We start from the raw sequence: 57671 nt of genomic DNA on the forward strand, positions 1-57671 counted from the left end.
GCGGCCTCGGCGGCCTTCCGCGTCCGGCGCGGCTTGGTCTCCGCGACCTCGGCGGTCTCCGGGGCGGCGGCCGTCTCGGTGGCGGCGGCCGTCTTCCGGGTGCGACGGGGCTTGGCCTCGGTGGCCTCGGCCGTGTCCACCGCCGATTCGGCGGCTGCCGCGGTCTTGCGGGTGCGGCGGGGCTTGACCTCGGTGCCTTCAGCCGTCTCGACGGCGGCCTCGGCGGCCTTCCGCGTCCGGCGCGGCTTGGTCTCCGCGACCTCGGCGGTCTCCGGGGCGGCGGCCGTCTCGGTGGCGGCGGCCGTCTTCCGCGTCCGGCGCGGCTTGGCCTCGGTGGCCTCGGCCGTGTCGACGGCCGCTTCCGCGGCGGCTGCCGCGGTCTTGCGGGTACGCCGCGGCTTGGCGGCCTCCGTCTCCGTCTCGGCCTCGGTCGTCACCGGAGCGGCGGCAGCGGTCTTGCGGGTGCGGCGCGGCTTCGACTCCGTCGCCTCGACCGTGTCCACCGCGGCCTCGGCGGCCTTGCGGGTCCGGCGGCGCGGCTTGGCCTCCGCCTCGACGGACTCCGCCGTGTCCACGGCCGTTTCGGCGGCGGCAGCGGTCTTGCGGGTCCGGCGCGGCTTGGGCTCCTCGGCGACCTCGGGCTCCGGCGTCGTCACGACCGCCTCGGCGGGCTCGGCGGCCTTGCGGGTCCGACGGCGGACCGGCGTCACCGGGGCCTCGACGGTCTCGGCGGTCTCCTGCGGAGCCTCCGTGGCCTCGGCCGACGTCACCACGGCCTCCGCGGCCTTGCGGGTCCGACGGCGGCGCGGCTTCTCCGGAGCGACCGGCTCGGCCACGGCCTCGACGGTCTCGACGACCGCCTCCGGCGTCACTGTCTGCGGCGTCACGGTCTGCGGGGCGGCGGCCGCCACCGGCTCCGGCGACGCTCCGCCGCGTGTACGGCGCCGACGGCGCGGGGTGCGGGAGCCGGCGGGCTCCGACGCCGTGACGGACTCGGCCGCGGGGGACGCGGACTCGGCGGCCGGCGCCGAGGACGTCGTACCGGATGCCGGGTCCAGCGCCGAACCGGCGCGGGTGCGACGGCGGCGGCGCGGGGTGCGGGCCGAACGCTCGCGCTCCTCGGAGCGGGCCGCGCCCCGGTCGCGACGGTCGTCCCGGCCACCGCGACCGCGGCCACCACGGCCACCGGTCTCGCCCAGGTCCTCCAGCTCCTCCGCCTCGAGCCCGGCCCGGGTGCGCTCGGAACGCGGCAGGACACCCTTGGTGCCGGCCGGGATCTTGAGCTCCTCGAAGAAGTGCGGGGAGGTCGAGTACGTCTCCACCGGTTCTGGGAAGCCAAGCTCCAGCGCCTTGTTGATGAGCTGCCAGCGCGGGATGTCGTCCCAGTCGACGAAGGTGATCGCCGTACCCTTCGCGCCCGCGCGGCCCGTACGGCCGATGCGGTGCAGGTACGTCTTCTCGTCCTCGGGGGACTGGTAGTTGATGACGTGGGTGACACCCTCGACGTCGATGCCGCGCGCGGCCACATCGGTGCAGACGAGGACGTCCACCTTGCCGTTGCGGAAGGCGCGCAGCGCCTGCTCGCGGGCGCCCTGGCCGAGGTCGCCGTGGACCGCGCCGGAGGCGAACCCGCGTTGCTGGAGCTGCTCGGCGATGTCGGCGGCCGTGCGCTTGGTCCGACAGAAGATCATCGCCAGTCCGCGGCCGTCGGCCTGCAGTATGCGGGCGATCATCTCCGGCTTGTCCATGGAGTGCGCGCGGTAGACGAACTGCTTGGTGTTCGCGACGGTCGCGCCCGTGTCGTCCGGCGCGGTGGCGCGGATGTGGGTGGGCTGGCTCATGTACCGGCGCGCGAGGCCGATGACCGCGCCCGGCATGGTCGCCGAGAACAGCATGGTCTGGCGCCTGGCCGGAAGCATGTTGATGATCTTCTCGACGTCGGGCAGGAAGCCCAGGTCGAGCATCTCGTCGGCCTCGTCCAGGACGAGCGACTTGATGTGCTTCAGGTTCAGCTTCTTCTGGCCCGCGAGGTCCAGGAGCCGGCCCGGGGTGCCGACGACCACGTCGACGCCCTTCTTCAGGGCCTCGACCTGCGGCTCGTAGGCCCGGCCGCCGTAGATGGCCAGCACGCGCACGTTGCGGACCTTGCCGGCCGTCAGCAGGTCGTTGGTGACCTGGGTGCAGAGCTCGCGCGTGGGGACGACGACGAGCGCCTGCGGGGCTTCGGTGAGGGCCTCGGGGGCGGCGCGACCGGCCTCCACGTCGGCGGGGACGGTCACGCGCTCCAGGAGCGGCAGACCGAAACCGAGGGTCTTGCCGGTGCCGGTCTTGGCCTGGCCGATGACATCGGTACCGGACAGGGCGACCGGGAGTGTCATCTCCTGGATGGGGAAGGGGGAGATGATGCCGACGGCCTCCAGGGCCTCGGCGGTCTCGGGGAGGATCCCGAGGTCTCGAAACGTCGTAGTCAGGGTGCTGCCTCTTCTGTGTGTCGCGGTCCGAGGCGAGCGCGGGGGTCTTTGACGGACCGTGCCGGGGGACGTCGGCTGCCTTACGGGCGGGCCGTGTGGGGCACGCCGTATGACACGGGACCTCTGCCGACGCTCTAGCGCTCGTACCGCTGAGGTGTCCCTCCGGTCGTCGTACGCGATGTGCCGTACGCGCCGGGAGGGCTGTCGGGTCGGAGCCGATCGGGCCACCGACCGGGCATCCTCATACGTGCGGCCTGTCGAGGTACGTCCGAATACGACGGCGTACCAGCAGGCGCATTACCACCATACCCCGGAATCGTGCACATGCGATGGCCGATTTGGTCACGTCGTGGTAGTCACAGTGGCTGACCTGGGGCTTCCCTGTGACTTCTGCGGGACTTCCAGGGTCTTCCCTGAGGGTTTGTCGGGTCTTCCCCGGGTCTTCCTCGGGGCTTCCCGGAGGCGGCGGGCGGGCTATTCTGCGCTTCATGACGAGCTCTGACAAGCCTGAGACCGCCTCCGCCGAACCGACCGGTGTCGCCGCCCAGGACTGGGCGCGGGCGGCCGCCGACCCGCAGTACCGTGCCGCGGTCGTGGACCTGCTCGGCGCGCTCGCGTACGGCGAGCTCGCGGCGTTCGAGCGCCTCGCGGAGGATGCCAAGCTGGCGCCCTCGCTGGTGGACAAGGCCGAGCTGGCGAAGATGGCGTCGGCCGAGTTCCAGCACTTCGAGCGGCTGCGGAACCGGCTGACGGAGATCGGCGAGGACGCGACGCAGGCGATGGAGCCGTTCGTCGCGGCCCTCGACGGCTTCCACCGGCAGACGGCGCCGTCGGACTGGCTGGAAGGCCTGGTCAAGGCGTACGTCGGCGACTCGATCGCCAGTGACTTCTACCGGGAGGTCGCGGCCCGGCTGGACTCGGACACGCGCGAGCTGGTGCTGGCCGTGCTCGACGACACGGGGCACGCCGGGTTCGCCGTGGAGCGGGTGCGGGCGGCCATCGACGCCGACCCTCGTGTGGGGGGCCGGCTGGCGCTGTGGGCGCGGCGGCTGATGGGGGAGGCGCTGTCGCAGTCCCAGCGGGTGGTGGCCGACCGGGACGCGCTGTCGACCATGCTGGTGGGCGGGGTGGCCGACGGGTTCGATCTCGCCGAGGTGGGGCGGATGTTCTCGCGGATCACCGAGGCGCACACGAAGCGGATGGCTGCGCTGGGCTTGGCCGCCTAGCGCTCTGTGCGCTCTGAGGCGGGAATCAGGGGGAGTTGCGCGGCTGCGGGTGTGTGGTGGCTGGGCCGCGCAGTTCCCCGCGCCCCTGCGAGGGCCCTTCGGCCCGGGGCGCTTGAAACGGTCTTGGGCGCTCGAAGCTACGCCGGGATCGATCGTCGGCGCACATGGCGGCCCGCCGGGCGGAGCAGCAGCGAGAGCGACGCCGCCGAGACGATCGCGGCACCCAGAAGGCTTACGAGGGCCGTGCCGGGGCCGAGCGCGCTGTGGGTGACGAAGTCGCCGAAGAGGGCTCCTGCGACACCTGTGGAGAACACCAGGGGGCGGGCCGGAAGTCGGTGGGAAAGGCGGCTGGCCGCGGCCCACGACAGGGCCATGCCGAGCAGTGCGGATCCAAGGACTTCCAGCAGCATCACGAGTGGTCCCTCCCACGGCCGGCCGTTGCTTCACGGTCGTAGGGCGTCATACCCGTGACCTGCGGAATGCAATCCTCCTCTGTGGGTGACTTGTGGACCGGATGTGGAGAGCGGACACGACGGAGGGGCCCGGCGGACACACGTCCACCGGGCCCCTTTCGTACTGCTGTGGCTAGACCGCGCTGAAGCCCACCTTGCGCACCGTCGGCTCGCCGAGCTCGATGTACGCCAGGCGGTCCGTCGGGACCAGCACCTTGCGGCCGCGCTCGTCCTCCAGGGACAGCACCTGCGACTTACCGGCGAGCGCGTCGGCGACGAGGCGCTCGACCTCCTCGGCGTTCAGACCGCTCTCCAGCACGATCTCGCGGGGCGCGTGCTGCACGCCGATCTTGACCTCCACGGCTATGTCCCTCCGACGGTCAGTGAAGTGCGCGACCTTCCGCGCCGTACGCAGCACACATTAGCCCGGTGAGGGGACGTACACGCTGCGGGCGTGCACGCCAGGAGCGAACAGCGAACGGGAATGCCGGGACGGCGGGCCCGTGACGCCTCAGTGGTGGTCGGTGCCGTGCAGCGGGAAACCGGCGATGCCCCGCCAGGCCAGCGAGGCCAGCAGCTGCACCGCCTGGTCGCGCGGGACGCTGCGGTCGCTGTGCAGCCAGGAGCGGGCCACCACCTGGGCGAGGCCGCCGAGACCGGAGGCCAGCAGCATCGACTCGGCACGCGAGAGACCGGTGTCCTCGGCGATCACGTCGCAGATCGCCTCGGCGCACTCGTTGGTGACCTTGTCGACGCGCTCGCGCACCGCGGGCTCGTTCGTCAGGTCGGACTCGAAGACCAGGCGGAAGGCGCCGCCGTCGTCCTCGACGTACGCGAAGTACGCGTCCATGGTCGCCCGGACCCGCTGCTTGTTGTCGGTCGTCGACGCGAGCGCCCCGCGCACCGCCTGGATCAGGGCGTCGCAGTGCTGGTCCAGCAGGGCCAGGTAGAGGTCGAGCTTGCCCGGGAAGTGCTGGTAGAGCACCGGCTTGCTGACACCGGCGCGTTCGGCGATGTCGTCCATCGCGGCCGCGTGATATCCCTGCGCGACGAAAACTTCCTGGGCGGCGCCCAGCAACTGGTTCCGACGGGCACGGCGCGGCAGGCGCGTGCCCCGCGGGCGCGCCGCCTCTGTCTGCTCGATGGCTGTCACGCCGCCTCCCAAAATCGTCCACATGCGGATTACGCCGCCCGGCCATCGTACTTTTCGGTAACCGTGCTGTGCGTGGTGCGAGCGCAGAATTTCACGTACCGGACGACGGCGAAAGCCGCACCGGGAAATGCGGACAGGCCAGGCGGACCCGTCGGAGCCTCCACGGTCAGCGGTAGTCGTCCTCGTCGAGGGAGACCACGCGCGCCTGTTCGATGAGATCGGCCTCGTTCGCGCGGTCCTCGTCCACACCGGTGAGCGGGTCGTCATGGGACGGTGCGATGTCCGTGTGCTGCTCGGCTGCGTCGCCCTCCGGGGCCTCGACGCCGATCTCCGGAGCGTCCTCCGCCTCCGGCTCCAGATCGTCGAGCACGTCGGGGTCGGTGGGGTCATGGGCCATGGTGGGCTCCCTTCCATCGAATGTCCCTGGCAGAAGCAGGGGGCCATAAACGGGTGCCCTCTTTATGAGCGTAGGAGACACCGGATGCGGACGCTATGCCATCGACGGCCGTTCACCCCGGATGCAGCCGACGGCCGTCCCCGCGGCCTCGTCGACGGCTCGTCGGCGCACCTTCCGTGGTGCCGCGCGGCGGCTCGCCCGGGTGGTTCTGTGATGGCGAACACACGAATCACTGTGTGATCGTCTCGTAACATTGGCCCATGTCTTCGACCGAGCTGCCATCAGTGCCGCCCACCAGCGTGCTCCCGAAGGCGGCGGCCGTCAGAGTCGCGGAGGGCGAGCGGCTGCGGTCGGTCGGGCTGCCCGGCGTCACCCTCACGGTCCGGTCCAGGCCGCCCACGCGCACGGGCCTGCCGCCCGCGCTGTACGTCCACGGGCTCGGCGGCTCCTCGCAGAACTGGTCGGACCTGATGCAGCGGCTCGAAGGCGTCGTGGACGGCGAGGCGGTCGATCTGCCGGGCTTCGGCGACTCCCCGCCGCCGGACGACGGCGACTACTCGGTCACCGGGCACGCGCGCGCGATCATCCGCTACCTCGACGCGGTCGGCCGCGGTCCGGTCCATCTCTTCGGCAACTCGCTGGGCGGCGCGGTCAGCACCCGCGTCGCCGCCGTCCGCCCCGACCTAGTCCGCACGCTCACGCTCATCTCGCCGGCCCTGCCCGAACTGCGCGTGCAGCGCACGGCCATGCCGACGGTGCTGCTCGGCCTGCCCGGCGTCGCCGGACTGCTCACCCGCGCGACCGGCAAGTGGACCGCCGAACAGCGGGTGCGGGGCGTGCTGGCCCTCTGCTACGGCGATCCGGGCCGGGTCACGCCCGAGGCGTTCGAGTACGCGGTGGAGGAGCTGGAACGGCGGCTGCGGCTGCCGTACTTCTGGGACGCGATGGCGCGCTCCGCGCGCGGGATCGTCAACGCGTACACCCTGGGCGGGCAGCACGGGCTCTGGCGCCAGGCCGAGCGAGTCCTCGCCCCGACCCTGCTGATCTACGGCGGCCGCGACCAGCTCGTCGGCTACCGCATGGCGCAGAGGGCGGCACGCACCTTCCGTCACTCCCGGCTGCTGTCCATGCCGGACGCCGGGCATGTGGCGATGATGGAGTACCCGGCGGCGGTGGCCGGGGCGTTCCGTGAACTCCTCGCGGACGCCGACGGGTTGGGCGCCGATACGGTCACGCCGGGCGCGGGGAGCTGAGGGGCGGGTGGGACGCCACAGCCGCCGCCGCCCGGCACCCAAAGGCGACGCCGGGGACATAACCGACATAGGTCCGAACCGGAACGGCGATTCGGGAAAGGGCGACCGCGGGGACACCGGGCCGGCAGTGCCGCGCCCGACCCACGGCACCCCTGCGGAAGGGGCCGCGCGCCTGCCTGACGGTATGCCGGCTCAGGGGATGCGGCGCCTGCCGGACGGCACGCCGGCGGGTGGGGTGCCGCGATTCGCGGACGGTACGCCTGCCCGTGGTGTTCCGCGCTCCGCGGACCGCACACCGGCTCAAGGGGCCCCCCGCCTGCCGGACGGCACGCCCGTGCAGGGCATGCCTAGGCCTTCCGGCGGTGTGCCCGGCCAGGGGCCGTCTCGGTTCCCGGACGGTACGCCCGCGCACGGTGTGCGCCGGTACCCCGACGGCACCCCGGCCCACGGTGTTCCCCGCTTCCCGGACGGGACGCCCGCCCATGGTGTCCCCCGGGCCCGTGGCGGTCACCCCCAGCAGCGGGAGGCGGGCGGTGGCTGGGGCGAGGTGGGCGGGCAGGCCGGTGCCGACGCCCCCGGGACGGCCGGGCCGTCGATACCCCGGCAGCGGCGTGGCGGGCCCGGCGGGCCCCGGCAGGACTACGTCGACGCCTTCGGCGAGGACGTCGACGTCCTCACGCCCCGCCCGGGCATCGGCGCCCAGCGTGCGGAAACGTATCCGCCCTCCTCCGGCCCGCGTACCTCCCCGCTCGCCTCCGAGCCGTACGGCGGCGACGGCAAGGGCGATGACGACGCGCCGCCCACCGGTGAACCCGCGCAGCCCAAGGGCGGCAAGGGGCGGGCCTTCGCCGGTGTCGCGGCCGCCGCCGTCACCACCGTGCTCGCGGTGATCGTCGCCGGGCAGGTCGCCGACGGCGGCGACAGCGGCGCCCAGTCCCGGTCGGCGGCCGGCGACACGCGGGCCACCGACGGTTCCGCCTCGCGCGGCAACGGCCGTACGACACCGTCGGTCTCCGCCTCGCCGCGCGTGGCGACGCTCTCGTACGAGCAGGCGATGGACAAGAAGTACCCGCTCGGCGCCAAGCTGGCCGGGTCCGGGAAGTTCGACGCCGTGCCCGGGATCGCCAAGGCGCCCGGCAAGGGGCAGAAGTACACCTACCGCGTCGACGTGGAGCAGGGGCTCGGGCTGGACGGCGAGCTGTTCGCCGCCGCCGTGCAGAAGACGCTCAACGACGACCGCAGCTGGGCCCACAACGGCGCCCGTACCTTCGAGCGCGTCTACTCCGGCAAGCCCGACTTCGTGATCACTCTCGCGAGCCCGGGAACCACCGCCGAGTGGTGTGCCAAGTCCGGCCTCGACACGACCGAGGACAACGTGTCGTGCGACTCGGCCGCCACCGAACGCGTGATGATCAACGCGTACAGATGGGCGCAGGGCAGCAAGACGTACGGAGACAAGATCCACGCCTACCGGCAGATGCTGATCAACCACGAGGTCGGCCACCGGCTCGGTTACGGCCATGTGACCTGCGACAAGGACGGCGAGCTGGCGCCGGTCATGCAGCAGCAGACCAAGTTCCTCGACCACGACGGCATCCACTGTCTGCCCAACCCCTGGCCGTTCCCGAAGAGTTGACAGGTGGCGCATACGTCACATTGACATGGGCAGAAAGTTCATACATATTTCTGGGCATGTCGCCCCGTCATGCCTCCGTGCGCGCCGCCATCGAGCTGGCGCTCATCGGCGTGACCGCGCTCTGCGTGGCCGACATCCACTGTCGCTGACTCTCGCCCCTGGGCGTTCGCGTCGCGATCTCTCTTCTCCCTCGCCGTGACTCGGTCACGGCTCTCTCGACGACCTGGCGCCCGGGCAGACGTCTGTTCACTTTCGTCTCACTCCTCGTCTATCTGTCTCGTCAGTCGAGACACGCCTTCCGAGAGGTCGTCATTCCGATGCGTCAACCGTCCGCCACAGCGCGCCGCATGGCCGTGGCATCCGTCAGCCTTGTCGTGGCCGCGGGGGCCGTCGCCTGCGGGCCGAAGGACAACGATGCCAAGGGCTCCGGTGGCGACTCCACGCCGCACAAGGGCGGCACGCTCACGGTCCTGAACTCCGACCCACAGTCGGACTTCGACCCGGCCCGCCTCTACACCTCCGGCGGGGGCAACGTGCCCTCCCTGGTGTTCCGTACGCTCACCACCCGCAACCGCGCGAACGGCGCCGCCGGCGCCAAGGTCGTCCCCGACCTGGCCACCGACACCGGGCGGCCCAGCGAGAACGCGACCGTGTGGACGTACACGTTGAAGAAGGGCCTCAAGTACGAGGACGGGACCTCGATCACCTCCGCCGACATCAAGTACGGCATCGAGCGCTCCTTCGCCCCCGAGCTCTCCGGCGGCGCGCCCTACCTGCGGGACTGGCTGGTGGGCGCGGCCGACTACCAGGGGCCGTACAAGGACAAGAAGGGGCTCTCGGCGATCGAGACGCCGGACAGCCGCACCATCGTCTTCCACCTGAACAAGCCCGAGGGCGAGTTCCCGTACCTGGCCACGCAGACGCAGTTCACGCCCGTCCCGAAGGCCAAGGACACGGGCACGAAGTACGAGGAGCACCCGGTCTCGTCCGGCCCCTACAAGGTCGTGAAGAACGAGAACGACGGTGAGCACGTGGTGCTGGAGCGCAACACGTACTGGTCGTCGGCCGTCGACGACCAGCGCAAGGCCTACCCGGACACCGTCGACGTGCGTTCCGGGCTCGACTCCTCCGTGATCAACCAGCGGCTGTCGGCGTCCCAGGGCGCGGACGCGACCGCCGTGACCACGGATACCAACCTCGGCCCGGCCGAACTCGCCAAGGTGACCGGCGACAAGGACCTGGCCGCGCGGGTCGGCACCGGCCACTTCGGCTACACGAACTACATCGCGTTCAACCCGACGGCCAAGCCGTTCGACAACGCCAAGGTGCGGCAGGCGATCTCGTACGCCATCGACCGGTCGTCCGTCATCAACGCGGCCGGCGGCAGCGCGCTCGCCGAGGCCGCGACCACCTTCCTGCCGAACCAGAAGTCCTTCGGCTACACGCCGTACGACCTGTTCCCGGCGGGCGGGACCGGCAACGCGGCCAAGGCCAAGGAGCTGCTGAAGGAGGCCGGTTACCCGAACGGGCTCACCGTGACGCTGACCCACTCCAACAGCAAGGACTTCGAGACCAGCCCGGAGATCGCGACCGCCGTCCAGGACGCGCTCAAGAAGGCCGGTATCACGGTCAAGCTGGAGGGCCTGGAGGAGAACGACTACAAGGACAAGATCCACAGCGTCAAGACGGAGCCGGGCTTCTTCCTCGCCCACTGGGGAGCCGACTGGCCGTCCGGCGGTCCCTTCCTCGCCCCGATCTTCGACGGCCGGCAGATCGTCAAGGACGGAGCGAACTTCAACACGGGCCTGCTCAACGATGCTTCGGTCAATGCCGAGATTGACGCGATCAACAAGTTGACCGACCTCGACGCGGCCGCCAAGCGGTGGGGTGCGCTGGACAAGAAGATCGCCGGGCAGGCGCTGACCGTGCCGCTGTTCCACCCCGTCTACAAGCGACTGGTCGGCAAGGACATCAAGAACGTCGTGATCAGCGACTGGACCGGCGTCCTGGACATCTCCCAGGTCGCGGTGAAGTAGCGCCGTGAGCGAGGCACTTGTCGCCACCCAGGCCCCCGAGGCGATCGCCTCGGGGGTCTCGGGGGCCCGTCAGTTCTGGCGGCGGCTGCGCACCCAGCGCGCCGCCCTCGTCGCGGCGGCCGTGGTCGCGCTGCTCGTCCTGGTCGCGCTCGCCGCGCCGCTGCTCACCGCGATCGAGGGCCAGGACCCGACGACCTACCACCCGTCCCTCATCGACTCCGCGCGTGGCGGCGTGCCGATCGGCTCCTTCGGGGGCATCGGCGCCGACCACTGGCTGGGCGTGGAGCCGCAGACCGGGCGGGACCTCTTCGCCCGCCTGGTGTACGGCGCCCGGGTCTCCCTGGGTGTGGCGCTGGCGGCGACCGTGATCCAGGTCCTCCTGGGGCTCGGCATCGGGGTGGCGGCCGCGCTCGGCAGTGGATGGGTTGATCAACTGTTGAGCCGGTTCACCGACATCTTCGTCGCGATGCCCTTGATGGTCATGTCGCTGGCGCTGCTCGCGATCGTCCCGCAGAGCTTCCCGCGGCCCGTCCTGGTCACGCTCGTCATCGGGTTCATCGCCTGGGGCAACACCGCGAAGATCGTGCGCGCCCAGACGCTCACCCTGAAGGGGCTCGACTACGTCGCCGCCGCGCGGCTCAGCGGCTGGGGCACCTGGCGCATCGCCTGCCGCGAACTCCTGCCCGGGCTGGCCGCGCCGGTCATCACGTACGCGTCCATCTTGATCCCGGTCAACATCAGCACCGAGGCGGCCCTGTCGTTCCTCGGCGTCGGTGTGAAGCCGCCGACGCCGTCCTGGGGGCAGATGCTCACCGCCGCCGACGTCTGGTACCAGGCGGCCCCGCAGTACCTGCTGCTCCCGGCCGGCGCGCTCTTCGTGACCGTCCTCGCGCTGACCGTCCTCGGCGACGGCGTCCGCGTCGCCCTCGACCCGCGCGCCGCGTCCCGGCTGAGCGTCGGCACGGGGCGCAAGCGGGAGGCCAGGGCCACCGGGTCCCCGAAGTCCGCCGGATCCGCCGGATCCGGCGGATCCAGCGGGGCCGCCGGATCCGCCGCGTCCGCCGCGTCCGCCGAGGAGGGGTCCGCATGAGCGGCTTCGGTGGGTTCCTGCTCCGCCGTGCCATCGGCATCGTCGTGACCCTGCTGGCCATCTCGGTGATCGTCTACGTCGTCTTCTACGCCACCCCCGGCAACGTCGCCCAGATCACCTGCGGCCCGCGCTGCTCCCCGGAGCAGGTGCACCAGGTGGCCCAGCAACTGCGCCTCGACGACCCCCTGTACGTGCGCTACTGGCACTTCCTGGAGGGCCTGCTCGTCGGCCAGGACTACTCGACGGGCACCTCCGTGGAGCACTGCTCGGCGCCCTGCCTGGGGCTCTCCTACCAGACCGACCAGCAGGTGCTGAGCATCATCCTCACCAAGCTCCCGGTCAGCCTCTCGCTCGTCCTCGGCGCGATGGTGCTCTGGCTCGTCCTGGGCGTCGGCAGCGGCGTGCTCTCCGCCTGGCGGCGCGGCCGGTTCACCGAACGCGTCCTGACCGCCCTCACGCTGGCGGGCTGGGCCACCCCGGTCTTCGTCATCGGCCTCGTGCTGATGATCGTCGTCTGCGGTGAACTGCAGCTGCTGCCCTTCCCGCAGTACGTCAACTTCACCGACGACCCCGAACAATGGGCGTGGAACCTGCTGCTGCCGTGGCTGTCCCTGGCCCTCATCGAGGCCGCCTCGTTCGCCCGGCTGACCCGGTCGTCGATGCTGGAGACGCTGGCCGAGGACCACATCCGCACCTTCCGCGCGTACGGCGTCGGGGACCGGGCGATCGTCGGACGGCACGCCCTGCGAGGGGCGCTCGCGCCGGTCATCGCGCTGAACGCCAACAACGTCGGCTCGGCCGTGGGCGGCGCGGTGCTCACCGAGACGCTGTTCGGACTGCCCGGCATCGGCCAGGAACTCGTCCACGCCGTCAACGTGGTCGACCTGCCCGTCGTCGTCGGAATGGTCCTGGTCATCGGCTTCTTCGTGGTCATCGCCAACGCCGTCGCGGACGTGCTGTACGCGGTGGCCGACCGACGGGTGGTACTGACGTGAGTCTCGTCCGAGTCACTGATCTGACCGTCGAGTTCGGCGACCTGCGGGCCGTGGACGGACTCTCCTTCAGCCTGGAAGCGGGCGCCGCCCTGGCCCTGGTCGGCGAGTCCGGCTCCGGCAAGTCCACCGTCGCCTCGGCCCTGCTCGGGCTGCATCGCGGCACGGGCGCCCGGGTCGGCGGCACGATCGAGGTCGCCGGTACCGACGTACCGGCGGCTTCCGACGAGGAACTGCGGCGGCTGCGCGGCGCGAAGGCGGCGATGGTCTTCCAGGACCCGCTGTCCTCCCTCGACCCGTACTACGCGATCGGCGACCAGATAGCCGAGGTGTACCGCGTGCACACGCGCGTGTCGCGACGGGCCGCACGCGCGCGTGCCGTGGAGGTTCTGGACCGGGTGGGCATTTCGGACGCGCCCCGCCGGTCCCGGTCGCGCCCGCACGAGTTCAGCGGCGGCATGCGCCAGCGCGCGCTGATCGCCATGGCGCTCGCCTGCGAGCCCGACCTGCTGATCGCCGACGAGCCCACCACCGCCCTCGACGTGACCGTCCAGGCCCAGATCCTGGACCTGCTGCACACCCTCCGCGAGGAGACCGGCATGGGCCTGCTGCTCGTCACGCACGACGTGGGCGTCGCCGCCGAGAGCGTCGACCGGGTGCTCGTCATGCGGCACGGGCGCGTGGTCGAACAGGGTCCGGTCGCCGCCGTGCTGGGGGCGCCCGCGCAGCCGTACACGCGCGAACTGCTCTCCGCCGTCCCGCGCGTGGACGCGGTGCGCGCGCCCTCACAGGCGACCGAGGAGGCCGTGCTGGAGGCGTCCGGCCTGCGGCGCGAATTCGGGCGCGGCAAGGGGGCGTTCACGGCCGTGGACGACGTGTCGCTGACCGTCCACCGGGGCGAGACCCTCGGCATCGTCGGCGAGAGCGGCAGCGGCAAGACGACGCTCGGGCGGATGCTGGTCGGGCTGCTGGAGCCGACGGCGGGGGAGGTCCGCTACGAGGGGCACGCGCGCGTGGGCGTGCGGCCGGCCGTCCAGATGGTGTTCCAGGACCCGGTGTCGTCCCTCAACCCCCGGCGCAGCGTGGGTGAGTCGATAGCCGATCCGCTACGCGCGCGTGGCATGGGGGTCCCCCCGTTCGAGCGAAGCCGAGAACGGGGGAGCGACGAGAGGCGTATCCGGGGGCGCGTGATCGAACTGCTGGAGCGCGTGGGGCTCGAAGGGGCGCACTACGAGCGCTATCCGCACGAGTTCAGCGGTGGTCAGCGCCAGCGCGTGGGCATCGCGCGGGCGCTCGCGGCCGATCCGCGCGTCATCGTCTGCGACGAGCCGGTCTCCGCGCTGGACGTCACCACCCAGGCCCAGGTCGTCGCCCTGCTCGGCGAGCTCCAGCGCGAACTCGGCCTGGCGCTCGTCTTCGTCGCCCATGACCTCGCCGTCGTCCGCCAGGTCAGCGACCGGGTCGCGGTGATGCGCCGCGGCCGGATCGTCGAGACCGGATCCGCCGACGAGGTCTACGACAACCCCCAGGACCCGTACACCCGGCAACTGTTGGCCGCCGTACCCGCCCTCGACCCCGAGGTCGCGGCCCGACGGCGGGCGGCCCGGCGGGAACTGGCGTCGGCGTGACGTTTCAGCAGCTCCTGGGGGCATCCTGATGTGACGTTTCGCCGTCGATCGATCTCTTAGCGCGACCGAACGCGACCCGCACGGGAAAGTTACGACCGTTCACCCCTTTTGGTGGCGCGATGGACAACCGTCCGTCGCGCCACCGCCTTGTCCGCATACGTTCGTCCCGCTGCGAGCCACCGAGGCAACGGTGGCTCCCCATACGGGAGATCGATCGGGGGTGCACACGTGCGCATCGGACTGCTTACGGAGGGTGGCTATCCGTATGTGAGCGGTGACGCCGGACTCTGGTGCGACCGGCTCGTGCTCGGGCTCGGGCAGCACGAGTTCGACCTCTACGCGCTCAGCCGCAGCAGGCGCCAGGAGGACGAGGGCTGGCTGCCGCTGCCGCCGCACGTCAGCCGGGTGCGGACGGCTCCCCTCTGGTCCGCCGAGGAGGACGGGGTCGCGTACGGCCGGCGTGCGCGCCGGCGCTTCGTCGAGAGCTACGGGGAACTGGCGGGGGTGCTGTGCGCCGGCCCGGGCGGCGGCGGCCCAGCCGGTCCGGGCCCGGACGGCGAAAACGGTGCGGACGGCTCCGGTGCGGGACCCGGCCATCTGGCGGACCGTTTCGGCAGCGCGCTCTACGGACTCGCCGAACTCGCCCGCGACGAAGGCGGACTGGTCGGCGCGCTACGCTCCGACAGCGCCGTGCGCACGCTGGAGCGTGCCTGCCGCGCACCCGGCGCACTCGGTACGGCGCGCGAGGCGCGCGTGCCGGATCTGCTCGCCGTCGCCGCGCACCTCGAACGTGCCCTGCGCCCCCTCTCGCTCGACTGGTACGGCGACGACGGCCTCGGTGCCGCCGATCTCTGCCATGCCACCGCCGGCGGCCCGGCCGCCCTGCCGGGCCTGCTCGCCCGCCACTTCTCCGACGTGCCGCTGCTGGTCACCGAGTACGGCGTGCAACTGCGTTCGCACTACCTCGCCTCCGGCCCCGACGCGGCCACCCCGGCCGTGCGCGCCCTGCTCGCCGCCTTCCACGGCCGGCTCGCCGCCGAGGTCTACGGCCGCGCCGCGATCATCACCCCCGGCAACGCGCACGCCCGCCGCTGGCAGGAGCGCTGCGGCGCCGACCGCTCACGCATCCGCACCGTCCATCCGGGCATGGAGGCCGCCCGCTTCGCCGAGGTCGGCGAGGCGCCGGACCGGGCCGACCCGGACACGCTGGTGTGGGTCGGCCGGACAGAGCCGTCCAAGGACCTGGTGTCACTGCTGCACGCCTTCGCGGAGGTCCGCAAGGAGGAGCCCAAGGCACGGCTGCGGGTCGTGGGTGCCCCGGCAGGACCGGAGGGCCGGGATTATCTGGGCCACTGCAAGGCGCTCGCCGCCCAGCTCTTCCCGGACGAGGCCGAAGGGGTGCACGCCGTCGGCGACAACCCGGTCGCCTTCGAGGAGATCGGCGGCCCCGAGGCACCGACCCTCGCGGACGCCTATGCGTCCGGATCGGTCGTCGTCCTCTCCAGCGTCGTCGAGGGCTTCCCGGTCGGCCTGGTCGAGGCGATGCTCTGCGCCCGCGCGACCGTCTCCACCGACGTCGGCGCCGTGGTGGAGGTCATCGGCGGCACCGGTCTCGTCGTACCCCCGCGTAATCCGCGGGCGCTCGCGGAGGCGTGCGTGGCGCTGCTGCGCGACCCCGAGCGCCGTGAGCGCCTCGGAGCCGCCGCACGCGCCAGGGCACTCGAACTGTTCACCGTCGAGCAGAACATCGCGGCATTTCACAGCATTTACCTCGAGATCGTCTCGCACTGCCCAGTGCGCCGGGTCGTCCTCGACGACGCCGGCAAGCCGCTGCCGTTCGCAGCTCCGGCCGAGGCCCATGTCCCCGGCCGCTGGACCGGCCCCACGGCCCGCGTCGTGAGCCGGGGCGGGCCCGGCGGGGCCCTGGGCGCCCCCCTGGGGCCGACCCCGGTACGGGCCACGCCGCTCGCGGCAACGGAGGGCGCCCTGTGAACGGCGACGAGGACGGCGCCGTGAGCGGCGGTCTGGGGGAGCTCGAACAACCCGGGCGCCCCGGTGGGGCCGACGCCTGGGACGCGCGGTCGGAGGAATGGCTCCTGGGCGTGGCGGAGGACGACTCGGCAGACGCCCTGTCCGGAAGCAGGGCGTCAGGGTCGGCCGCGCTGTCCGGCGGGGGCTCCACACGGACTGCCCGGGACACCGCGGGCCGCCGCGGAACCGCCCCACGCCGAGGCGCCGGCGACCCCGTGAAAGCGCTGATGCACCGCCACCGCGCGCTCTGCGAGCAGGCCGTCGACCCACTGGAGATCGCGGCCGGCCTCGAAGCGCACGGCGTCACCGACCGGACCGCCGCCCGCTTCAGGCACCGTGACGTCTTCTCACTCGCCGAGGAGCTCTACGCGCGCGTGCCCCGCGACGGCGACCGGCGCCCGTGCCCGGAACCGGCGCCCGCGCCCCGCGTGCGCGCCGACTGGGCGCTGCTCACGCTCCTGCCGGGCGCGGTCGGCGTGGCGGTCGTGACCGGCGTACGGCTCACCGAGGGGCGCCCGCGCCTCCTGACGGCGACCGCCGGCGTGCTCGCCCTCGCCCTGGCCGCAGGCCTGGCCCTGCGCCGCGGCCCCCTGGCCGTGCCCGCCCGCACCCTCGCCCGGCACACCCTGACCGGCACGCGCGTGTGGACCTGCTGGCTCCTCGCCTACGCCCTCCTCGGTAACGGCCTCCTGCGGGCCGTCCTGGACGGCGGCCCCGACGGCCTCCCGACCGGCGCCGCGCACGGCCCCTGGCCGGTGACCACCGCGCCCGTCCTCGCTCTCACGCTGGCCTGCGCGCCGGCCGCCTGGAGTGCCCATCTCTTCAGGGCCGGCGCCCGGCGCAGGCTTGCGGGCAGCCGGGGCCTGGAGGAGTTCGCCGGGGCCGTACAGCCGCTGCTGCTCGGCACGTTCGCCCTCTGCCTGGGCGTCCTCACCGCCCTGCTCGCCCTGTGCGGCGCCGCCCTGGGCGAACCCGCCGGCTACCCGGAGGCCCTCACCCTCGGCGCCGTACTCCTGCTCGCCCGCCTCCTCACCGTCCACAACGCGCCGCAGGGCCCCGCTCTCGCCCTCGCCGCCGCCACCGAAGCGGCGGCCGTGGGCCTGGTCCTGGCCGGCCGGCTGCCCGGCTGCGCCTTCCTCGCGGCCCCCGTCGACGCCCTGGCCGGCGCGTGGGGCGCGAGCAGCGTCCCGGCTCTCGTCTGCGGCGCCGCAGCTCTGGCGCTGCTGTTCCAGGCGGCCCGCACCCTCACCCGGGCCTCGGCCCACGCACCGACGGAGGACCCGGAGTGAGCAGAGCCGCCGTTCTCTTCGCCTGCCTCACCGTGCCGTCGCGGCGGCAGGCGCCCGGCACCCCGCCGGAGGCAACCGCACCACCCCTTGAAGGAGACCACCAGATGACCACCTCCCGACCCGGACCCGGAGCGTCCGGAACCACCGGAGTCGCCGGAGCGCACACCCCGGGAGCCACGCGATGAGGGTTCTGCTGATCGGAGCCAACGGATACCTCGGCCGCTTCGTCGCCGACCGGCTGCTCGCCGACCCGGCCGTCCAGCTCACCGCGCTAGGCCGCGGCGACGACGCCGATGTCCGCTTCGACCTCGCCTCCGGCAGCCCCGGTGCGCTCACCCGCTTCCTCGACGCGGTCCACCCGGGCGTCATCGTGAACTGTGCCGGCGCCACCCGCGGCGGTGCCCGGGAACTCACCCGGCACAACACCGTCGCCGTCGCCACCGTCTGCGAGGCCCTGCGCCGCAGCGGCTGCGGCGCCCGCCTGGTGCAGATCGGCTGCAGCGCCGAGTACGGCCCGAGCCAGCCCGGCTCCTCCACGGCCGAGGACGCCGTACCGCGCCCCGGCGGCCCGTACGGCGTCAGCAAGCTCGCCGCCACCGAACTGGTCCTCGGCTCCGGCCTGGACGCGGTCGTCCTGCGTGTCTTCTCGCCCGCCGGGCCCGGCACCCCGGCCGGCTCCCCGCTCGGCCGCCTCGCCGAAGCCATGCGCCGCGCCATGCAGTCCGGCGACGGCGAACTCAAACTCGGCGGCCTCGGCGTCCAGCGCGACTTCGTCGACGTACGCGACGTCGCCCGCGCGGTCCACGCGGCCTCGCTCTCCGCCGCCCAGGGCGTCATCAACATCGGCTCCGGCCGCGCCGTCCGGCTGCGTGACGCCGCCGCCGTGCTCGCCCGGGTCGCCGGATACGGCGGCGCCCTGCACGAACTCGACGGCCCGCCCGGCCCGATGCGCAGTTCCATCGGCCACCCCCGCCTGGACCCCGACCACGCGGCCCCGGTCGCGTACCCGTACCCGGACGGCTGCGGCAGCTGGCAGCAGGCCGACGTGCGCTGTGCCCGGGACCGGCTCGGCTGGCGGCCCCGTATCAACCTCGAGGAATCCCTCGCGGACATCTGGATGGAGGCGGCATGCCGCATCTGACCAGTGCCAGGGCGGGCGCCGCGGCCACCGGCGTCCGCACCGCCTTCGGCATCCCGGGCTACGCCCACCCCCTCCTCGCCCCGGCGCAGTGGGCCGAACTCACCCGCCCGGGCACCCCTCTGCACTGGGTCGTCCTCAACGTGGCGAACGGCCCCGGCAGTCGTCCCGACCCGCACTGCCTGGAGGCGGCCGGCCGGCTCCGCAACGCGGGCGTCCGCGTCCTCGGCCGCCTGGACACCACCTACGGTGCCCGCCCCCACGGCGACCTGATCTCCGACGCCCGCCGCTATCACGACTGGTACCGCGTCGACGGCTTCCTGCTGGACCGCTGCCCAGGCGAGCGCACCGCGCTGCCCGAGATCCGCCGCGCGGTCGCCACGCTCCGCACCATCGGTGACGCTCCCCACCTCGTCCTCGGCCACGGCACCCACCCCCACCCGGCCTACGCCGAGAACGCCGACCAACTGGTGACCTTCGCCGGCCCGTGGAGCGACTACCGCTGGTCCCATGTCGCCGAGTGGACCGCGGACTATCCACCGGACCGCTTCTGCCACTTCGTGCACGGCGTGCCCCGCGGCCACCTCGACGAGGCACTGCGCATCGCCCGCTGGCAGGGCGCCGCCACCATCTACTTCACCGACCGCACAGATCGCGGCGGTCGAGTGGACCCCTGGGAGAACATGCCCGGCTACTGGGACGACATCGTCTCGCGGGTCGGGACAGGTGTCTCGGAATGAAGGTGGCCATGGCAGTGTTACAGGGAGAACAACTGTAGTGATTGACCGATCAACGGAGTCCCCGTGTCGCTGCCACCCCTGGTCGAGCCAGCCTCTGAGCTCACCGTAGACGAGGTCCGCAGGTACTCCCGCCACCTGATCATCCCCGACGTCGGGATGGACGGGCAGAAGCGGCTGAAGAACGCCAAGGTGCTCTGTGTGGGCGCCGGCGGCCTGGGTTCGCCGGCGCTGATGTACCTCGCCGCGGCCGGTGTCGGCACCCTCGGCATCGTGGAGTTCGACGAGGTCGACGAGTCGAATCTGCAGCGCCAGATCATCCACAGTCAGGCCGACATCGGCCGCTCCAAGGCCGAGTCCGCCCGTGACTCCGTCCTCGGCATCAACCCGTACGTGAACGTGGTCCTTCACGAAGAGCGGCTCGAGGCCGAGAACGTGATGGACATCTTCAGCCAGTACGACCTGATCGTCGACGGTACGGACAACTTCGCCACCCGCTACCTGGTCAACGACGCCTGCGTGCTGCTCAACAAGCCGTACGTCTGGGGTTCGATCTACCGCTTCGACGGCCAGGCCTCGGTCTTCTGGTCCGAGTACGGCCCCTGCTACCGCTGCCTGTACCCGGAGCCCCCGCCGCCGGGCATGGTCCCCTCCTGCGCCGAGGGCGGCGTGCTGGGCGTGCTCTGCGCGTCCATCGGCTCCATCCAGGTCACCGAGGCCATCAAGGTCCTCACCGGCACCGGCGAGCCCCTCGTCGGCCGCCTGATGATCTACGACGCCCTGGAGATGCAGTACCGCCAGGTCAAGGTCCGCAAGGACCCGAACTGCGCGGTCTGCGGCGAGAACCCGACGGTCACCGAGCTCATCGACTACGAGGCCTTCTGCGGCGTCGTCTCCGAGGAGGCCCAGCAGGCGGCCGCCGGCTCGACGATCACTCCCAAGCAGCTCAAGGAGTGGATCGACGACGGCGAGAACATCGAGATCATCGACGTCCGCGAGCCGAACGAGTACGAGATCGTCTCCATCCCGGGCGCCAAGCTGATCCCGAAGAACGAGTTCCTGCTCGGCACCGCCCTGGAGGGCCTGCCCCAGGACAAGAAGATCGTCCTGCACTGCAAGACGGGTGTCCGCAGTGCGGAAGTCCTCGCGGTCCTGAAGTCCGCGGGCTTCGCGGACGCCGTGCACGTCGGCGGCGGCGTGATCGGCTGGGTCAACCAGATCGAGCCGGAGAAGCCGGTTTACTGAGCGCAGTCTCCGCGACGGGCGGGGGCTTCGGGTGCTGAAGGCGCCGGGAGCCCCCGCCTTCGTCATGAGCAGACCTTGCCGTCCTTCGGGACCGTGCCGTCCAGCAGATAGCCGTTCACCGTCGAGTCCACGCAGTCGCTCCCGCGGCCGTACGCGCTGTGGCCCTCGCCCTTCCAGGTCAGCTCCACGCCGACACCCTTGCCCAGCTCGTCGGCCATCCTCCGGGCGCCCTCGTACGGGGTCGCCGGGTCGCCCGTGTTGCCCACCAGCAGGATCGGGGCCGCGCCCGGGGCGCTCACCTCCGGGGTGTCGTACTCCCCGGCCACCGGCCAGTCGTGGCACCAGCCGGCCGTGTCCCAGCCCAGGAAGTCGCCGAAGACGGGCGAGATCTTCTCGAACTCGGGCAGCAGCCTCTTCGTCTGGGCGAGCGTGGGCCGCTGCTTGTCGTCCAGGCACGATATGACCCGCTGGGAGTGGGTGGTCGTGCCGTAGTGCCCCGAGGTGTCACGTTCGTTGTACTGGTCCGCGAGCGACAGCAGCTCCGAGCCGTCGCCGTCCTCGGCCGCCTGGAGCGCGCTGGTCAGCGTCGGCCAGCTGTCCTGGCTGTACAGCGGCAGGACGATGCCGGTGACCGCGAGGGTCTGGGTCAGCTTCCGCCCGGAGGAGGTCGCGAGCGGCTCGGTGTCGAGCTTCTCCAGCAGGTCCACGATCTTCTGCGAACCCTGCTCCGGGTCCTGTCCGGTGGACTTGAGGTAGTCGTCCAGCGCCCGCTGGAAGCCCTGGGCCTGGTTCTTCGCGTGCCCGACCGAGTCCGCGGCCGGGTCGACCACCGCGTCCAGGATCAGCCGCCCCACCTTCTTCGGGAACAAGTGGGCGTAGACGCCGCCGAGTTCGGTGCCGTACGAGATGCCGAAGTAGTGCATCTTCGTATCACCGAGCACCTGGCGCATCAGGTCCATGTCCCGGGCCGTGTCGGTCGTCGAGACATGCGCGATCAGCTCGCCAGCCGCCGTCTGGCAGCCCTTGCCGAAAGCGGCGGCGTCCTGGAAGTACGCAGTCTCCTCCGCCGCCGTGTCCGGGGTGGCGTCGATCGACTCGGCGGACCGCATGTCCTTGTCGCTGCGGCAGCGGATCCCCTCACTGGCGCCCACCCCGCGCGGATCCCAGCTCACCAGGTCGTACCGCTCGCGCAGGGTGGAGACGGTGGTGGCGTAGTACGGCATCATCGAGACGCCCGAGCCGCCCGGGCCGCCGAAGTTGAACAACAACGAGCCGATCCGTTTGCCCGAACCCCCGCTCGCCTGCGCCCGGATCAGCGCCAGCCCTATGGTCTTCCCGTCCGGCTTCGCCCAGTCCAGCGGCGCCTTGAGTGTCGCGCACCGCCACTCGTCACCAGGCGCGGCGGAGTCCGAAGTGGCTTTGCAGCGGCCCCAGCCGAGCTTCTGGGAGGCGAGGGAGGAGGGCAGGGCGGCAGAGGCGGCGGAAGAGGGCGACGGCTGTTCGGACCGTGTCTTCCCTTCGTCCCCGCCCCCGCCGGACGCCCCACCGCCGCACCCGGCCACGAGCAACCCGGCGGCAACAGCGGCCGCCCACCGTACAGAACGCAACATGTGCGCACACCCCCCTCACAGGCTCTCCGCAGGTTCGTCGCGGAAAGCGGTCAGGTCATAGTAGGCGGATTGAGCGAAGGCCGTTCCAGCCTGTGGATAACCTTTTGACCTGCGATTTCGTAGCCCTCCGGGGGTGCGGGGGTGTGCTCGGCATACGGCTCCGCCGCGTCCGCGCGATCATCCACCCCCGCGCTCACGAACAGACCGTGCCGGCCTTCGGCACCTTCCCCTCCAGCAAGTAGCCGTTCACGGTCGACTGCACGCACTTGTTCTTGCTGTCGTAGGCCCCGTGCCCCTGCCCCTGGTACGTCAGCTCCACCCCGACGCCCTTCCCCAGCGACTCCACCATCTTCTTCGCGCCCTCGTACGGCGTGGCCGGGTCGCCCGTGTTGCCCACGACCAGGATCGGCGCCGCCCCGGGCGCGCTGACGTCGGGATGGTCGGCGGCGCCCGGCACCGCCCAGCTCGTGCAACTGACCATGCCCCAGGCGAGGTAGTCGCCGAACAGCGGGGAGGCGGCACGGAATTCGGGCAGTTTTTGCTGGACGTAGCCGGCGCTGTACCGGGGCCTTTCGTCGGCGCAGTTGATGGCGATGTTCGCCGCTGTGATGTTGCTGTACTCGCCGTTCTGGCTGCGGCCGTTCATCGAGTCGGACAGCAGCATCAGGATCTTCCCGTCGCCGTCGTACGCCTCTTCGAGCCCCGCGGTGAGGTACTCCCAGAAGTCCTTGGAGTACAGGGACTGGGCGATGCCGTTGGTGGCGGCGGTCTGGGTCAGCTGGCGGGGGAGGATGCCCGGGATCGGCTTCTTGTCGAGGTCCGCGAGGAGCTTGGCGATACGGTCCTTCACGTCCTGCGGGGTGTCGCCGATCGGGCACTCGGTCTTCTTGGACGTGCAGTCCTCGGCGAAGTTGTCGAGCGCGAGCTGGAAGCCCTTGGCCTGTCCCAGCGAGCTCTGCTCGGGGTTCTGGCTGGGGTCGATGACGCCGTCGAGGACGGCCCGGCCGACGTTCTTCGGGAACAAGTGGGCGTAGACGCCGCCGAGTTCGGTGCCGTAGGAGATGCCGAAGTAATGCAGCTGCTGGTCGCCGAGGACCTGGCGCATGAGGTCCATGTCGCGGGCCGCGTCGGTGGTGCGTACATGCGGCAGGATCGACTTGGAGTTCTTCTCGCAGGCGGCGTTGAACTGCTTGGTGCGGTTGATCAGCTGGGTGCGCTCGGCGCTGGTCTCGGGCGTCGCGTCCTGCTGGAAGTAGTTGTCGAGCTGTTCGTCGTTCTCGCACTCGACGGGATCGCTGCGGCCGACGCCGCGCGGGTCGAAGCTGACGAGGTCGTAGCGGGTGCGCAGGCCCGCGTAGTCCTCGGCGAACGCGGGGAGCGTGGTGACGCCACTGCCGCCGGGCCCGCCGAAGTTGAAGATCAGGGAGCCGATCCGTTTGCTCGCGTCGCCGCTGGTCGTGGCCCGGATCAGCGCCAGGCCGATGGTGGCGCCCTTCGGCTTCGACCAGTCCAGCGGTGCCTTCATGGTGGCGCACTGCCAGGCGCCGCCACCGGGCAGCGGCGAGGGGGTGTCGCCGCCGCCCTCGGCCTTTTCGGGGGCCGGGCAGGCCTTCCAGTCCAGCTTCTGTGCCGCCAGATCCCCGCCCTTGGCGGCGCCGTCGCTGCACCCGGCCAGCAGGCAGGACAGCGCCAGGGCGGCGGTCAGGGCGGCGACACGGATCCGGAAGGGGTTCGGCATGCTCCCATCCTGGGGTCGCGCGCGGCCACGCGCGCGGGGCGCGAGCCGTACGAGGTACGGCCGTAGCGCGTCCCGTACGAGCCGGAGCGCCTCGCGCCCTCGGCTCCGTCGCCGTGTCTAGAGCGCTCCCTTGCGGGAGAGATGGTTGAAGGCCAGCCAGCCGGGCAGGACCGGCAGCCACAGGGTCAGCAGCCGGTACAGCAGGACGGCGGGGGCCGCGACCTCCTTGGGGAGGCCGACGGCGATCAGGCCGACGGTCAGGGTCGCCTCGACCGCGCCGACACCGCCCGGGGTCGGCGCCGCGGAGCCGAGCGCGTTTCCGGCGAGGAAGACGACGGCGACGCTGGCGATGCTGAGCGAGGTCGACTCGTCGCCGAACGCGCGGATGGAGGCGTCCAGACACATCACGAAGCAGGCGGTGAGCAGCAGCATGCCGCCGATGCCGGTGACGAGCTTCTGCGGCCGCTGCAGCACGTCCAGCATGCGCGGCACGACGCCCGCGAAAAGCGACCGCACGCGCGTGGAGACGAATTTCCGCAGGAGCGGCACCGAGGTCACGACGAGGACCAGTACGGCGACGGTCAGCAGGCCCGCGATGACGGTGCGGGACGGCGACAGCGACGGGGTCTTCTCGGTGCCGGTCAGATAGCCGAAGGAGAGCAGCATCAGGATGTGACAGCCGAGCCCGAACAGCTGCGAGGCGCCGACGCTCGCCACCGCGAGGCCCGGGCGCACACCGGCGCGCTGCAGGAAGCGTGTATTGAGGGCGACACCGCCGACCGCCGCGGGCGCCACGATCTTCACGAACGACCCGGCGACCTGCGCCGCCACGGTCCGCACGAACGGCACCCGCTCGGGCACGAAGCCGAGCAGCGCCATCGCGGCGGCGACATAGCTGACCGCCGAGAACAGCACCGCGGCGATCACCCAACCCCACTGGGCGTTCGCGACCAGGGGGCCGAACTCGATGTGGGTGAGCTGGGTCAGCAGGTAGTACGCACCGATGGCGCCGGCGAGGAGGCTGATCAGGGTGCGCGGCCGCACCCGCTCCAGGCGGGCCGGCTCGACGGGCGCCTGCGGCCTGATCTTCAGCACCTGGTGCCTGATCTGGGTGAGCAGGTCCTCTTCGCGGGCCTCTTCCAGCGCGTCGTCCAGGGCCCGTTTCTCGGCCCGCTGCTCGGCGCGCACCGTCTTCTTGTCGGGCTTCTCGGCCTCCTCCGCGCGGTCCTGCTTGGCCTGCCGGGACGCCTCCAGGACCGCGTCCCGTTCGCGCTGGGCGCGCTCTCTGGCAAGTCTTCGCAGCGTCGCGCGCGTGGAGCGGGTGAGCGCGATCGGCTGGAGCATCGGCAGGCAGTCGGCGACGGCGTCGGGCCCGAGGACGCCGACCGCCGAGGCCACCGCCCGCTCGGCGCCGACCCGCAGACCGAGCGTGGTGACCAGCTGGGCGACGTCCATGCGCAGCAGCAGCTCGCCGGCCGCGATCTCGCCGCCGCGCAGGTCCGTGAGGATCACCGTGCCGGAACGATCCACCAGGATGGCGTCACCCGCGAGCCTGCGGTGCGCGATCCGGCGCGACTGCAACGCCTGCACCTGGTGCCAGGTGTTGCGCAGCAGTTCGTCGGTGATCTCCTCGTCGGCCAGCGAGTCGAGGGTGCGGCCGCCGGTGTGCTCGTAGACGAGCATCACCGCGTCCGGGCCCAGCTCGGAGGTGGCGATCAGCTTGGGCGCGTTGGCACCGGCCGCGATCGCCGCGTACGCCAGCAGCGCCTCCTGCTCCAGGGCCTGGCGCAGCGACTGGAGGCTGGAGCGGGTGGCGAAGCCGCGCAGAGTCAGGTTGCGCCACGCGCGGTAGAAGAAGCCCTGGGCCTGCTGTTCCCGGTCGACGACCGTGACGTCCAGTGGCGGGCCGTCCTCCAGGGTGACGAAGTAGCGCCGGCCCCGATCGCCGTTCTCGCTGTCCAGGGCCTCCTCGCGGGCCGCGCCCACCGGGTGGAAGCCCACGTGCCGCAGGCCCGCCAGCAGGGTCCGGCCGGTGGGGCGGACGTTGGGGGAGCCGACCGCGTAGAGCGTGCCGTAGGCGACGGTCCAGCCGATCAGCACCGTGAGGATGATCGAGAACGGTGTCGTGTAGCCGGTGACGAGCATGGAGAACGCGTCGAGCATCAGCACGATCCACAGGACCGCACGCCATCTCGGCCGCCGGGACATGCCGACGGCCGTCATGTAGGCGATGACGGGCGCGAGGTAGCCGTGCACCGGGTCGGTGAGGGCGTGGATGTCACCGGGGGAGGGCTGGGTGAGCGCCTCCTGGATGGAGCCGGGGGCGGCCCGGGCGACCCACAGGTCGGTGGCAAGGGTCACTCCGTGGGCGAGGACCGCCGCGAGCACGCCGTCGGCGATGCGCAGCCCGTCCCGCTTGATGAGCCGCTCGATCGCGAAGGCGACCGGCACCAGCAGGATCGCGATGCTGGAGGCCAGCCCCGCGATCTTGATCAGCAGGTCGGGGGCCTGCCCGGTGCCCTTGTTGATGTCTTGTTCGAGCCCGGAGGTGGTGCCGTGCGCGAACGCGGCGATGCCGAGCAGCAGGGCGATGGCGAGCACGCCGACCAGGAGGCGCATGAGGTCGGAGGGGCGGTGCACGCGCGCGGGGAGCAGCGGTTCGTCGCCCTCCACCTCGTCCGTGTGGGTCTCGTCCGGCACGTGTTCCGCCTCGGAGGCGTCGGGGTCGGCAGCGGGGGCCGGGTGTCCGGCGTCCGGGTCCACGACGTTCGCACGCGCGGATTCCGCAGGTGCGGTGCCGGATTCCGCCGTGTCCGGGCGTGCGGCGGCGTCAGAGGTGCCCGCCGCTCCGTCGGGGTGCACGCCCTGCTGCTCGGTCGTCTCTTCTTGATCTCGTATCACCAGTCACCGCCCGCACGATGGTGGCATGCCCCACCGACACACGAGGGCATCAGGGTGCAGATGCGGGGGCGCACAGTCTGCCCCAAGCGCCGCCCGAGGGCGAGGCGGAGACCTGACGCGCACCGCGCGGGTTGTCGGTGGGGTGCGGCAGGATGGGGCGAATGAGCGAGCAGAGCCTTCCCGAGGACACCCGAGAGGGGTACGCGGACGAGCTGCCCGAGTACGCCGAGCGGGTCCTGGAGGTCGCCGAGCGGATCCCGCCCGGGCACGTGATGACGTACGGCGACGTCGCGGAGTGGCTGGAGGAGGGAGGGCCGCGCCAGGTGGGGCGGGTGATGTCCCTGTACGGGGGCTCCGTCCCGTGGTGGCGTGTGGTGCGCGCCGACGGGGTGCTGCTGCCTGGGCACGAGCTGAGCGCTCTGGACCGTTATCGCGCCGAGGGCACTCCGCTGAAGGAGGCGAGCAGGGCCGCGGAGGGTCATCTGCCGCGGCTCGACATGAAGCGGGCGCGGTGGGACGGCGGCACGGACGCGGGGGCTCACACCTGACAGCTTCCGCCATCCGAGGTCCTCGGGGGGAGCCTGTGGCCCGTTCGAGGGACACCGGGGACGTCCGTGGCATGACGTACGTTCGTGGGATGTGGGGTGCGCGTGCCGCGAGTGCCGCCCGAGACGGATGGGAAGAAGCGGAAGCTCTGCTTCCGTCCGGTTCGTCGGCGTAGCGTCGGCTGCGCGTGTCCCGCTCACCCCACGGCCACCGCACTGCCCGCGCGACCGCGAGCCAACCAGCACACCCACCAGGACCGGCGAACCACGTGAGCTCCTCTTCCTCCACCAAGCGCCTGTCGCACCTCCAGGTGCGACAGGGGACCCGTGGCGCTTACCGACTGGTACGTACCCCGCCGGCCGATACGGATCCCCCTCGTCTGGACGCCGCGCAGCGCGCCGTGGTTGACCACGGGGCCGGCCCGCTGCTCGTCCTCGCAGGTCCCGGCACCGGCAAGACCACCACCCTCGTGGAGTCGGTGGCCGCGCGGATCGCCCGCGGCGGGGACCCCGAGCGGATCCTGGTACTGACGTTCAGCCGCAAGGCCGCCGTCGAGCTGCGCGACCGCATGGCCCTGCGTGTCGGCGCGGCCCGCGCGCCCCGGGCGACCACCTTCCACTCGTACTGCTACGCCCTGGTCCGCGCCCACCAGGACAGCGGGCTGTTCGTCGACCCGCTGCGGCTGCTGTCCGGCCCCGAGCAGGACGTCACCGTCCGCGAGCTGCTGGCCGGCCAGGCCGAGCTGGAGCGGCTCGGGCTCGACCCGGTGCGCTGGCCGGACGAACTGCGCGCCTGCCTGACCACCCGGGGTTTCGCCGACGAGGTCCGCGCCGTTCTCGCCCGCAGCCGCGAACTGGGCCTGGACCCGGCCGCCCTGGACGCCTTCGCCCGCCGTATCGGCCGCCCCGACTGGCGGGCCGCGGCCGCCTTCCTCGCCGAGTATCTCGACGTCCTCGACCTCCAGGGCGTCCTCGACTACGCCGAACTCGTGCACCGCGCGGTACTGCTCACCCAGCGCCCCGAGGTCGCCCTGGACCTGGCCGGCCGCTACGACGCCGTGTACGTCGACGAGTACCAGGACACCGACCCGGCCCAGGTGCGGCTGCTGCACGCCCTGGCCGGCGGCGGCCGCACGCTGGTCGCCTTCGGCGATCCCGACCAGTCGATCTACACCTTCCGGGGCGCCGACGTGAACGGCATCCTGGACTTCCCGTCCGCCTTCACACGCGTGGACGGCCGTCCCGCCCCGGTCGAGGTGCTGCGTACCTCCCGTCGCTCCGGCGCCGGCCTGCTGGCCGCGACCCGCCTGCTGACCCAGCGGATGCCGCTGACCAGGCTGCCCACCGACAAGGTGCGCGCCCACCGCGAACTGGCCGCCGCGCGCGACAGCGGCGGTGTCGAGGTCTACACGTACCCGACGCCCGGCACCGAGCTGGACAACATCGCCGACATCCTGCGACGCGCGCACCTCGAGGACGGCGTGCGCTGGAGCGACATGGCCGTCCTGGTGCGCGCCGGGTCCAGCACCATCCCGACGGTCCGCCGCGCCCTCACCGCGGCCGGCGTACCCCTGGACATCGACGGCGACGACGTTCCGCTGCGCCACGAACCGGCGGTGGCACCCCTGCTGACGGCGCTCCGGGCGGTGGCCGAGGCGGAAGCGGCCCACCCCGGTGCGGGCGCGAGCACAGAAGAGGCAGGCCCCGCCGAGGACGAGGGCACCGTGGCAGCCCCCTGCTGGCTCGGTACCGAGACCGCGCTCACCCTGCTCACCTCGCCCCTGGCCGGCATGGACGCAGCCGACCTGCGCCGCCTCGGCCGCGCCCTGCGCGACGAGGAGCGGGCGGCCGGCAACGCCCTGCCGCCGCCCTCGGACGACCTGCTCGCGCGGGCCCTCGCCGAACCCGAGCGCCTGGCCGTCCACGACCCCGGGTACGCGCGCGGGGCGCAGCGGCTCGGCGCGCTGCTCAGGAAGGCCCGGGAGCGCCTGGCGGGCGGCGGTACGGCCGAGGAGGCGCTGTGGGACCTGTGGAGCGGCACGCCCTGGCCCTCGCGCCTGGAGCGCGCCGCCCGGCGCGGCGGCGCGGCCGGCCGAAACGCCGACCGTGACCTGGACGCCGTGTGCGCGCTGTTCGCCACCGCCGCCCGCGCGGAGGAGCGCAGCGGCGGCCGGGGCGCGCTGAACTTCCTGGCCGAGATCGAGGCCGAGGACATCGCCGCCGACACCCTCTCCGGACGCGCGGTACGCCCCGACGCCGTCCGCCTGCTGACCGCGCACCGCTCCAAGGGCCTGGAGTGGCGGCTGGTCGTCGTCGCCGGCGTCCAGGAGGGCCTGTGGCCCGACCTGCGCCGCCGCGGCTCGCTGCTGGAGGCCGACCGGATCGGCCGCGACGGTCTGGCCGAACCGCTCACCCCGGGCGCACTCCTCGCCGAGGAGCGACGCCTCTTCTACGTCGCCGCCACGCGCGCGCGTGAACGCCTCGTCGTCACCGCCGTGAAGGCCCCCGCGGACGACGGCGACCAGCCCTCCCGGTTCCTCACCGAACTGGGCGCCGAACCCCAGGACGTCACCGGACGGCCCCGCCGCCCGCTCTCCGTGGCGGCCCTGGTCGCCGAGCTGCGCGCGACCACGGTCGACCCGCGCGCGTCCGACACGCTGCGGGAGGCCGCCGCCCGGCGGCTGGCCCGGCTGGCCGCGCTCGCCGACGAGGACGGCCGCCCCCTGGTGCCCTCCGCCCACCCCTACCGCTGGTGGGGCATGTTCGAGCCGACCGAGAGCAAGGTGCCGCTGCGCGACCGCGACCAGCCCGTCGTGCTCTCCGGCAGCGCCCTCGACCAGCTCGCCAACACCTGCAGCCTGCAGTGGTTCCTTGGCCGCGAGGTCAAGGCCGACGCGCCCGCCACCACCGCCCAGGGCTTCGGCAACGTCGTGCACGTCCTGGCCGACGAGGTCGCCTCCGGACGCACCCCGGCCGACCTCGCGGTCCTCATGGAGCGCCTGGAGTCGGTGTGGAACGCGCTCGCCTTCGACGCCCCCTGGAAGTCGGCCCAGGAGAAGGACAACGCGCGCGTGGCGCTCGAACGCTTCCTGAAGTGGCACGTCCTGGACCGCACCGCACGCACCCCCGTGGCCAGCGAGCAGGACTTCGACGTCAGCCTCGAAGCGGGCGACTACGAGGTACGCATCCGCGGTCAGATGGACCGCGTGGAGACGGACGGCGAGGGCCGCGCCTACGTCGTCGACTTCAAGACCGGCAAACAGGCGCCCAGCGCGGCCGAGGTGGCCCGGCATCCGCAGCTCGCCGTCTACCAGCTCGCGGTCCGCGAGGGCGCCGTGGACGACGCCTTCGACGGCATACGCCCGGAGGCCGGCGGCGCCGAACTGGTCCACCTCCGGCAGGGCGCCGCCCAGCGTGACGGCGGCGAGACCCTGCCCAAGGTGCAGGCCCAGGAACCGCTGGAGGGGGAGTGGGTCGGCGACCTGCTGGCCACCGCCGCCGGCAAGGTCCTCGACGAACGGTTCACGCCGACCACCGGCCAGCACTGCACGCACTGCGCCTTCCGGGCGTCGTGCAGCGCGCGGCCCGAGGGGCGCCACGTGGTCGAGTGACGTACGACGCCCGTCCCACGGTTGTCAGTGGTCACCGTTAGCCTCGACGGCATGCCCGCCCGTATCACCGACCCCGAGCAGCTCAAAGAGCTCCTCGGCATCCCGTTCACCCCGGAGCAGACGGCCTGCATCATCGCGCCGCCCGCCCCGCAGGTGATCGTGGCCGGAGCCGGGTCGGGCAAGACGACGGTGATGGCCGCCCGCGTGGTCTGGCTGGTCGGCACCGGACAGGTGGCCCCGGAACAGGTCCTCGGCCTCACCTTCACCAACAAGGCGGCCGGAGAGCTCGCCGAGCGCGTCCGCAAGGCGCTCGTCAAGGCGGGCGTCACCCCCGAGGCCATCGACCCGGACAACCCGCCCGGCGAGCCGGCCATCTCGACGTACCACGCCTTCGCGGGCCGTCTGCTGACCGACCACGGCCTGCGCATCGGCCTGGAGCCGTCCTCCCGGCTGCTCGCCGACGCCACCCGCTTCCAGCTCGCCGCGCGGGTACTGCGCGAGGCCCCCGGCCCCTATCCGGCCCTCACCCGCTCCTTCGCCGACCTGGTCGGCGACCTGCTCACCCTCGACTCCGAGCTCGCCGAACACCTCGTACGCCCCGAGGACCTGCGGGCCTGGGACGCCGGACTGCTGAACACCCTCGCGGCCGTCAAGCTCGGCAACGCCGACCTGCGCAAGGTCCCCGAGACGGCCGCCGCCCGCCGCGAACTGGCCGAACTCGTCGTCCGTTACCGGACCGCCAAGCGCGAGCGGGACCTGCTCGACTTCGGAGACCAGATCGCGCTGTCCGCCGCGCTGGCCGGCATCCCCGAGGTGGGCCGGCTGCTGCGCGACGAGTTCCGTGTCGTACTCCTCGACGAGTACCAGGACACCTCGGTGGCTCAGCGGGTGCTCCTCGCGGGCCTGTTCGGCGGCGGCACCGGCCACCCCGTGACCGCCGTCGGCGATCCCTGCCAGGCCATCTACGGCTGGCGCGGCGCCTCCGTCGCCAACCTGGACGACTTCCCCGAGCACTTCGCGCACGCAGACGGAAGCCCCGCCACCCGCCAGGCGCTCAGCGAGAACCGCCGTAGCGGCGGCCGCCTCCTCGACCTCGCCAACGGCCTCGCCGAACCGCTGCGCGCCATGCACGCGGGCGTGGCGGCCCTGCGCCCTGCGCCCGGCGCGGAACTCGACGGCACGGTCCGCTGCGCCCTGCTGCGCACCCACGCCGAGGAGATGGACTGGATCGCCGGCTCCGTCGCCCACCTCGTCCGCACCGGCACGGCGCCCGGCGAGATCGCGGTCCTGTGCCGTACGGCGACCGACTTCGCGGAGATCCAGGGCGCCCTGGTCGCGCGGGACGTCCCCGTCGAGGTGGTCGGCCTCTCCGGGCTGCTGCACCTGCCCGAGGTGGCCGACCTCGTCGCCGTCTGCGAGGTTCTCCAGGACCCGGGCGCCAACGCCTCCCTGGTCCGGCTGCTGACCGGCCCGCGCTGGCGCATCGGCCCCCGCGACCTGGCCCTCCTCGGCCGCCGCGCCCGGCTGCTGGTGTCCCACGCGCGCGTGGGCGACGCCGACGATCCGGACCGCAGGCTCGCCGAGGCCGTCGAGGGGGTCGACCCCGCCGAGGTGATATCCCTCGCGGACGCCCTGGACACGTTCCTGGAGCTGCCGTTCGACGGTGACCAGCAGGACGACGGCCTGCCGTTCTCGCCGGACGCGCGCGTGCGCTTCGCCCGCCTCGCCACCGAAGTGCGCGAGCTGCGCCGCTCCCTGTCCGACCCGCTGATGGACGTCCTGCACCGCGTCCTCGCGGTCACCGGCCTGGAGGTGGAACTGTCCGCGTCCCCGCACGCGCTGGCCGCCCGCCGCCGCGAGACGCTCTCCAACTTCCTCGACGTCGCCGCCTCCTTCGCGGCCGGCGACCAGGAGGCGACCCTGCTCGCCTTCCTCGGCTTCCTGCGCACCGCCGCCCAGTACGAGAAGGGCCTCGACAACGCCCTGCCCGGCGGTGAGAACACCGTCAAGGTGCTGACCGCGCACAGGTCCAAGGGCCTGGAATGGGATGTCGTCGTCGTCCCCGGCCTGGTCAAGGGCACCTTCCCGAGCAGCCAGGGGCGTGAGAAGTGGACCGCCCAGGCCAAGGTGCTCCCGCACGCCCTGCGCGGCGACACCGACACCCTGCCCGACGTCGAGGCCTGGGACTCGCGGGGCATGAAGGCCTTCCACGAGGCCATGAAGGACCACCAGCACACCGAGGAGCTCCGCCTCGGCTACGTCACCTTCACCCGGCCCCGCTCCCTGCTCCTCGGCTCCGGCCACTGGTGGGGCCCCAGCCAGAAGAAACCGCGCGGCCCCTCCGACTTCCTGCAGGCCCTGTACGACCACTGCGCCACCGGACACGGCGAGATCGAGGCCTGGTCCGACCAACCGGAGGACGACGAGGAGAACCCGGCCCTGCACACGTCGAGCGTCGACCAGGTGTGGCCGCTACCCCTCGACGAGACCTCCCTGGCCCGCCGCCGCGCGGCCGCCGAGACCGTCCTTGCCCACCTGGACGCGCTCACGACAGGGGAGGACGGCCACCTCGCGGCCGGTCACGACCCCGCCGCCCACGAGGACCCGGAGTGGCCCCCGCCGCCCGACGACGAGGAGGCCGACCCCTACGCGGACGACGTCCCCGAGAAGGACTACGCCGACTGGGAATCCTGGAGCGCCGACCGCCCCACGGTCCCGCACCAGGCCACGCCCGCCGAGCGCACGCCCCCGCGCACGCCGGAGCACGAAAGCGCCCCGGAACCGGAACACACACGTGCCCCGGGACCGGAAAGCACACGTGCCCCGGGACCAGAACGCACACGCGCCCCGGAACCCGATCACGCACGCGTGACGGGGTCCGAGCAGGCACGCGTCCCGGACCCCGGCCACGCGCGCGTGCCGGAGCCCGAGCGCACACGCGCCCCGGAGCGCACGCCCCTCACCCCCGAGGAGGCCCGCGCCATCGCCTCCTGGGACCGCGACCTCGACGCCCTCACCGGCGAGCTGCTGCGCGCCCGCCGGAGCATCACCGACGTGCCCCTGCCAGCCGCGCTCTCGGCGACCCAGCTGATGCGGCTCGCCGAGGACCCGGACGGGCTCGCGCAGGAACTCGCGCGCCCCATGCCGCGCCCGCCACAACCGGCCGCACGCCGGGGCACCCGATTCCACGCCTGGGTTGAGGCGCGCTACGAAGAGCTCACCCTGCCCATGCTGGAGCCCGACGAGCTGCCCGGGAGCGACGCCGAGATCGCTGACGAACGCGACCTCGAAGCCCTCAAGGAGGCCTTCGAACGCACCGAGTACGCCCACCGCACGCCCTATCGCGTGGAGGCCCCCTTCCAGCTCGCTCTCGCCGGCCGGGTCGTACGGGGCCGGATCGACGCCGTCTACCGGACCGGGCACGGCGACGAGGCGACGTACGAGATCGTCGACTGGAAGACCAGCCGTACCCGGGCCGCCGACCCGCTCCAGCTCGCGATCTACCGGATCGGCTGGGCCGAGCAGCAGGGCGTGCCTCCCGAGTCGGTCACGGCCGCGTTCGTGCACGTCCGCACCGGTGAGGTCGAGCGACCGGAGGGGCTGCCCGACCGGGCCGCCCTGGAAAGGCTGATCGTCGGACAAGCCGTCGGGCAAGCCGTCGGGCAAGCCGAGTGTGACGAACCGCCCGCCGAGGATGTCGGTGCGGGCCGATAGGCTCGTGACCATGAGCCAGACCCCGGACAGCGCTGTCCGTACGTACATCGAGCAGCACCGTGCCGCCTTCCTCGACGACCTCGCCGAGTGGCTGCGCATCCCGTCCGTGTCGGCCCAGCCCGAACACGCCGCCGATGTCCGCCGCAGCGCCGACTGGCTCGCCGCCGCACTCAAGGAGACCGGCTTCCCGACCGCCGAGGTCTGGGAGACACCGGGCGCCCCGGCCGTCTTCGCCGAATGGCCCGCGGGCGACCCCGAGGCACCCACGATCCTCGTCTACGGCCACCACGACGTACAGCCCGCCGCCCGTGCGGACGGCTGGGACAGCGACCCCTTCGAGCCCGTGGTCCGGGAGAACCGCCTCTACGCGCGCGGGGCGGCCGACGACAAGGGCCAGGTGTTCTTCCACACACTCGGCGTCCGAGCCCACCTCGCCGCCACCGGCCGCACCGCACCCGCCGTCAACCTGAAGCTGCTGATCGAGGGCGAGGAGGAGTCCGGCTCCCCGCACTTCCGGGCCCTCGTCGAGGAACGCGCGGACCGGCTCGCCGCGGACACCGTGATCGTCTCCGACACCGGCATGTGGTCCGAGGACACCCCCACGGTCTGCACCGGCATGCGCGGCCTCGTCGAGTGCGGGATCGTCCTGCACGGCCCCGACCAGGACATCCACTCCGGAGCCTTCGGCGGCGCCGTCCCCAACCCGGCCACCGCCGCGGCCCGCCTGGTCACCGCCCTGCACGACGAGCACACGCGCGTGGCGATCCCCGGCTTCTACGACGGCATCGTCGAGCTCAGCGACCGTGAGCGGGAGCTGTGGGCCGAGCTGCCCTTCGACGAGGAGGGCTGGCTGCGCGAAGCGCACTCGTACGCCACCGAGGGCGAGGCCGGGCACACCACCCTGGAGCGCATCTGGGCCCGCCCCACCGCCGAGGTCAACGGCATCGGCGGCGGCTACCAGGGCGCCGGCAGCAAGACGATCATCCCGTCCTCGGCCATGGTCAAGCTGTCGTTCCGGCTGGTCGCCGGTCAGGAGCCCGACCACATCGAGAAGGCCGTCCGCGCCTGGGCAACCGAGCGGATCCCCGCCGGTATCCGCGCCGAGATCACCTTCCTGCCGGCCACCCGCCCGTGCCTGACCCCGCTCGATCATCCAGGCCTCCAGTCGCTGGCCCGCGCCATGGGCCGCGCCTTCGAGGGACCGGTCCGATTCACCCGTTCGGGTGGCTCAGGGCCCGCCGCGGAACTCCAGGACGTCCTCGGCGCACCCGTCCTCTTCCTGGGTATCTCCGTCCCCTCCGACGGCTGGCACGCCCCGAACGAGAAGGTCGAGCTGGACCTTCTCCTCAAGGGCGTCGAGACCAGCGCCTACCTGTGGGGTGACCTGGCCGACAACTGGCGCCATGCCCCCTGACCCGTCCGCGCCGTCCGGAGCGACATCGCGCGCGGGGCACACTGGAAGGGCCGCCCCGCCCGTCCTGTCCCCGCCCGACCCGGTCTCCTCCCACCCTTCGTCCCGCTGAACCGCCCGCTGAAACATCCGTTGCACTGGGGGAGTTGGAAGCACCCGTGACCACCTGGACCGACCACACCGCCGACCGACCCATCTCGCTGACCGCCCCGAGCGGCATCGACCGCGCCGCCCACCACCGGCTCGACGAGGCCTGGCTCGCGGCGGCGTGGAGCCACCCCGACACCCGCTGCTTCGTGGTCTCCGGCGGCCAGGTCCTCATCGACGAGACGCCCGAAGGCCGTACCGAACTCGTCATGACCCCGTCCTTCGAGGCCCCCCTCACCGAAGCGCACCGCTACTTCCTGGGCACCGACGAGGACGGCGTCAGCTATTTCGCGCTCCAGAAGGACGCCCTGCCCGGCCGTATCGACCAGTCCGCGCGCCCGGCCGGCCTGCGCGAGGCGGGGCTGCTGCTGTCGCCGCGCGACGCGGGCCTCATGGTGCACGCGGTCGGCCTGGAGAACTGGCAGCGCACCCACCGATTCTGCTCCCGCTGCGGCGAGCGCACGGTGATCGCCGCTTCCGGCCACATCCGCCGCTGCCCCGCCTGCGGCGCCGAGCACTACCCGCGCACCGACCCCGCCGTGATCATGGCCGTCACCGACGAGGACGACCGCATCCTGCTCGGCCGCCAGGTCCACTGGCCCGAGGGCCGCTTCTCCACGCTGGCCGGCTTCGTCGAGCCCGGCGAGTCCATCGAGCAGGCGGTGCGCCGGGAGGTCTTCGAGGAGGCCGGGGTCACCGTCGGCCCCGTCGAGTACGTCGCCAGCCAGCCCTGGCCGTTCCCGTCGAGCCTCATGCTCGGCTTCATGGCCCGCGCGACCTCGACCGAGATCAACGTCGACGGCGACGAGATCCACGAGGCCCGCTGGTTCTCCCGCGACGAACTGGGCGCCGCCTTCGACTCCGGTGACGTCCTGCCGCCGTACGGGATCTCCATCGCGGCCCGCCTCATCGAGATGTGGTACGGCAAGCCGCTGCCGACGAGGAGCTTCGTCTGAGACGGCGACTCGGCTGATGACCGGCACCCACGACACCTACTGGAACCACAACGTCCACTACCACCCGGTGGTGCTGGACGCCGTGCCGCCCGGCTGCCGTTCCGCCCTGGACGTCGGCTGCGGTGACGGCCTGCTGGCCGCCAGGCTCGCGGCCAGGGCGGAGTCGGTGACCGGCGTGGACCGGTCGGCGGAGATGATCCGGCTGGCGCACAAACGGGACGCGGGAACCGTCACCTTCCTGGAGGGCGACTATCTCGACGGCGCGCTCCTCGAAGAGGGGAGCTACGACTTCGTCAGCGCGGTCGCCGTCCTCCACCACGCCCCCTTCGACGACGCGATCGCCCGCTTGGTGGGGCTGCTCGCCCCCGGCGGCCGGCTGGTCATCGTCGGCATGGCCTACAACCGCACTCGCCTGGATTGGGTGATCAGCGGTTGCGGGGTCCCCGCGGCGCGGTTGACCGCGCGCAGGAACGGCGGCATGCAGGGTCTGTCCGGCATGCCCGTCGAGGACCCGATCATGAACTCCGGCGGGCCACCGCACACCTGCTCCCCGGACGCCGTTACCGGCGCCGGCTGCTGTGGCGCTACACGCTGGTGTGGGACAAGCCGGGCGACATACGCGAAGGCGGCCCCTGAACCGCATCGGGGACCGCCTTGTGCGAAGAACGCGAAGAACGCGCTGGCGCGAACGCGAAGGAAGACTACGCGCATGCGTCCAGTACCGCGCCGTGCCCGGCCCGCCGGGCCACTACCTCGACCTGGGCGAAGAGACGACGCTGTGCGGACACGTCGCCCATCCCTGAGATGCGGTTCGCAGTGTCGAGCAGCATGCCGTTGTCCCAGCCGGGCAGTGGGAATCGGGCGAGCTCCCATTCCAGGTACTTGTTGTAGGGGCGGGGACGACGGTCGAGAGTGAAGAGCAACTCCAGGAGAAACCGGATGCTGTCGGCGGCGTCGAGGCGGGCCGCGAGCGTATGCCCGTCGCGGTCGTTCTTGACCGAGCGGTAGAGGGAGTTGGCGTAGGCATCGAGCCACTCGCCTGCCTCCCGGAAGGCTTCATCGGCGTCGAGCCGTGCCTTGCTGGCCAGGATCTGGGCGATACCTCCGTCGAGCCGGTCGAGCACAATCCGGGCGCGGGCGAGGGCGTATCGCTCAAAGCCAGGCATTCCGGCGGTGCGGAACTCGTCGAGGGAGAGGACGACAAGGTCGAGTTCTGGGGTGCGATGCCCCGTAAACCGGGTGAGGGCCGTCGTAGCGCCATCGGCGAGGACGACGTACAGGTCGTGGTCGGAGTGCTCGGTGGTCATGCCCTCGTGGGCCCGGGAACCTTTGAGGACGAGGCCGACGACAGCTGGATCGGCGGCGGCGAGTTCGGCAAACGCGTCGTAGGTGAGGGGCCGCTGAGCAGTCATTGCGTGATCTCCGGTGTTGTGATGACGGGTATGCCAACCGGGCGGCCCCAAACTCATCGGGGTCGCCCGCACCGTCTGCGGTGGCGCTTGGCCGCCGCCCGGAAGATCAACGCACGGGCGGACTCCACCTCCGGCCAGCCGAGTTGTCGGTGATCACGTAGCCCTGCACGGGCTTTCCAGAACGGGAAAGCCATCTGATGCGTGCCTTCGACGTGGCTGGCCCCGCGGGCTCCTGCCCTCGGCCGTAGTTGACCGTGTGTCTGGGCCACTCGGTCTCGCAGTGGCACGCCTCCCCATACCATTCGCGACCATGGCCACTCGCTCGCTCGATTACTCCCAGACCGGCCCCCTCACCAATCTGGAACCCGCGCAGGTGAGACTCGCCGAGAAGTTACCGGAGGACCCCGTTCGTATCTGCGCAGCCGTGCAGCAGCTGGTCATCCAGCCGGGCGACGCCTCGGCATTGGGAGTCCCGGAACATCGGTTCGCGGAGAAGAACCTAAGGCCGGTCAACAAGCTGATCGCGGCACTGACCGCGCTCAATCCGGCCCCGCTGCACCAATCCCGAGCGCCTGAAGAGAGGATCGTCGGTACCTGCCGAGACTTCGTCATCCTGGCCTGTGCCCTGCTACGTCTGCGCGGGATCGCGGCCAGGGCTCGATGCGGGTTCGGCATGTGCTTCCTGGAGGGGCGTGGCGCCGACCACTGGATCACCGAGTACTGGCAGGCCGACGAGCGGCGATGGGTGCGCGTCGATACCGAGCACCTTGACCACGGGTTCGTACCGCGTCCCGAGGACCTCGCCGAGGATGAGTTCCTTACAGGCGGCGAGGCTTGGACGCAGTACCGCAAGGGCTTGATCGACCCCCGGATGTTCGGGGTGCCCGGGACCGACCACGCTTGGGGGCCGGCCGAGATCAGTGGCAACGCCGTCCGTGATCTGGCCGCGCTCTGCAAGTACGAAATGCTGCCGTGGGACGAGTGGGGCCGCATGACCGCCGCGTACGACGGCACGGCAGGATCCGGCTACGACCGTCTCATCGACGAAGTGGCTGCTGTCTGCTCTGCGGACGATCCGTCGGCACTGACCAGTCTGTACGCCCACGAGGACCTGACAGTACCCGCTCGTCTGCTCAGCTGACGCCGTCGCCGTCGCCCCCGTCGCCCTGCGAGGGTTCCCGGCTGGTGCGGTGCCCGGGTTGCCTGGGTACGCAGCGGCCCCCGATCAGTCACCCGAGTGGTCGGGGGCACGCGTCGCGAGAATCAGACGCCGAGCGCCTGCTTCACCTGGGCAAGGCTCGGGTTCGTCATCACGACCTCAGCACCACCGTTGGAGGAAACCACCTGAACGGTCGGGACCGTCTGGTTTCCGCCGTTCGCCTTCTCCACGAACGCGGCCGACTCCGGGTCCTGCTCGATGTTGATCTCGGTGTACGCGATGCCCTCGCGGTCCATCTGGCTCTTCAGCCGGCGGCAGTAGCCGCACCACGTAGTGCTGTACATCGTCACAGTGCCCTGCATCTCGCTCGCGCTCCTTCGGCAGGTCGGGGAAGGTCATCCAGGAGAGGAACGTACGCGGCCCGCCCGCCATTCCCCACAGCACCGGCCCCGGGTGACACCTGCCGCATTAGTACGACTGCAAGGGGCTGCCTGTGGACAACCGGCACAGCAGTCTCTGGCGACCTGGCAGCATGGCCGTGTGACAGCAGCAACGCACTCCTCCCTCTTCCCGCAGGTACCGGACTCTGCCGACGCGGTGCTCGAAGGGCTCGACCCCGAGCAGCGCGAGGTGGCGACCGCCCTGCACGGTCCGGTGTGCGTGCTGGCAGGAGCCGGTACCGGCAAGACCCGGGCGATCACCCACCGGATCGCCTACGGGGTCCGGGCCGGCATTCTCCAGCCGTCCAGCGTGCTCGCCGTCACCTTCACCAACCGTGCCGCCGGGGAGATGCGCGGCCGGCTGCGCCAGCTCGGCGCCCAGGGGGTGCAGGCCCGCACCTTCCACTCGGCCGCGCTGCGCCAGCTCCAGTTCTTCTGGCCGAAAGCGATCGGCGGCTCGCTGCCCCGGCTCGTCGACCGCAAGGTCCAGTTGGTCGCCGACGCCGCCGCCGCCTGCCGTATCCGCCTCGACCGGGGTGAGCTGCGGGACGTCACCGCCGAGATCGAGTGGTCCAAGGTCACCCAGACCGTTCCCGCCGACTATGCGCCCGCCGCCTTGAAGGCCGGCCGCGAGGCCCCCCGCGACCCGGCCGAGATCGCCCAGATCTACTCCGTCTACGAGGACCTCAAGCGGGACCGCGCGGTCATCGACTTCGAGGATGTCCTGCTGCTCACCGTCGCGGTCCTGCAGGACCGGCAGGACATCGCCGAGCAGGTCCGCGCCCAGTACCAGCACTTCGTCGTCGACGAATACCAGGACGTCAGCCCCCTCCAGCAGCGCCTGCTGGAACTGTGGCTCGGCGACCGCGACAGCCTGTGCGTGGTCGGCGACGCGAGCCAGACCATCTACTCGTTCACAGGAGCAACCCCCGACCATTTGCTCGACTTCCGCACCCGCCACCCCGGGGCCACCGTCGTCAAACTGGTCCGCGACTACCGCTCCACACCCCAGGTCGTCCACCTCGCCAACGGCCTGCTGGCCCAGGCCCACGGCCGCGCCGCCGACCACCGCCTGGAACTGATCTCCCAGCGCCCCGCGGGGCCCGAGCCCGTCTACAACGAGTACGCCGACGAGCCCGCCGAGGCCGAGGGCGCCGCCCGCCGTATCCGCGAGCTGGTCGACGCCGGGGTCCCGGCCGCCGAGATCGCCATTCTGTTCCGCACCAACTCCCAGTCCGAGGCCTATGAGCAGGCCCTCGCCGACGCCGGGGTGCCCTACCAGCTGCGCGGTGCCGAGCGGTTCTTCGACCGGCCCGAGGTGCGCAAGGCGGGCGTCGCCCTGCGCGCCGCGGCCCGCTTCGGCGGCAATGACGCGCTGCTCGACGACACCGTGGACCTGCCCTCCCAGGTGCGCGCGGTCCTCTCCGGAGAGGGCTGGACCACCGAGCCCCCGGCGGGGTCCGGCGCGGTCCGGGAGCGCTGGGAGTCACTGGCCGCCCTGGTCAACCTGGCGCACGACGTCACCGCCGGCCGGCCCGCCGCCACCCTCGCCGACTTCGTCGCGGAACTCGACGAGCGTGCGAGTGCCCAGCACGCCCCGACCGTCCAGGGCGTCACCCTCGCCTCCCTGCACTCGGCGAAGGGCCTGGAGTGGGACGTCGTCTTCCTGGTCGGTGTCGCCGAGGGCATGATGCCGATCACCTATGCGAAGTCCGACGAGCAGATCGAGGAAGAACGCCGTCTCCTCTATGTCGGTGTGACCCGCGCCAGAGAGCGGCTCCATGTCTCCTGGTCTCTCTCCCGCACCCCCGGTGGCCGCCCGAACCGCAGGCCCAGCCGCTTCCTGGACGGCCTGCGCCCCGGTTCCACCAGCACCGTCGGCCGTGGCTCCGGTACCGGCACCGCAGGCGTCGAACGAGGCTTCACCGGGGGTCCCGTGGCCGCGCCCCGGCGCACCCAGCGCGCCCCCGCCCGCTGCCGGGTCTGCGGGCGCACCCTCACCGACGCCGGCGAGATGAAACTGATGCGCTGCGACAACTGCCCCTCCGACATGGACGAGGGGCTCTACGAGCGGCTGCGGGAGTGGCGCGCGGACCAGGCCCGGCTCAGCGGCCAGCCAGCCTTCTGCGTCTTCACCGACAGGACGCTGATGGCCATCGCCGAGAGCGCGCCCGACGACGATCGCGAGCTGGCCCGCATCCCCGGCGTCGGCATGCGCAAGCTCAACCGTTATGGCGCCGATGTTCTGGCCATCTGCGCAGGTCGGCAGCCCGGGGGAGCCGTTGAGGAGGACTGATGCCAACTCGTCGAAAAAATAGTTTGCGCATGCCCCGGCAATCCCCATAGGTTCTAGGCACGGAAGCGGCGGCCTTCTCGAAGGCCCGGTTCCGTGTTGTACTTGCATATCCGAGCGGACTGGCTCATCCCAGTCCCCTAGACGCCGAGAGGAGGCGAGTCCAGTGATCAGCATCAAGACCAACATCAGCGCGGCCAAAATGACCGATCTCTCGGCCGTCTCCGTGTGCATGCTCGGCGTCTCGAACCTGGGCACCGGTCTGTCCGGCATTCCTGCCGTTCGTCCGGCGTCCTCCGTTTCTCTCGCGGGCCTCCCCGTCCGTGAGCGCAATGAGCGACCGACCGAGGCACTGGAAGCAGTAGCGGCACAGGCAAAGGCCTATGCCTTTACGGCAGCTGGTGCCGGAAGCCGGAAGCAGACGACGCAGCACCACCTGATGTGGGCCTTCCGTGGGCCAGAACCCTGGAGTGATCCAGCCTGATCGATCAGGCCGGCGCCTTCAGGGCCGCGGAACCCCATCCGGGATCCGCGGCCCTTCTGTTTGTCCCCATCACAGGGACAGACGGGCGAAGGGGCCTCGGGACAAGAGCAGAACCCGGTACCAGCCGCCAACCGGTCCAACCCGACCGGCACGACCAGACGAGGAAGAACAACCGTGCAACTCGAAGCGCACGCCCCGTCCGTACCGCCTTCCGAAACGATCCCCCCGCCCGGCCTCACGGAGGACTCCACCTTGATCCCGCTCACCGCGCTCACCGCGCTCGACGACGCCATCGAGAACCTCGGCGTGCCCGTCCCCTGCCGTTCCTACGACCCGGAGGTCTTCTTCGCCGAGTCGCCGGCGGACGTCGAGTACGCCAAGTCCCTCTGCCGCACCTGCCCGCTGATCGAGGCCTGCCTCGCCGGTGCCAAGGAGCGGCGTGAGCCCTGGGGCGTCTGGGGTGGCGAGCTGTTCGTCCAGGGTGTCGTCGTCGCCCGCAAGCGGCCGCGTGGCCGCCCGCGCAAGAACCCGGTCACGGCATGAACATCCACGGAACGATCGACCGCCCCCTCACGCACGACCCCAAGAAGCAGGCCCCGATGAAGCCGTCCACCAGCGAGCCCACCGGCTCCGCGATCCCAGACTTCACCACCGCCGGTACGACCACCGGCTCGCGTCAGAACAGGACCCGCGAGATGCAACTCATCCCAGAAGCCCTGGCTCGTGCGCATATGCACGAGCGACTGCAAGAGGCCGACCGGGAACGCCAGGCCGTGCGCCTGGCGACCGCCCGCCGGATGCAGCGCCGGGCCGAGCGCGCCTCGATGCGCGCCCGCCGTGCGCTCGCCATGGCCGTCATGCAGTGACCTCGAACACCTGAAGCGGTGGCCTCCCGGCTGAGGGAGGCGAAAGCTTCACGCGGGGGCCGGTCCGGCCGAACGGACCGGCCCCCGCGGTGCGTTGTGCCCGCGGATCCGCGGGCCGCGGCGTTATCGTCGCCGGGTGACGAGTCTTCCCGGAGGCAGTGATCACGGTGGCTCCACCCCGGAGCCCCAACCTCCTGTGTGCGCCCGCTGCGGAACCCCGGCCGACGGTCCCCGGCCCACCACCTGGACCTGCTCCGTGGAGAACGGCGTCCGCCAGTTCTTCTGCGACACCTGCTCCAGGGAGAACCTCAGAGCGATCGAGGGCAGGCTCGACCCGTCCTGGTGGTGATCACCCTGCTGCGTCCCTACTGCGCCTCTACGACCGCTTCCGCCTCCTCGGCTTCCTCGGCCTCAACGGCTTCTTCGGCTTCTTCGAGTACGAACCCGGGCAGCCACGCCTCCAGTTCCTCCCGCAGCCGCACCGTCGCGCCCAGCTGGCAGAGCACGCCGATGGTGCTCAGGGTCACCCGGTGTATCAGCAGGTAGGCCGGTGGCAGGTTGAGCTGTTTGCCCAGCTGGTGGGCGGGGTTGCGGGGGTCGGCGATACGGGCCGCCTGGCTGCGCATCCAGTTGCGGGTGAAGGTGAACTCGTCGACCTCCGCCGGTTCGATGATCGGCAGCAGATAGTCCAGGACGGCGTCGGGGTCCAGTTCTATGGAGTCCTTGACGAACCCCTCGGCGCACAGCAGCTCGTAGACCGCCTCGGCGTCTCCGTCCAGTGTCATCCGCAGGGAGTCGCCGATCGGGGTGGGCAGGCCGCCCGCGAGGCGGTCGACCGTGCCGAAGTCCAGCACGCCCAGAAGCCACTCCTCCTCGTCCTCCGGCCCACCGGGCAGCAGACGGAAGTTGCCCGGATGCGGGTCGGCATGCAGCAGGCCGGTGCGGGCCGGCCCCGAGAACAGGAACCGGGCCAGGAGCTGACCGGCCCGGTCACGCTGCTCCTGCGTACCCTCCGAGATGATCTCGGAGAGCGGTATTCCGTCGATCCATTCGGTGACCAGGACCTGCTCGCACTGGTGCACCACCGCGGGGACCACCACATCGGGGTCGTCGGCGAACTCCTGCGCGTGCGTCTCCTGGGCCTGTGCCTCCAGGGCGTAGTCCAGTTCCTCGGAGACCCGGTCGCGCAACTCCGCGATCAGGGGCTTGATGTCCATGCCCGGGATAAGCGGACCCAACAGACGGGCGAAACGGCTCAGTTGCCCGAGATCGGACAGCAGGGCCTCGCCGGCCCCCGGATACTGCACCTTGACCGCGACCGCACGGCCGTCGTGCCACACCGCCCGGTGCACCTGGCCGATCGAGGCCGCGGCCGCGGGTTTCTCCTCGAACTCCAGGAACAGCTCCCGCCAGTCCTCGCCGAGGCGCTCGGCGAGGACCGCGTGCATGGTGCGGGTCGGCATCGGCGGTGCGGCGTCCTGGAGTCTGGTGAGGGCCGCCCGGTAGGGGCCGGCGATCTCCTCGGGGAGGGCGGACTCGAAGACGGACATGGCCTGTCCGAATTTCATGGCCCCGCCTTTCAGCTCCCCCAGAACTTTGAAGAGTTGCTCCGCCGTGCGCTGTTGCAGCTCGCGGCTGACGATCTCCGCGGACTCACCCACGATGCGCTTGCCCAGACCCCAGGTCGCCCGGCCGGCGAAGCCGAGCGGGAGCGCGGCGAGTTTGGCGGTCCGGGTGACCGCCTTCCGGGGAAGATCAGACATGCGCCCTCCAAGTCCCATTCGGCCGCGCGACATCCGTGCGCTCTCGTCGCTCCGCCGACCGCCGTTGCACCACCATTGTCTCGTGCGCAGCCCCGTCGGTTGAGGGGTGTTCCCCCTTAGCTTTCTCCGCAGCTCCGCACGGGCATGCGGGGTGCGGCCGGACCGGCCGCGCATGCCAGTGCAGATCCGGCACGGACGCCTCCCAGCGCACTCCCGTGCCGGACGGCGACTCCCCGTCGAGGAAGGCCAGGGCATGCGCGGCGGCCAGCCCGGCCACGGCCGTCGCCAGCGTCAGATCGCAGGCTCCCACCCGGCGGGCCTGGCCGGACCGCCACTGGGCGATCAAGCGCGGCCAGGCCGGATCCCGGTCCGAGCGGTGCTCGTGCAGACAGCGGGCGCAGCCGGTACCGCCGGGCAGGACGAGCGGACCGACGACGCCCGTGCCCTCCACGACGCCCGTGTAGAGGTGTGGTGTCCCGGAGGCCATGAGCGGCTCGGCGGCGCGCGCGTCCGGGGCGTGCACCAGAACGTCGTCACGCGGGGCGATGATCACCAGGGAGAGGCCGGGTTCCTCCGTGGCCGGGTCCGGGCGGCGCGGCGGGCGGTCCGGGGCGGCCCGGCGGACGACTCTGCGGGCGGCCTCGTCCCGCCGCTCGCCGACCGCCTCCGCGGGCAGCCCGCCCGGCGCCACATCCCACGGCTGGACGCGACCCACGTCACGCACGTCGACCTCGCCGACACCCGCGCCCGACAGCAGCGCGGCCAGCGTGACACCGACCCGGCCCGCGCCCCGGACCTGCATCCGCAGAGCATGTCGGGCCGCCAGCCGGCCGATCGCGCCGCCCGGCTCCGGAGTGATCAGGGACAGCGACGCGAGATCGGGACCGAGCCGGTCCAGGACCTCCTGCTTCGTGCGCAGCGCCTCCGCGGCCGGCCCGCCGCCGCGCGCGTCGTCGACGAGCCCGGCCCGGGACAGCTGCTCGACCAGCGCGTCGACATGTCCGTCCGGCAGGTCCATGCGCCGCCCCTCCGCACGCAGCAGCGCGAGCCCCCGGGTGCCGTTGAGCAGGTCCAGAAAGCTGCCGGTCGCCGTGTCCATCGGCCCGAGTGTCATCGCGTGCACCGGGGTCATCCCGAACTGCACGGTGTTGAGATCACGCCAGCCGCGCCGGAGCGCGGGTTTCACCAACGGATGCATGACAGTCCCCCGTAGCTGTCGAAAGGTCATGGAAGATCCCCGTCTGCCGGTCGAGCCGGTCACGCTCCGCCGACGACAGCCAGCATGCCCCGCCCGCTCGGCGGACGCCGAAAGTTGTCCACAGGCGGTGGGTATTCGTCGTACAAATCAAACGCATGGTGGGGGATCGGCATCGAACCGTCCCGGACCCGGGACTTCCCCCGTGTGCAGCGGGTAACGTCGGGTCGTGCCCGCCGACCCACTGCACCGCGCCGGAAAGCCACAGCGCAGCATGACGAGCCAGCCGCCCAGCGGCTTGGGGGTGAGCGCGATCGAGGTTCGCAGAAGCGCCCGGCGCCGCCGGACGGTCTCCGCGTACCGCGAGGGCGATCGCACCGTCGTGCTGATCCCCGCCCGGATGTCCGAGGCGGAGGAGAAACGCTGGGTCACCGTCATGCTCAACAAACTCGCCGCCCAGGAGAGCAAGCGAGTGCTGGGCGACGCCGAACTGGCCGAGCGCGCCGAGCGGCTGTCGGTCCAGTACTTCGACGGCCGGGCCCGGCCCGCCTCGGTGCGCTGGGTCACCAACCAGAACACCCGCTGGGGTTCCTGCACCCCCGCCGAGGGCAGCATCCGCCTGTCGCACCGGCTCCAGGGCATGCCCGAGTACGTCGTCGACTACGTGCTCTGCCATGAGCTGGCCCATCTGCTGGTGCCCGGGCACGGTCCCGACTTCTGGCGGCTCCTGGAGGCGTATCCGCGGACCGAGCGGGCCCGGGGGTACCTCGAAGGGGTGGTCGCCGCCGACCGGCTGCCCCATGTGCCCGGCGCGCGCGATGAGTGACGCGCCCGGCGAACGCCCCCTTCGGGGCCGCTGAGCCCGGTTGTGTACCGGGTCTGTACCGACTTCCTCCGATGTCCGAGTTAGCCGTTAGCCTGGCGCGACGCACTCGCATTCGGGATGGGGGACGGTCGTAGCGCATGGCCAGGGAATTCCAACGCGGCCACAAGGCCAGGATCAGTGACCTGACGGCGGGCACGGATCTGTACGTAGGCGTGCAGATCGCCGGGCCCGGACTGACCTTCGACATCAGTTGCTTCGGCCTGGACGCCGACGAGCGGCTGTCGGACGACCGGTACTTCGTCTTCTTCAACCAGCCGAAGTCACCCGAGGAGTCCATCCAGCTGCTGGGTGCGCAGGCGGGCGACACGGAGTCCTTCCGGGTCACGCTGGACCGGATCCCGCCGCGGATCCAGAAGCTGGCGTTCACGGCGACTCTTGACGGCTCCGGGCAGATGTCCCAGGTCGCGCCCGGATACATCCGGATCGTCGCGGGCGGCGAGGAGGTGGCCCGGTACTCCTTCAACGGTTCGGAGTTCTCCACCGAACGCGCCGTGATGCTGGGCGACTTCTACCTGAAGGACGTGTGGCGCTTCGCCGCCGTCGGCCAGGGCTTCGACGGCGGTCTGGATGCGCTGCTGAAGAACTTCGGCGGCGAGGTGATGGAGGAGGAGGCGCCCGCCGCGCCCGAGCCGCAGCCGTCGCAGGCCGGGCCCGCACCCGGATTCGCGCCGCCCGCGTTCGCCACCCCGCCCGCGCCCGCACCGAGTCCTGCGCCGACGCCCGCCCCGGCGGCCCCCGCGCCCGCCCCGGCCCCCGCGCCCCAGGGCTTCACCCCGCCCCCCGCACCCGGCCCCGTGCCGGCTCCGAACGTGCACGGCGCGCCCACTGTCATCGCCCCGCTGGCCCCGCCCGCGCCCGGCACCGTGCCGCCCCCGTCTCCGGCCCCCGCGCCCTACGGCCAGCCGCCCGCCCCGAGTGCGCCCATGCCGCCCGGCTACGGCCAGCCCCCGGCGGCTCCGCAGTCCCCGCCCTCGCCGCCCGGCTACCCCCAGGCACCCCAGGCCCCGACCCCGCCTCCGGGCTACGGGCAGCAGCCGTCGTTCGGGCAGGTCCCCGGCCAGCAGACCTACGGAATCCCGCAGGGCGATCCCCAGGGCGGAGCCGGAGTCGGCGCGGCGCTCCAGAAGTTCAAGGAGACGCCCACCGGGCAGCGCTGGACGCAGCAGAACAAGAAGCTCGTCCGGGTCGACCTGGGCATGGGCGGCCAGCCGGTGCTGGCCCGGCAGGGCAGCATGGTGCTCTACCAGGGCAAGGTCGACTTCGGTTACAAGGGCGCCGGATTCATGGGCCGGGTCGTGGGCAACGCGACCGGCCAGGAGATGCAGCTGATGCGCTGCACCGGCCACGGCCAGGTGTTCCTCGCCGAGAACTCCGCCCATCTGCACCCCATCGAGCTCCAGGGCGACGCGATCTGTGTCTCCGCCGAGAGCGTCCTCGCCTTCGACGAGAGCCTCCAGTACGAGGTCCGCCGGATCGAGGGCCACGGCATCCCCGGCGGCGCGCTGTTCACGATGCAGTTCCAGGGCACCGGCACGATCGTCGTCAAGACGCACGGCACGCCCGTCGTGCTGCCCGTGACGCCCACGACGTTCGCCGACTGCAACGCCGTGGTCGCCTGGTCGGCGGCCTCCCAGGTGGTCGTCTCCAGCCAGGTCCGGATGCGTCGCAACGCCTATCCGGGCGACACCGGCGAGAGCGTCAACCTGCAGTTCCGGGGCGCCCCCGGCAACTTCATCGTGGTCCAGCCGTACGAGGTCTGAGGGAGCCCGTCATGAACCAGCCGCTCGCGGGCTATGCCCCCGCACCCGTCACCGCCCGCATGGAGAACCACGGCAACAACATGCTCAAGGTCGCCATACAGACCGGGAACGACCTCCTCGCGCGCGTGGGGTCGATGGTCGCCTACGAGGGCTTCGTCCAGTACGAGCCCAACCCGCCGGCCGTGCGCCAGATCGCCCGCGACTGGATGACCGGTGAGGGCGCGCCCCTGATGAAGTGCTCCGGCGACGGACTGCTCTACCTCGCCGACTACGGCGCCGATGTCGTCGTCATCAACCTGGGCGGCGACGGCATCTCCGTCAACGCCACCAACCTGCTCGCCTTCGACGCGCACCTCACCTGGGGCGTGGAGCGGGTCAAGGGGCTGGCGAAGTTCGCCGGGCAGGGCCTGTGGAACACCAAGATCTCCGGGCAGGGCTGGGTCGCGCTCACCTCCCGGGGCAAGCCGATCGTCGTCGACTGCGGCGGCGGCGAGGACGAGACGTACGTCGACCCTGACGCGCTGGTCGCCTGGTCGCCGAATCTCAAGGTGAAGGGCAAGCGCAGCTTCAAGGCGCAGTCCCTGATCGGCCGGGGCAGCGGCGAGGCCTACCAGATGGCCTTCTCCGGGCAGGGCATCGTCGTCGTCCAGCCCAGCGAGGACAGCACCGACCGCCTTCGTTTCCGGGGCTGAGGGGGAGTCAGAGAATCATGCAGAGCCCGCTTTTCGCGCACAACGACTCCCAGGTCCGGGACCGTTACAGCCTGCAGAACAAGCAGATGCTGCGGGTCGTCCTGGAGGGCCACGACGACATCCTCGCCCGCAAGGGCACGATGGTCGCCTACCAGGGGCTCGTCGAGTTCGACGCCGAGTACACGAACAACCAGCAGTCACGCGCGCGTGCGTACACCGGTGAGGGCCTGGACCTCATGCGCTGCCACGGGCAGGGCACGGTCTACTTCGCCAACCTCGCCCAGCACGTCCACGTCCTGGACGTCGAGCAGGACGGACTGACCGTGGACAGCGGCTACGTCCTCGCCATGGACTCCTCGCTGCACTACGAGGTGGTCGCCGTGGACAGCCTCTACGGCATCTCCGGCTCCGGGAAGTACCAGCTCAACATCACCGGCCGCGGCAAGGTCGCCCTGATGACCTCCGGCGCGCCGCTGCTGATGCAGGTCACGCCCGACAAGTACGTCAACTGCGACGCCGACGCGATCGTCGCCTGGTCCACCGGGCTGCGCGTCCAGATGCAGGCCCAGACGCACTCCTCGGGTGTGTGGCGGCGTCGCGGCAACACCGGCGAGGGCTGGGAGCTCAGCTTCATGGGAAGTGGCTTCGCGTTGGTCCAGCCGAGTGAACTGCTCCCGCCGCAGAGCGCCCAGATCGGCCAGGGCCTCGCCGCCCAGTTCGGGATGGGCCAGCAGGGCGCCCGGGCGATGAACCAGGGGAACGCCTGGAGCTGACGGCCCACGAAGTCCCGAGAAGACCAACGAGGTAAGGGGCGCCCGAATAGGCGCCCCTTACGCGAATCCCTGGTTCAGAGCCGCGCGCGACTCTGTTCCAGCAGTCGTACGACCGAGTCGTCGGCGACCTTCGCGACCTCGTCGTAGGCGAACCAGCGCAGGTCCAGGGACTCGTCGCTGATCGCGTGAGCGGCGCCCCGCGGGGCCACGGCCGCGTACTGGACGTCGAAGTGCCAGTGGCACGGCGCCGGGATCGGGTGCCGGTCCAGGCGCACCGGACCGCCCGGCAGCAGCGTCAGCCCGGGAATCCCGGACTCCTCGGTCGCCTCCCGCAGGGCCGCCGCGGCCAGCGTGGCGTCGCCCGGCTCGCAGTGGCCGCCCATCTGCAGCCACATCCGCAGCTTCCGGTGCAGGGTCAGCAGCGCCCGGCCGTGCTCGGGGTCGACGACCAGCGCGCTCGCCGTGACATGCCCCGCGTGACACGCCTTCCACATACCGTCGGGGTGCGCCGCGAGATGGTCCAGGTAGGCCTGGCGCAGCTCTTCCTGGCCCTCGTGTCCCTTGAGGACGAGGACCGCGTCGTCGTACAGGCTCACTCGGTCTCGTCGCCCTTTTCCTGGTCGTCCTGGTCTTCCTTCTTGCGCAGGTCGGGCTTCTGAGCCGCCTCGCCGAGCATCTTGTCCAGCTCGGAGAAGTCCAGCTGCTCGCGGTGCACGAAGCCGTCCGGGTCGTCCAGGTCGGTCGCCGTCGGCAGCATGTCGGGGTGCGCCCACAGCGCGTCCCGGCCGTCGACACCGCGCGCGTCGGTGAGCGAGGCCCACAGCCGGGAGGCGTCGCGCAGCCGGCGCGGGCGCAGCTCCAGGCCGATCAGAGTGGCGAACGTCTGCTCCGCGGGGCCGCCGGTGGCACGGCGGCGGCGCAGGGTCTCGCGCAGCGCGTCGGCGGACGACAGACGCGGCTTCGCGGCCGCGTGGACCACCGCGTCGACCCAGCCCTCGACGAGGGCCAGCGCGGTCTCCAGACGGGCCAGGGCCGCCTTCTGCTCGGGCGTGTCCTCGGGCTGGAACATGCCCTGCTGAAGCGCGTCCTGAAGCTGCTCGGGGTTCTGCGGGTCGAACTGGCCGACCACGTCCTCCAGCTTGGCCGTGTCGACCTTGATCCCGCGCGCGTACCCGTCGACCGCGCCGAACAGGTGCGAGCGCAGCCACGGCACATGCGCGAACAGGCGCTGGTGGGCCGCCTCGCGCAGCGCGAGATACAGCCGCACCTCCTCCTTCGGCACGCCGAGGTCCTTGCCGAACGCCTCGATGTTCACCGGCAGCAGCGCGGCCTTCCCGGCCGGGCTCAGCGGCAGGCCGATGTCGGTCGAGCCGACGACCTCGCCCGCGAGCACGCCGACGGCCTGCCCGATCTGCGTGCCGAACATGGCGCCGCCCATCGAGCGCATCATGCCGATCAGCGGGCCCGCCATGGCCTGCATCTCCTCCGGCAGGACATCGCCCATCGCGGCGCCGACCCGCTCGGCGACCGGGTCGACCAGCTCCTGCCAGGCGGGCAGCGTCGCCTCGACCCACTCGGCGCGCGACCACGCCACGGCCGAACCGGAACCGGACGGCAGCGACGTCGCGTCGTCCAGCCACAGGTCGGCCAGCCGCACCGCCTCCTCGACCGCGGTGCGGTCGGCGGGGCCCACGCTCGCGTCCTTGACGCCGTCCGAGGTGCCCTGGGAGACCGTCTGGCGGGCGATCTGCTTGGCCATGTCCCAGTTCACCGGGCCGCCCTCGTACGAGAGCATCTGGCCCAGCTGCTGGAAGGCCGCGCCCAGGTCGGTGGGGTTCAGCGAACCGAACATGGCGGCGAACGGATTGTCGGCGCCGGGCGTGCCGAAGCCGCCGGCCCCGGGTGTGCCGAAACCGAACGGGTTGGCCGGTCCCTGCCCACCACCGCTCTGCTGGTCCTTCTTCTTGCCCTCGTCGCCGTCTTCCGGCTCCTCCGGCGGAAGGCCGAAACCGAATGGGGTGTCACTCACGGGAATCCTCGGCTGGTAAGGCCACCGGTTCTCTCCGGCGGCGCGGCTGCCCGACAACACCACCCAGCGTAGACACCCCGACCCGATCGGGCCTCGGTGCTTCGCCGACAGTCGGCCTGCGGCAGGATGGATGCCACCTGGTACGTACGCGTCACTCACGCTCGTACTGAAGACAACCGCTGGAGACGCCCGGTGAGTTCCCCAGATCCGCAGGTTCGCGCAGCGCGAAACCCGTCAACCCCTGCCGCCGTGCGCGGGCCCGTCGTCGCCGTCACCGGCGCCGCGACCGGGGTCGGCGCGCTGCTCACCGAGCGGCTGGCCGCGTCCGAGGAGATCAAGCAGGTCATCGCCATCGACGAGCGGCGCGGGGAGTGCGCGGACGCCCAGTGGCACATCCTCGACGTGCGGGATCCGGCCATCGCGGACAAGCTCCGGGGGGCCGACGTGGTGGTCCATCTCGCGCTCGACCTGGACCTGGAGACCGATCCGGCCGCCCGTACGGCCTACAACGTGCGCGGGACGCAGACCGTGCTGACCGCGGCGGCTGCGGCCGGGGTGCACCGCGTGGTGCTGTGCACCTCCGCGATGGTCTACGGCGCGCTCCCGGACAACGAGCTGCCGTTGTCCGAGGACGCGGAGCTGCGTGCCACGGCGGAGGCCACCGGCGTGGGGGACCTGCTGGAGATCGAGCGGCTCGCGCGCCGGGCGCCCCGCGCGCACCCCGGGCTCAATGTCACCGTCGTGCGCCCCGCGGTGCTCGTCGGAGGCACCGACACCGCGCTGACCAGGTATTTCGAGTCGCCCCGCCTGCTTGTCGTCGCCGGGTCACGGCCCGCCTGGCAGTTCTGTCACGTCGAGGACTTGTGCAGCGCGCTGGAGTACGCCGTGCTGGAGTTGGTCGAAGGGGAACTCGCCGTCGGCTGTGACGGATGGCTGGAGCAGGAGGAGGTCGAGGAGCTCAGCGGGATCCGGCGGATGGAGTTGCCGTCGGCGGTGGCGCTCGGCGCCGCGGCCCGGCTGCACCGGATCGGGCTGACGCCGTCGCCCGCGGGGGATCTCGCCTACACGATGTATCCGTGGGTGGTGAGCGGCAGCCGGCTGCACGACGCGGGATGGCGGCCGGGGTGGACGAACGAGGAGGTGCTCGCCGAGCTGCTGGGGGAGGCGGCCGGGCGCCACACGGTGGTCGGCCGGCGGCTCGGCCGTAAGGACGCGACGGCCGCGGGCGCGGCAGGCGCGACGGTCGCCCTGCTGGGCGCGGCGGCCGTGGTACGGCGGGCACGGAAGGCCCGGCGGCGGATCTGACCACGGGCCGGGAGTGGCGACCACAGGCCGGGACTGGCGACAACGGGCCGGGCGCGGCGACAACGGGCCGGAGGCGGCGACCATGGGCCGGGACTGCCGATCACGAGCCGGAGGCGGCGGCCAAGGGGCGGAATCGGCGATCCCGACCCGGGACCAGGGTGACCGCGACCCGGGAGTAGTAGGAGTCTCCAAACGTGCACGCGCGTGTGCCGGGTGTTGGGTGTATTCCCTGTGGTCCCGGGCTTGCGGCACGATGGGGGTATGGCTGCTGTGAACGATCACCCCGGTGAGCTGGGTGCCGAAGATCCCGTCAAGCTGATCGGGATCCGGGAGAGCGCGCTCTCCGTGGACGAGGTCTTCGCGGCCCTGGGGGACGACGCGGCCGGGGGGATCGCGCTGTTCGTGGGGACCGTGCGGAATCACGACGGAGGCGCCGACGTGGCCGCGCTCGGCTATTCGTGTCATCCCAGTGCCGAGAACGAGATGCGGCGGATCGCCGAGAAGGTCGTCGCCGAGTATCCGGTGCGGGCGCTCGCCGCGGTGCACCGGGTGGGGGACCTGCGGGTGGGTGATCTCGCCGTGGTCGTCGGCGTGTCGTGTGCCCATCGCGGGGACGCCTTCGAAGCCTGTCGGAAGCTGATCGACGACATCAAGCACGAGGTGCCCATCTGGAAGCACCAGAAGTTCTCGGATGGGACGGAGGAATGGGTCGGAGCCTGCTGAAGAACGTCTGTCCGGCTTCCGGTTGCGTAACCGTACCCCCCGCGTGAGCGTTGTCAGTGCGGATGATTAATCTGCTGATCAGTCAGTCGCGGACGGTCATGGGGTTGGGAGGTCGGCATGGGGGCGCTCGTCTGGTTGCTGATTCCGCTTGTGGCCGCGGTCGCTGCCGGTCTGTGGGGCAGCTGGGCCAATCGGACCAGGAGAGCCCGGAGCGACGGGCCCGAACTCGACGGGTACGCGCGGTTCTGCGAGGCCATGGAGAGGCCCCACTCCGGCAGCTGAGGCATGTCTGACGGGTGGCCCTGACGGTGCGCTGACAGACACGTCCCGTACTGTCTTTGCATGCCACGCCGCACCGCGACGATGCTCGCCTCCACCCTGATGCTGATCGCGCTCCTGTGCGCCGGAGTGCTCATCACCGTGCCGTACTCGGAGATGTCCCCCGGTCCCACCGTGAACACGCTCGGGGACCACGGCGGCGAGCCGGTGCTGCAGATCTCCGGTCACAAGACCTACGCGGCCTCCGGGCACCTGAACATGACGACCGTCCGGGTCACCAGCGCCGACTACAAGATGAACCTCGTGGAGGCCGTCTACGGATGGCTCTCGCACGACAACAAGGTCGTGCCGCACGACACGCTCTACCCGGACGGGAAGACCGAGCAGCAGTCCACCCAGGAGAACGCCGAGGAGTTCAGCGAGTCACAGGAGAGCGCGAAGGTCGCCGCCCTGAAGGAGCTGGACGTCCCGGTGAAGTCCTGGGTCATCGTCTCGACGGTCCTCAAGGACTCGCCGTCCGAGGGCAAGCTGCACGCCGGTGACGTGATCAAGGCTGTCGACGGCACGGCGGTCAAGCAGCCGACCGACGTCGCCACGCTGGTGACCAAGCACAAGCCCGGTGAGGCCGTCGTCTTCACCGTCGTACCGGCCAAGGAGCAGGCGGCCGCCGTGAAGGCGAACAAGACGGCCACCAAGACCGAGAAGGTCACCCTGACCACGACCGCCTCCACCGACAGCGGCGAGAAGCGCGCCATCGTCGGGATCTCCGCCGGGACCGACCACACGTTCCCGTTCTCCATCGACATCAAGCTCGCCGACGTCGGCGGACCGAGCGCGGGCCTCATGTTCGCGCTCGGCATCTACGACAAGCTCACCCCGGGTAACCTCACCGCCGGCAAGTTCGTCGCCGGTACCGGCACGATCGCCGACGACGGCACGGTCGGCCCGATCGGCGGCATCTCGCTGAAGACCATCGGCGCGCGCGACAAGGGCGCCCAGTACTTCCTGACCCCGGCCGACAACTGCGCCGAGGCCGCCAAGGACACCCCGAGCGGTCTCACCCTGGTCAAGGTCAAGACGATCGACGACGCCCTCGGCGCCCTCAAGGACATCCGCGACGGGGACACCGGCGCCCTGCCGAAGTGCAGCACCAAGAGCTGAGAACCAGCAGACGATCAGAAAAGCCCGGGGGCGCCCTTCCTGACGAGGGGCGCCCCCGGTGCCGTGTGCCAGCCGTCCACGACCGCGTACGACCGTGTGCGGGAGGCTCAGTCCGCGAACGTCGCCCTCAGAGCCTCCGCCAGACCCGGGACCAGGTCGGGGCCGGTGAGGACCTCCGTCGGCGAGTCCTTCTCGCGCAGCCGCACCGCCGAGTCGCGGCTGCCGTCCCGCAGCACGCCGACCGTCATCCGGACCTCCTGGCGATCCGGGTGCTGCGCCACCCACTTGGCCAGCTTGGCGTCGCTCAGCCCCTCCGGGACCTGGGACTCGGCGGACGGCGGCAGCATCAGCCGCTCCACCGTGAGCGCGCAGCCGACCACCGCGTCCGGCCAGGCGATGGTGCCCAGGAACTCATCCAGCGCCTTGTCCGTTGGCACTTCGTCCTGCTCGATCGGGGTGAGACCGATGGTCACGGACTCGTCCTCCAGACCGAGCTGGGCGGCGAGAGCCGGTTCCTGGGTGCGCAGCCGTGCGGTGTCGACGAGGGCGAAGAGGCGAGCGGGCTGGTCCCAGCCGAGACCGGAGGCGTACTCGTCGATCTCGAGGACGGCCCGGGTGAGCGGGTTCGCTGCCATGGGAGTGTTGGACATGGTCACAATCCTGCCTCGTTCATGGCCGGAATCGGGAACCGAGTAAGTCGTGAGTAAGTTGCATAGGTGTGGCCCCACGATCACGGGGGGCCACGTCCGGCCCGCGAACAAGCGGGCCTGACGCGACAAAAGCGGATCAACAGCGAATCAAACAGCGAACTTCGAGGTGCGCACCTTGGCTTTCCAGATGCCGGACCGCGGCGGAGGCCCGACGGGGCCGCGGATCAGAGCGGGCCGCCCGTCCCGGCGCGTCCGGACCCTGCTCATGACACTGGGCGTCCTTGCCGTACTCGGCATGGCGTTCACCATGTTCGCGGGTTTCTGGACGGACTGGCTCTGGTACCGGTCGGTGCACTACTCCTCGGTGTTCACCACCACCCTGTGGACGAAGATC

At 71.7% G+C, this 57671-nt stretch carries 47 protein-coding genes and 1 pseudogene (1 of these 48 only partly in view); 33 read left to right on the top strand and 15 right to left on the bottom strand.

All coding sequences use genetic code 11. The features are described from left to right. On the bottom strand, positions 1–2378 hold a 2378-nt coding region (locus tag AB0D59_RS25315; RefSeq protein ID WP_362569456.1), incomplete at its 3' end, for a DEAD/DEAH box helicase. Between the two features lie 572 nt (positions 2379–2950). On the opposite strand from AB0D59_RS25315, the gene AB0D59_RS25320 reads away from it, so the two are divergent. Continuing rightward, positions 2951–3697 carry a ferritin-like fold-containing protein gene (locus tag AB0D59_RS25320; protein WP_351704751.1) on the top strand — a complete coding sequence of 249 codons (747 nt, stop codon included), beginning with the start codon at positions 2951–2953 and terminating at the stop codon, positions 3695–3697. Between the two features lie 137 nt (positions 3698–3834). Here the strand turns inward: AB0D59_RS25320 and AB0D59_RS25325 are convergent, their stop codons facing one another. The 4 genes from AB0D59_RS25325 to AB0D59_RS25340 all read right to left on the bottom strand — a co-directional run bounded on the left by AB0D59_RS25325 (position 3835) and on the right by AB0D59_RS25340 (position 5699). Further along, positions 3835–4107, bottom strand: coding sequence for a hypothetical protein (locus AB0D59_RS25325; protein WP_362569459.1), 273 nt, complete (start codon positions 4105–4107; stop codon positions 3835–3837). Between the two features lie 175 nt (positions 4108–4282). Continuing rightward, the gene (locus AB0D59_RS25330; protein ID WP_046730492.1) at positions 4283–4510 is read right to left on the bottom strand and encodes a DUF3107 domain-containing protein; all 228 of its coding nucleotides are present in this window, start codon (positions 4508–4510) and stop codon (positions 4283–4285) included. 150 nt (positions 4511–4660) lie between these two features. Beyond that, positions 4661–5302, bottom strand: coding sequence for a TetR/AcrR family transcriptional regulator (locus tag AB0D59_RS25335; RefSeq protein ID WP_362569462.1), 642 nt, complete (start codon positions 5300–5302; stop codon positions 4661–4663). A gap of 166 nt (positions 5303–5468) precedes the next feature. Further along, the gene (locus tag AB0D59_RS25340) at positions 5469–5699 is read right to left on the bottom strand and encodes a hypothetical protein (protein WP_362569465.1); all 231 of its coding nucleotides are present in this window, start codon (positions 5697–5699) and stop codon (positions 5469–5471) included. 260 nt (positions 5700–5959) lie between these two features. Between AB0D59_RS25340 and AB0D59_RS25345 the strand changes: the two genes are divergently transcribed. The 12 genes from AB0D59_RS25345 (at position 5960) to moeZ (ending at position 20774) form a co-directional block, all read left to right on the top strand. After that, complete coding sequence (locus AB0D59_RS25345) at positions 5960–6952, top strand: alpha/beta hydrolase (RefSeq protein WP_362569468.1); 993 nt, start codon at positions 5960–5962, stop codon at positions 6950–6952. A gap of 7 nt (positions 6953–6959) precedes the next feature. Then, a complete protein-coding gene (locus AB0D59_RS25350) occupies positions 6960–8588 on the top strand; it encodes a DUF3152 domain-containing protein (RefSeq protein WP_362569471.1) in 1629 nt (542 codons plus the stop codon). A gap of 56 nt (positions 8589–8644) precedes the next feature. Next, positions 8645–8737 carry an Ms4533A family Cys-rich leader peptide gene (locus AB0D59_RS25355; RefSeq protein WP_323185132.1) on the top strand — a complete coding sequence of 31 codons (93 nt, stop codon included), beginning with the start codon at positions 8645–8647 and terminating at the stop codon, positions 8735–8737. A gap of 168 nt (positions 8738–8905) precedes the next feature. Next, positions 8906–10624 (top strand): ABC transporter substrate-binding protein, encoded by a 1719-nt coding sequence (locus AB0D59_RS25360; protein ID WP_362569474.1) that lies wholly within the window; start codon positions 8906–8908, stop codon positions 10622–10624. Between the two features lie 4 nt (positions 10625–10628). Continuing rightward, entirely contained in the window at positions 10629–11714 is a 1086-nt protein-coding gene (locus AB0D59_RS25365; RefSeq protein ID WP_362569477.1) for an ABC transporter permease, read from the top strand. Next, a complete protein-coding gene (locus AB0D59_RS25370; RefSeq protein WP_362569480.1) occupies positions 11711–12709 on the top strand; it encodes an ABC transporter permease in 999 nt (332 codons plus the stop codon). Before AB0D59_RS25365 ends, AB0D59_RS25370 begins: the two co-directional genes overlap by 4 nt. Continuing rightward, positions 12706–14334, top strand: coding sequence for an ABC transporter ATP-binding protein (locus AB0D59_RS25375; protein WP_362569483.1), 1629 nt, complete (start codon positions 12706–12708; stop codon positions 14332–14334). Before AB0D59_RS25370 ends, AB0D59_RS25375 begins: the two co-directional genes overlap by 4 nt. 228 nt (positions 14335–14562) lie before the next feature. Then, positions 14563–16326 (top strand): DUF3492 domain-containing protein, encoded by a 1764-nt coding sequence (locus tag AB0D59_RS25380; protein ID WP_362569485.1) that lies wholly within the window; start codon positions 14563–14565, stop codon positions 16324–16326. Next, a complete protein-coding gene (locus AB0D59_RS25385) occupies positions 16323–17654 on the top strand; it encodes a hypothetical protein (protein ID WP_362569488.1) in 1332 nt (443 codons plus the stop codon). The genes AB0D59_RS25380 and AB0D59_RS25385 overlap by 4 nt, the downstream gene beginning before the upstream one ends. Before the next feature lie 181 nt (positions 17655–17835). Beyond that, entirely contained in the window at positions 17836–18795 is a 960-nt protein-coding gene (locus tag AB0D59_RS25390; protein WP_362569491.1) for an NAD-dependent epimerase/dehydratase family protein, read from the top strand. Next, a complete protein-coding gene (locus AB0D59_RS25395; RefSeq protein ID WP_362569493.1) occupies positions 18783–19532 on the top strand; it encodes a spherulation-specific family 4 protein in 750 nt (249 codons plus the stop codon). The genes AB0D59_RS25390 and AB0D59_RS25395 overlap by 13 nt, the downstream gene beginning before the upstream one ends. 63 nt (positions 19533–19595) lie before the next feature. After that, positions 19596–20774, top strand: a complete 1179-nt coding sequence (moeZ, locus tag AB0D59_RS25400; protein ID WP_351704789.1) for an adenylyltransferase/sulfurtransferase MoeZ — start codon at positions 19596–19598, stop codon at positions 20772–20774. A 62-nt stretch (positions 20775–20836) separates the two neighbouring features. Here moeZ and AB0D59_RS25405 read toward each other — a convergent pair whose 3' ends face one another. The 3 genes from AB0D59_RS25405 to AB0D59_RS25415 all read right to left on the bottom strand — a co-directional run bounded on the left by AB0D59_RS25405 (position 20837) and on the right by AB0D59_RS25415 (position 27023). Continuing rightward, positions 20837–22384 carry an alpha/beta hydrolase gene (locus tag AB0D59_RS25405; RefSeq protein WP_362569496.1) on the bottom strand — a complete coding sequence of 516 codons (1548 nt, stop codon included), beginning with the start codon at positions 22382–22384 and terminating at the stop codon, positions 20837–20839. A gap of 193 nt (positions 22385–22577) precedes the next feature. Continuing rightward, positions 22578–24122 (bottom strand): alpha/beta hydrolase, encoded by a 1545-nt coding sequence (locus tag AB0D59_RS25410; RefSeq protein WP_362569499.1) that lies wholly within the window; start codon positions 24120–24122, stop codon positions 22578–22580. Between the two features lie 117 nt (positions 24123–24239). Then, a complete protein-coding gene (locus AB0D59_RS25415; protein WP_362569502.1) occupies positions 24240–27023 on the bottom strand; it encodes a lysylphosphatidylglycerol synthase domain-containing protein in 2784 nt (927 codons plus the stop codon). Positions 27024–27184: 161 nt separating this feature from the next. Here AB0D59_RS25415 and AB0D59_RS25420 point away from each other — a divergent pair, with 161 nt between their 5' ends. The 6 genes and pseudogenes from AB0D59_RS25420 to AB0D59_RS25445 all read left to right on the top strand — a co-directional run. Then, positions 27185–27571 (top strand): MGMT family protein, encoded by a 387-nt coding sequence (locus tag AB0D59_RS25420; RefSeq protein WP_362569505.1) that lies wholly within the window; start codon positions 27185–27187, stop codon positions 27569–27571. A gap of 266 nt (positions 27572–27837) precedes the next feature. Further along, a complete protein-coding gene (locus AB0D59_RS25425; protein ID WP_362569507.1) occupies positions 27838–31179 on the top strand; it encodes an ATP-dependent DNA helicase in 3342 nt (1113 codons plus the stop codon). Between the two features lie 51 nt (positions 31180–31230). Beyond that, positions 31231–34893 (top strand): UvrD-helicase domain-containing protein, encoded by a 3663-nt coding sequence (locus AB0D59_RS25430; protein WP_362569510.1) that lies wholly within the window; start codon positions 31231–31233, stop codon positions 34891–34893. Between the two features lie 10 nt (positions 34894–34903). Beyond that, the gene (locus AB0D59_RS25435) at positions 34904–36307 is read left to right on the top strand and encodes a dipeptidase (RefSeq protein WP_362569513.1); all 1404 of its coding nucleotides are present in this window, start codon (positions 34904–34906) and stop codon (positions 36305–36307) included. Positions 36308–36462: 155 nt separating this feature from the next. Then, positions 36463–37407 carry an NAD(+) diphosphatase gene (nudC, locus tag AB0D59_RS25440; RefSeq protein WP_362569516.1) on the top strand — a complete coding sequence of 315 codons (945 nt, stop codon included), beginning with the start codon at positions 36463–36465 and terminating at the stop codon, positions 37405–37407. A 16-nt stretch (positions 37408–37423) separates the two neighbouring features. Further along, positions 37424–37735 (top strand): annotated as a pseudogene (locus AB0D59_RS25445) (class I SAM-dependent methyltransferase); the annotation flags it as partial. Positions 37736–38108: 373 nt separating this feature from the next. On the opposite strand, the gene AB0D59_RS25450 reads toward AB0D59_RS25445, so the two are convergent. Further along, complete coding sequence (locus tag AB0D59_RS25450; protein ID WP_362569519.1) at positions 38109–38819, bottom strand: hypothetical protein; 711 nt, start codon at positions 38817–38819, stop codon at positions 38109–38111. Positions 38820–39129: 310 nt separating this feature from the next. Here AB0D59_RS25450 and AB0D59_RS25455 point away from each other — a divergent pair, with 310 nt between their 5' ends. Beyond that, positions 39130–39960: a transglutaminase-like domain-containing protein gene (locus tag AB0D59_RS25455; protein WP_362569522.1), complete on the top strand. Its 831-nt coding sequence runs from the start codon at positions 39130–39132 to the stop codon at positions 39958–39960. A gap of 122 nt (positions 39961–40082) precedes the next feature. Here AB0D59_RS25455 and AB0D59_RS25460 read toward each other — a convergent pair whose 3' ends face one another. Beyond that, positions 40083–40340, bottom strand: a complete 258-nt coding sequence (locus AB0D59_RS25460; RefSeq protein ID WP_362569525.1) for a mycoredoxin — start codon at positions 40338–40340, stop codon at positions 40083–40085. A 178-nt stretch (positions 40341–40518) separates the two neighbouring features. Between AB0D59_RS25460 and AB0D59_RS25465 the strand changes: the two genes are divergently transcribed. The 5 genes from AB0D59_RS25465 to AB0D59_RS25485 all read left to right on the top strand — a co-directional run bounded on the left by AB0D59_RS25465 (position 40519) and on the right by AB0D59_RS25485 (position 44410). Beyond that, entirely contained in the window at positions 40519–42714 is a 2196-nt protein-coding gene (locus AB0D59_RS25465) for an ATP-dependent DNA helicase UvrD2 (RefSeq protein WP_362569528.1), read from the top strand. A 163-nt stretch (positions 42715–42877) separates the two neighbouring features. Beyond that, entirely contained in the window at positions 42878–43195 is a 318-nt protein-coding gene (locus tag AB0D59_RS25470) for a hypothetical protein (RefSeq protein WP_351745475.1), read from the top strand. Between the two features lie 174 nt (positions 43196–43369). Then, positions 43370–43738: a WhiB family transcriptional regulator gene (locus AB0D59_RS25475; protein WP_010984500.1), complete on the top strand. Its 369-nt coding sequence runs from the start codon at positions 43370–43372 to the stop codon at positions 43736–43738. After that, positions 43735–44061 (top strand): hypothetical protein, encoded by a 327-nt coding sequence (locus AB0D59_RS25480; protein ID WP_362569532.1) that lies wholly within the window; start codon positions 43735–43737, stop codon positions 44059–44061. The genes AB0D59_RS25475 and AB0D59_RS25480 overlap by 4 nt, the downstream gene beginning before the upstream one ends. A gap of 136 nt (positions 44062–44197) precedes the next feature. Continuing rightward, positions 44198–44410 (top strand): hypothetical protein, encoded by a 213-nt coding sequence (locus AB0D59_RS25485; RefSeq protein ID WP_362569535.1) that lies wholly within the window; start codon positions 44198–44200, stop codon positions 44408–44410. Positions 44411–44426: 16 nt separating this feature from the next. Here AB0D59_RS25485 and AB0D59_RS25490 read toward each other — a convergent pair whose 3' ends face one another. Together AB0D59_RS25490 and AB0D59_RS25495 are read right to left on the bottom strand one after the other, a co-directional pair. Further along, on the bottom strand, positions 44427–45824 hold the full coding sequence (locus AB0D59_RS25490) for an AarF/ABC1/UbiB kinase family protein (RefSeq protein WP_362569538.1): 1398 nt from the start codon (positions 45822–45824) through the stop codon (positions 44427–44429). Then, positions 45817–47022, bottom strand: a complete 1206-nt coding sequence (locus tag AB0D59_RS25495; RefSeq protein WP_362569541.1) for a TOMM precursor leader peptide-binding protein — start codon at positions 47020–47022, stop codon at positions 45817–45819. The genes AB0D59_RS25490 and AB0D59_RS25495 overlap by 8 nt, the downstream gene beginning before the upstream one ends. Positions 47023–47248: 226 nt before the next feature. On the opposite strand from AB0D59_RS25495, the gene AB0D59_RS25500 reads away from it, so the two are divergent. From AB0D59_RS25500 to AB0D59_RS25515, 4 genes are all read left to right on the top strand, one after another. Further along, entirely contained in the window at positions 47249–47845 is a 597-nt protein-coding gene (locus AB0D59_RS25500) for a M48 family metallopeptidase (protein WP_362569544.1), read from the top strand. A gap of 137 nt (positions 47846–47982) precedes the next feature. Beyond that, a complete protein-coding gene (locus tag AB0D59_RS25505) occupies positions 47983–49665 on the top strand; it encodes a TerD family protein (protein ID WP_362569547.1) in 1683 nt (560 codons plus the stop codon). Between the two features lie 11 nt (positions 49666–49676). After that, on the top strand, positions 49677–50357 hold the full coding sequence (locus tag AB0D59_RS25510) for an AIM24 family protein (RefSeq protein ID WP_362569550.1): 681 nt from the start codon (positions 49677–49679) through the stop codon (positions 50355–50357). Positions 50358–50374: 17 nt separating this feature from the next. Next, a complete protein-coding gene (locus AB0D59_RS25515) occupies positions 50375–51130 on the top strand; it encodes an AIM24 family protein (RefSeq protein ID WP_351704848.1) in 756 nt (251 codons plus the stop codon). A gap of 74 nt (positions 51131–51204) precedes the next feature. On the opposite strand, the gene AB0D59_RS25520 is transcribed toward AB0D59_RS25515, so the two are convergent. Both AB0D59_RS25520 and AB0D59_RS25525 read right to left on the bottom strand, forming a co-directional pair. Further along, positions 51205–51726, bottom strand: coding sequence for an NUDIX hydrolase (locus AB0D59_RS25520; RefSeq protein WP_362569554.1), 522 nt, complete (start codon positions 51724–51726; stop codon positions 51205–51207). Then, the gene (locus AB0D59_RS25525; protein ID WP_362569557.1) at positions 51723–53159 is read right to left on the bottom strand and encodes a zinc-dependent metalloprotease; all 1437 of its coding nucleotides are present in this window, start codon (positions 53157–53159) and stop codon (positions 51723–51725) included. Before AB0D59_RS25525 ends, AB0D59_RS25520 begins: the two co-directional genes overlap by 4 nt. Positions 53160–53351: 192 nt before the next feature. Here AB0D59_RS25525 and AB0D59_RS25530 point away from each other — a divergent pair, with 192 nt between their 5' ends. From AB0D59_RS25530 to AB0D59_RS25540, 3 genes are all read left to right on the top strand, one after another. Further along, positions 53352–54464 (top strand): SDR family oxidoreductase, encoded by a 1113-nt coding sequence (locus tag AB0D59_RS25530; RefSeq protein ID WP_362569560.1) that lies wholly within the window; start codon positions 53352–53354, stop codon positions 54462–54464. A gap of 261 nt (positions 54465–54725) precedes the next feature. Further along, positions 54726–55187 (top strand): molybdenum cofactor biosynthesis protein MoaE, encoded by a 462-nt coding sequence (locus AB0D59_RS25535; RefSeq protein ID WP_362569563.1) that lies wholly within the window; start codon positions 54726–54728, stop codon positions 55185–55187. Between the two features lie 342 nt (positions 55188–55529). Further along, complete coding sequence (locus AB0D59_RS25540; protein ID WP_362569566.1) at positions 55530–56627, top strand: PDZ domain-containing protein; 1098 nt, start codon at positions 55530–55532, stop codon at positions 56625–56627. Between the two features lie 107 nt (positions 56628–56734). Here AB0D59_RS25540 and AB0D59_RS25545 read toward each other — a convergent pair whose 3' ends face one another. Continuing rightward, complete coding sequence (locus AB0D59_RS25545; protein ID WP_362569569.1) at positions 56735–57277, bottom strand: PPA1309 family protein; 543 nt, start codon at positions 57275–57277, stop codon at positions 56735–56737. Positions 57278–57464: 187 nt separating this feature from the next. On the opposite strand from AB0D59_RS25545, the gene AB0D59_RS25550 reads away from it, so the two are divergent. Further along, positions 57465–57671 carry the start of a UPF0182 family protein gene (locus AB0D59_RS25550; protein WP_362569783.1) on the top strand. It continues 2790 nt past the right edge of the window, so only the first 207 of its 2997 coding nucleotides appear in the window; it begins with the start codon at positions 57465–57467; its stop codon lies off the right edge, out of view.

Origin of the sequence: Streptomyces sp. NPDC048417 (genome assembly GCF_040651615.1) — a bacterium.
Taxonomy (GTDB): domain Bacteria; phylum Actinomycetota; class Actinomycetes; order Streptomycetales; family Streptomycetaceae; genus Streptomyces.

Bases quoted from the DNA above. Each gene is read 5' to 3' on its own strand.
- AB0D59_RS25325 (WP_362569459.1), bottom strand. From the start codon at position 4,107: ATGCTGCTGGAAGTCCTTGGATCCGCACTGCTCGGCATGGCCCTGTCG.
- AB0D59_RS25340 (WP_362569465.1), bottom strand. From the start codon at position 5,699: ATGGCCCATGACCCCACCGACCCCGACGTGCTCGACGATCTGGAGCCG.
- AB0D59_RS25345 (WP_362569468.1), top strand. From the start codon at position 5,960: ATGTCTTCGACCGAGCTGCCATCAGTGCCGCCCACCAGCGTGCTCCCG.
- AB0D59_RS25355 (WP_323185132.1), top strand. From the start codon at position 8,645: ATGTCGCCCCGTCATGCCTCCGTGCGCGCCGCCATCGAGCTGGCGCTC.
- AB0D59_RS25360 (WP_362569474.1), top strand. From the start codon at position 8,906: ATGCGTCAACCGTCCGCCACAGCGCGCCGCATGGCCGTGGCATCCGTC.
- AB0D59_RS25370 (WP_362569480.1), top strand. From the start codon at position 11,711: ATGAGCGGCTTCGGTGGGTTCCTGCTCCGCCGTGCCATCGGCATCGTC.
- AB0D59_RS25390 (WP_362569491.1), top strand. From the start codon at position 17,836: ATGAGGGTTCTGCTGATCGGAGCCAACGGATACCTCGGCCGCTTCGTC.
- AB0D59_RS25395 (WP_362569493.1), top strand. From the start codon at position 18,783: ATGCCGCATCTGACCAGTGCCAGGGCGGGCGCCGCGGCCACCGGCGTC.
- AB0D59_RS25405 (WP_362569496.1), bottom strand. From the start codon at position 22,384: ATGTTGCGTTCTGTACGGTGGGCGGCCGCTGTTGCCGCCGGGTTGCTC.
- AB0D59_RS25410 (WP_362569499.1), bottom strand. From the start codon at position 24,122: ATGCCGAACCCCTTCCGGATCCGTGTCGCCGCCCTGACCGCCGCCCTG.
- AB0D59_RS25420 (WP_362569505.1), top strand. From the start codon at position 27,185: ATGAGCGAGCAGAGCCTTCCCGAGGACACCCGAGAGGGGTACGCGGAC.
- AB0D59_RS25430 (WP_362569510.1), top strand. From the start codon at position 31,231: ATGCCCGCCCGTATCACCGACCCCGAGCAGCTCAAAGAGCTCCTCGGC.
- AB0D59_RS25435 (WP_362569513.1), top strand. From the start codon at position 34,904: ATGAGCCAGACCCCGGACAGCGCTGTCCGTACGTACATCGAGCAGCAC.
- AB0D59_RS25450 (WP_362569519.1), bottom strand. From the start codon at position 38,819: ATGACTGCTCAGCGGCCCCTCACCTACGACGCGTTTGCCGAACTCGCC.
- AB0D59_RS25455 (WP_362569522.1), top strand. From the start codon at position 39,130: ATGGCCACTCGCTCGCTCGATTACTCCCAGACCGGCCCCCTCACCAAT.
- AB0D59_RS25460 (WP_362569525.1), bottom strand. From the start codon at position 40,340: ATGCAGGGCACTGTGACGATGTACAGCACTACGTGGTGCGGCTACTGC.
- AB0D59_RS25480 (WP_362569532.1), top strand. From the start codon at position 43,735: ATGAACATCCACGGAACGATCGACCGCCCCCTCACGCACGACCCCAAG.
- AB0D59_RS25490 (WP_362569538.1), bottom strand. From the start codon at position 45,824: ATGTCTGATCTTCCCCGGAAGGCGGTCACCCGGACCGCCAAACTCGCC.
- AB0D59_RS25495 (WP_362569541.1), bottom strand. From the start codon at position 47,022: ATGCATCCGTTGGTGAAACCCGCGCTCCGGCGCGGCTGGCGTGATCTC.
- AB0D59_RS25505 (WP_362569547.1), top strand. From the start codon at position 47,983: ATGGCCAGGGAATTCCAACGCGGCCACAAGGCCAGGATCAGTGACCTG.
- AB0D59_RS25510 (WP_362569550.1), top strand. From the start codon at position 49,677: ATGAACCAGCCGCTCGCGGGCTATGCCCCCGCACCCGTCACCGCCCGC.
- AB0D59_RS25515 (WP_351704848.1), top strand. From the start codon at position 50,375: ATGCAGAGCCCGCTTTTCGCGCACAACGACTCCCAGGTCCGGGACCGT.
- AB0D59_RS25535 (WP_362569563.1), top strand. From the start codon at position 54,726: ATGGCTGCTGTGAACGATCACCCCGGTGAGCTGGGTGCCGAAGATCCC.
- AB0D59_RS25540 (WP_362569566.1), top strand. From the start codon at position 55,530: ATGCCACGCCGCACCGCGACGATGCTCGCCTCCACCCTGATGCTGATC.
- AB0D59_RS25545 (WP_362569569.1), bottom strand. From the start codon at position 57,277: ATGTCCAACACTCCCATGGCAGCGAACCCGCTCACCCGGGCCGTCCTC.